At 41.0% G+C, this 55478-nt stretch carries 71 protein-coding genes, 1 pseudogene and 2 other annotated features (1 of these 74 running past the window's edge); of the genes and pseudogenes, 3 read left to right on the forward strand and 69 right to left on the reverse strand.

Features of this window, described 5'->3' with window-relative positions; genetic code table 11:
• Positions 1 to 321 precede the first annotated feature (321 nt).
• Positions 322 to 558, reverse strand: coding sequence for a hypothetical protein (locus ACFRAK_RS21960; protein WP_260288211.1), 237 nt, complete (start codon positions 556 to 558; stop codon positions 322 to 324).
• Between the two features lie 132 nt (positions 559 to 690).
• On the opposite strand from ACFRAK_RS21960, the gene pdaB reads away from it, so the two are divergent.
• Positions 691 to 1443: a polysaccharide deacetylase family sporulation protein PdaB gene (gene pdaB / locus ACFRAK_RS21965; RefSeq protein ID WP_394572512.1), complete on the forward strand. Its 753-nt coding sequence runs from the start codon at positions 691 to 693 to the stop codon at positions 1441 to 1443.
• A 92-nt stretch (positions 1444 to 1535) separates the two neighbouring features.
• Here the strand turns inward: pdaB and ACFRAK_RS21970 are convergent, their stop codons facing one another.
• Positions 1536 to 2216 carry a KinB-signaling pathway activation protein gene (locus ACFRAK_RS21970; RefSeq protein ID WP_394572513.1) on the reverse strand — a complete coding sequence of 227 codons (681 nt, stop codon included), beginning with the start codon at positions 2214 to 2216 and terminating at the stop codon, positions 1536 to 1538.
• A gap of 137 nt (positions 2217 to 2353) precedes the next feature.
• On the opposite strand from ACFRAK_RS21970, the gene gerD reads away from it, so the two are divergent.
• Complete coding sequence (gerD, locus tag ACFRAK_RS21975; protein WP_394572514.1) at positions 2354 to 2914, forward strand: spore germination lipoprotein GerD; 561 nt, start codon at positions 2354 to 2356, stop codon at positions 2912 to 2914.
• Between the two features lie 35 nt (positions 2915 to 2949).
• Here the strand turns inward: gerD and ACFRAK_RS21980 are convergent, their stop codons facing one another.
• The 5 genes from ACFRAK_RS21980 to ACFRAK_RS22000 form a co-directional block, all read right to left on the reverse strand.
• Positions 2950 to 4008 (reverse strand): Mrp/NBP35 family ATP-binding protein, encoded by a 1059-nt coding sequence (locus ACFRAK_RS21980; protein ID WP_141994048.1) that lies wholly within the window; start codon positions 4006 to 4008, stop codon positions 2950 to 2952.
• Between the two features lie 119 nt (positions 4009 to 4127).
• Positions 4128 to 4844 carry an N-acetylmuramoyl-L-alanine amidase CwlD gene (gene cwlD / locus ACFRAK_RS21985; protein ID WP_387707010.1) on the reverse strand — a complete coding sequence of 239 codons (717 nt, stop codon included), beginning with the start codon at positions 4842 to 4844 and terminating at the stop codon, positions 4128 to 4130.
• Positions 4845 to 4927: 83 nt separating this feature from the next.
• Entirely contained in the window at positions 4928 to 5353 is a 426-nt protein-coding gene (locus ACFRAK_RS21990; RefSeq protein WP_394572515.1) for a DUF2521 family protein, read from the reverse strand.
• 496 nt (positions 5354 to 5849) lie between these two features.
• A complete protein-coding gene (locus ACFRAK_RS21995; RefSeq protein WP_394572516.1) occupies positions 5850 to 6380 on the reverse strand; it encodes an ECF transporter S component in 531 nt (176 codons plus the stop codon).
• A gap of 184 nt (positions 6381 to 6564) precedes the next feature.
• Positions 6565 to 7104, reverse strand: a complete 540-nt coding sequence (locus ACFRAK_RS22000) for a TetR/AcrR family transcriptional regulator (protein WP_394572517.1) — start codon at positions 7102 to 7104, stop codon at positions 6565 to 6567.
• 170 nt (positions 7105 to 7274) lie between these two features.
• Between ACFRAK_RS22000 and ACFRAK_RS22005 the strand changes: the two genes are divergently transcribed.
• Entirely contained in the window at positions 7275 to 8720 is a 1446-nt protein-coding gene (locus tag ACFRAK_RS22005; protein ID WP_394572518.1) for a DHA2 family efflux MFS transporter permease subunit, read from the forward strand.
• A 166-nt stretch (positions 8721 to 8886) separates the two neighbouring features.
• Here the strand turns inward: ACFRAK_RS22005 and rpsI are convergent, their stop codons facing one another.
• The 62 genes and pseudogenes from rpsI to disA all read right to left on the reverse strand — a co-directional run.
• The gene (gene rpsI, locus ACFRAK_RS22010; RefSeq protein WP_034304957.1) at positions 8887 to 9279 is read right to left on the reverse strand and encodes a 30S ribosomal protein S9; all 393 of its coding nucleotides are present in this window, start codon (positions 9277 to 9279) and stop codon (positions 8887 to 8889) included.
• Positions 9280 to 9299: 20 nt separating this feature from the next.
• On the reverse strand, positions 9300 to 9737 hold the full coding sequence (rplM, locus tag ACFRAK_RS22015; protein ID WP_034304960.1) for a 50S ribosomal protein L13: 438 nt from the start codon (positions 9735 to 9737) through the stop codon (positions 9300 to 9302).
• Positions 9738 to 10001: 264 nt separating this feature from the next.
• Positions 10002 to 10742 (reverse strand): tRNA pseudouridine(38-40) synthase TruA, encoded by a 741-nt coding sequence (gene truA / locus ACFRAK_RS22020; RefSeq protein ID WP_311202596.1) that lies wholly within the window; start codon positions 10740 to 10742, stop codon positions 10002 to 10004.
• A 14-nt stretch (positions 10743 to 10756) separates the two neighbouring features.
• Entirely contained in the window at positions 10757 to 11554 is a 798-nt protein-coding gene (locus ACFRAK_RS22025) for an energy-coupling factor transporter transmembrane component T family protein (protein ID WP_192207449.1), read from the reverse strand.
• Entirely contained in the window at positions 11554 to 12420 is an 867-nt protein-coding gene (locus ACFRAK_RS22030) for an energy-coupling factor ABC transporter ATP-binding protein (RefSeq protein ID WP_377422728.1), read from the reverse strand. Before ACFRAK_RS22030 ends, ACFRAK_RS22025 begins: the two co-directional genes overlap by 1 nt.
• On the reverse strand, positions 12396 to 13235 hold the full coding sequence (locus ACFRAK_RS22035; protein WP_192208116.1) for an energy-coupling factor ABC transporter ATP-binding protein: 840 nt from the start codon (positions 13233 to 13235) through the stop codon (positions 12396 to 12398). The genes ACFRAK_RS22030 and ACFRAK_RS22035 overlap by 25 nt, the downstream gene beginning before the upstream one ends.
• 361 nt (positions 13236 to 13596) lie before the next feature.
• Positions 13597 to 13959, reverse strand: coding sequence for a 50S ribosomal protein L17 (gene rplQ / locus ACFRAK_RS22040; protein ID WP_034304973.1), 363 nt, complete (start codon positions 13957 to 13959; stop codon positions 13597 to 13599).
• 82 nt (positions 13960 to 14041) lie between these two features.
• On the reverse strand, positions 14042 to 14986 hold the full coding sequence (locus ACFRAK_RS22045) for a DNA-directed RNA polymerase subunit alpha (protein ID WP_394572521.1): 945 nt from the start codon (positions 14984 to 14986) through the stop codon (positions 14042 to 14044).
• A 177-nt stretch (positions 14987 to 15163) separates the two neighbouring features.
• Positions 15164 to 15553: a 30S ribosomal protein S11 gene (gene rpsK / locus ACFRAK_RS22050; protein WP_028390438.1), complete on the reverse strand. Its 390-nt coding sequence runs from the start codon at positions 15551 to 15553 to the stop codon at positions 15164 to 15166.
• 22 nt (positions 15554 to 15575) lie between these two features.
• Positions 15576 to 15941, reverse strand: a complete 366-nt coding sequence (rpsM, locus tag ACFRAK_RS22055) for a 30S ribosomal protein S13 (RefSeq protein ID WP_034304978.1) — start codon at positions 15939 to 15941, stop codon at positions 15576 to 15578.
• 22 nt (positions 15942 to 15963) lie between these two features.
• Positions 15964 to 16077, reverse strand: coding sequence for a 50S ribosomal protein L36 (gene rpmJ / locus ACFRAK_RS22060; RefSeq protein ID WP_003156543.1), 114 nt, complete (start codon positions 16075 to 16077; stop codon positions 15964 to 15966).
• 40 nt (positions 16078 to 16117) lie between these two features.
• The gene (infA, locus tag ACFRAK_RS22065; protein ID WP_028390440.1) at positions 16118 to 16336 is read right to left on the reverse strand and encodes a translation initiation factor IF-1; all 219 of its coding nucleotides are present in this window, start codon (positions 16334 to 16336) and stop codon (positions 16118 to 16120) included.
• A gap of 42 nt (positions 16337 to 16378) precedes the next feature.
• Positions 16379 to 16830, reverse strand: a pseudogene (locus ACFRAK_RS22070) (M24 family metallopeptidase); the annotation flags it as partial.
• A gap of 71 nt (positions 16831 to 16901) precedes the next feature.
• Complete coding sequence (locus ACFRAK_RS22075; RefSeq protein WP_387604868.1) at positions 16902 to 17555, reverse strand: adenylate kinase; 654 nt, start codon at positions 17553 to 17555, stop codon at positions 16902 to 16904.
• 58 nt (positions 17556 to 17613) lie between these two features.
• Entirely contained in the window at positions 17614 to 18909 is a 1296-nt protein-coding gene (secY, locus tag ACFRAK_RS22080; protein WP_192207446.1) for a preprotein translocase subunit SecY, read from the reverse strand.
• A complete protein-coding gene (rplO, locus tag ACFRAK_RS22085) occupies positions 18909 to 19349 on the reverse strand; it encodes a 50S ribosomal protein L15 (RefSeq protein WP_034304982.1) in 441 nt (146 codons plus the stop codon). The genes secY and rplO overlap by 1 nt, the downstream gene beginning before the upstream one ends.
• 32 nt (positions 19350 to 19381) lie before the next feature.
• Complete coding sequence (gene rpmD / locus ACFRAK_RS22090; protein WP_076372857.1) at positions 19382 to 19564, reverse strand: 50S ribosomal protein L30; 183 nt, start codon at positions 19562 to 19564, stop codon at positions 19382 to 19384.
• Between the two features lie 16 nt (positions 19565 to 19580).
• Complete coding sequence (rpsE, locus tag ACFRAK_RS22095) at positions 19581 to 20081, reverse strand: 30S ribosomal protein S5 (protein WP_034304987.1); 501 nt, start codon at positions 20079 to 20081, stop codon at positions 19581 to 19583.
• 22 nt (positions 20082 to 20103) lie between these two features.
• The gene (gene rplR, locus ACFRAK_RS22100; RefSeq protein WP_053349055.1) at positions 20104 to 20466 is read right to left on the reverse strand and encodes a 50S ribosomal protein L18; all 363 of its coding nucleotides are present in this window, start codon (positions 20464 to 20466) and stop codon (positions 20104 to 20106) included.
• Between the two features lie 32 nt (positions 20467 to 20498).
• Positions 20499 to 21035: a 50S ribosomal protein L6 gene (gene rplF, locus ACFRAK_RS22105; RefSeq protein ID WP_387604870.1), complete on the reverse strand. Its 537-nt coding sequence runs from the start codon at positions 21033 to 21035 to the stop codon at positions 20499 to 20501.
• 30 nt (positions 21036 to 21065) lie between these two features.
• Positions 21066 to 21464 (reverse strand): 30S ribosomal protein S8, encoded by a 399-nt coding sequence (gene rpsH, locus ACFRAK_RS22110; RefSeq protein ID WP_034304995.1) that lies wholly within the window; start codon positions 21462 to 21464, stop codon positions 21066 to 21068.
• A 30-nt stretch (positions 21465 to 21494) separates the two neighbouring features.
• Positions 21495 to 21680, reverse strand: a complete 186-nt coding sequence (locus tag ACFRAK_RS22115) for a type Z 30S ribosomal protein S14 (protein WP_034304998.1) — start codon at positions 21678 to 21680, stop codon at positions 21495 to 21497.
• Positions 21681 to 21705: 25 nt separating this feature from the next.
• A complete protein-coding gene (gene rplE, locus ACFRAK_RS22120; protein WP_048677889.1) occupies positions 21706 to 22245 on the reverse strand; it encodes a 50S ribosomal protein L5 in 540 nt (179 codons plus the stop codon).
• A gap of 29 nt (positions 22246 to 22274) precedes the next feature.
• On the reverse strand, positions 22275 to 22586 hold the full coding sequence (rplX, locus tag ACFRAK_RS22125) for a 50S ribosomal protein L24 (protein WP_034305002.1): 312 nt from the start codon (positions 22584 to 22586) through the stop codon (positions 22275 to 22277).
• 43 nt (positions 22587 to 22629) lie between these two features.
• A complete protein-coding gene (gene rplN / locus ACFRAK_RS22130) occupies positions 22630 to 22998 on the reverse strand; it encodes a 50S ribosomal protein L14 (RefSeq protein ID WP_034305005.1) in 369 nt (122 codons plus the stop codon).
• Positions 22999 to 23039: 41 nt separating this feature from the next.
• The gene (rpsQ, locus tag ACFRAK_RS22135) at positions 23040 to 23303 is read right to left on the reverse strand and encodes a 30S ribosomal protein S17 (protein ID WP_048677887.1); all 264 of its coding nucleotides are present in this window, start codon (positions 23301 to 23303) and stop codon (positions 23040 to 23042) included.
• A gap of 18 nt (positions 23304 to 23321) precedes the next feature.
• Positions 23322 to 23525 carry a 50S ribosomal protein L29 gene (gene rpmC / locus ACFRAK_RS22140; protein WP_034305010.1) on the reverse strand — a complete coding sequence of 68 codons (204 nt, stop codon included), beginning with the start codon at positions 23523 to 23525 and terminating at the stop codon, positions 23322 to 23324.
• Positions 23515 to 23949: a 50S ribosomal protein L16 gene (rplP, locus tag ACFRAK_RS22145; RefSeq protein ID WP_034305012.1), complete on the reverse strand. Its 435-nt coding sequence runs from the start codon at positions 23947 to 23949 to the stop codon at positions 23515 to 23517. The genes rpmC and rplP overlap by 11 nt, the downstream gene beginning before the upstream one ends.
• 1 nt (position 23950) lies before the next feature.
• Entirely contained in the window at positions 23951 to 24607 is a 657-nt protein-coding gene (gene rpsC / locus ACFRAK_RS22150) for a 30S ribosomal protein S3 (RefSeq protein ID WP_034305014.1), read from the reverse strand.
• Between the two features lie 3 nt (positions 24608 to 24610).
• The gene (gene rplV / locus ACFRAK_RS22155; protein WP_034305017.1) at positions 24611 to 24952 is read right to left on the reverse strand and encodes a 50S ribosomal protein L22; all 342 of its coding nucleotides are present in this window, start codon (positions 24950 to 24952) and stop codon (positions 24611 to 24613) included.
• A gap of 17 nt (positions 24953 to 24969) precedes the next feature.
• On the reverse strand, positions 24970 to 25248 hold the full coding sequence (gene rpsS, locus ACFRAK_RS22160) for a 30S ribosomal protein S19 (protein WP_034305018.1): 279 nt from the start codon (positions 25246 to 25248) through the stop codon (positions 24970 to 24972).
• 60 nt (positions 25249 to 25308) lie between these two features.
• Complete coding sequence (rplB, locus tag ACFRAK_RS22165; protein ID WP_034305021.1) at positions 25309 to 26139, reverse strand: 50S ribosomal protein L2; 831 nt, start codon at positions 26137 to 26139, stop codon at positions 25309 to 25311.
• A 26-nt stretch (positions 26140 to 26165) separates the two neighbouring features.
• Positions 26166 to 26450: a 50S ribosomal protein L23 gene (rplW, locus tag ACFRAK_RS22170; protein WP_034305023.1), complete on the reverse strand. Its 285-nt coding sequence runs from the start codon at positions 26448 to 26450 to the stop codon at positions 26166 to 26168.
• Positions 26450 to 27073 carry a 50S ribosomal protein L4 gene (gene rplD / locus ACFRAK_RS22175; protein WP_192207444.1) on the reverse strand — a complete coding sequence of 208 codons (624 nt, stop codon included), beginning with the start codon at positions 27071 to 27073 and terminating at the stop codon, positions 26450 to 26452. The genes rplW and rplD overlap by 1 nt, the downstream gene beginning before the upstream one ends.
• A gap of 25 nt (positions 27074 to 27098) precedes the next feature.
• Positions 27099 to 27728 (reverse strand): 50S ribosomal protein L3, encoded by a 630-nt coding sequence (rplC, locus tag ACFRAK_RS22180; protein ID WP_192207443.1) that lies wholly within the window; start codon positions 27726 to 27728, stop codon positions 27099 to 27101.
• A 40-nt stretch (positions 27729 to 27768) separates the two neighbouring features.
• Positions 27769 to 28077 (reverse strand): 30S ribosomal protein S10, encoded by a 309-nt coding sequence (rpsJ, locus tag ACFRAK_RS22185; RefSeq protein WP_019244375.1) that lies wholly within the window; start codon positions 28075 to 28077, stop codon positions 27769 to 27771.
• Positions 28078 to 28497: 420 nt separating this feature from the next.
• Positions 28498 to 29685 carry an elongation factor Tu gene (gene tuf, locus ACFRAK_RS22190; protein WP_192207442.1) on the reverse strand — a complete coding sequence of 396 codons (1188 nt, stop codon included), beginning with the start codon at positions 29683 to 29685 and terminating at the stop codon, positions 28498 to 28500.
• Between the two features lie 121 nt (positions 29686 to 29806).
• On the reverse strand, positions 29807 to 31885 hold the full coding sequence (gene fusA / locus ACFRAK_RS22195; RefSeq protein WP_260288190.1) for an elongation factor G: 2079 nt from the start codon (positions 31883 to 31885) through the stop codon (positions 29807 to 29809).
• 45 nt (positions 31886 to 31930) lie between these two features.
• Positions 31931 to 32401 (reverse strand): 30S ribosomal protein S7, encoded by a 471-nt coding sequence (gene rpsG, locus ACFRAK_RS22200; RefSeq protein ID WP_048677878.1) that lies wholly within the window; start codon positions 32399 to 32401, stop codon positions 31931 to 31933.
• Positions 32402 to 32442: 41 nt separating this feature from the next.
• Positions 32443 to 32865: a 30S ribosomal protein S12 gene (rpsL, locus tag ACFRAK_RS22205; RefSeq protein ID WP_034305038.1), complete on the reverse strand. Its 423-nt coding sequence runs from the start codon at positions 32863 to 32865 to the stop codon at positions 32443 to 32445.
• A 104-nt stretch (positions 32866 to 32969) separates the two neighbouring features.
• Positions 32970 to 33218 (reverse strand): 50S ribosomal protein L7ae-like protein, encoded by a 249-nt coding sequence (locus ACFRAK_RS22210; RefSeq protein WP_034305040.1) that lies wholly within the window; start codon positions 33216 to 33218, stop codon positions 32970 to 32972.
• 294 nt (positions 33219 to 33512) lie between these two features.
• Positions 33513 to 37112 (reverse strand): DNA-directed RNA polymerase subunit beta', encoded by a 3600-nt coding sequence (gene rpoC, locus ACFRAK_RS22215; RefSeq protein WP_144553522.1) that lies wholly within the window; start codon positions 37110 to 37112, stop codon positions 33513 to 33515.
• A 184-nt stretch (positions 37113 to 37296) separates the two neighbouring features.
• The gene (gene rpoB / locus ACFRAK_RS22220; protein WP_192207440.1) at positions 37297 to 40866 is read right to left on the reverse strand and encodes a DNA-directed RNA polymerase subunit beta; all 3570 of its coding nucleotides are present in this window, start codon (positions 40864 to 40866) and stop codon (positions 37297 to 37299) included.
• Between the two features lie 238 nt (positions 40867 to 41104).
• Complete coding sequence (locus ACFRAK_RS22225; protein WP_387604888.1) at positions 41105 to 41710, reverse strand: class I SAM-dependent methyltransferase; 606 nt, start codon at positions 41708 to 41710, stop codon at positions 41105 to 41107.
• A gap of 197 nt (positions 41711 to 41907) precedes the next feature.
• Positions 41908 to 42267: a 50S ribosomal protein L7/L12 gene (rplL, locus tag ACFRAK_RS22230; RefSeq protein WP_048677872.1), complete on the reverse strand. Its 360-nt coding sequence runs from the start codon at positions 42265 to 42267 to the stop codon at positions 41908 to 41910.
• A gap of 62 nt (positions 42268 to 42329) precedes the next feature.
• Positions 42330 to 42830: a 50S ribosomal protein L10 gene (gene rplJ / locus ACFRAK_RS22235; RefSeq protein ID WP_192207438.1), complete on the reverse strand. Its 501-nt coding sequence runs from the start codon at positions 42828 to 42830 to the stop codon at positions 42330 to 42332.
• A 39-nt stretch (positions 42831 to 42869) separates the two neighbouring features.
• Positions 42870 to 43020 (reverse strand) — a sequence feature (ribosomal protein L10 leader region).
• A gap of 46 nt (positions 43021 to 43066) precedes the next feature.
• Complete coding sequence (rplA, locus tag ACFRAK_RS22240; RefSeq protein ID WP_192207437.1) at positions 43067 to 43762, reverse strand: 50S ribosomal protein L1; 696 nt, start codon at positions 43760 to 43762, stop codon at positions 43067 to 43069.
• 104 nt (positions 43763 to 43866) lie between these two features.
• Positions 43867 to 44292, reverse strand: coding sequence for a 50S ribosomal protein L11 (rplK, locus tag ACFRAK_RS22245; RefSeq protein WP_034305057.1), 426 nt, complete (start codon positions 44290 to 44292; stop codon positions 43867 to 43869).
• 174 nt (positions 44293 to 44466) lie between these two features.
• Complete coding sequence (gene nusG, locus ACFRAK_RS22250) at positions 44467 to 45000, reverse strand: transcription termination/antitermination protein NusG (protein ID WP_048677866.1); 534 nt, start codon at positions 44998 to 45000, stop codon at positions 44467 to 44469.
• A gap of 248 nt (positions 45001 to 45248) precedes the next feature.
• The gene (gene secE, locus ACFRAK_RS22255) at positions 45249 to 45431 is read right to left on the reverse strand and encodes a preprotein translocase subunit SecE (protein ID WP_076372883.1); all 183 of its coding nucleotides are present in this window, start codon (positions 45429 to 45431) and stop codon (positions 45249 to 45251) included.
• Positions 45432 to 45481: 50 nt separating this feature from the next.
• Positions 45482 to 45631 (reverse strand): 50S ribosomal protein L33, encoded by a 150-nt coding sequence (rpmG, locus tag ACFRAK_RS22260; protein ID WP_192207436.1) that lies wholly within the window; start codon positions 45629 to 45631, stop codon positions 45482 to 45484.
• A 200-nt stretch (positions 45632 to 45831) separates the two neighbouring features.
• A complete protein-coding gene (gene sigH / locus ACFRAK_RS22265) occupies positions 45832 to 46464 on the reverse strand; it encodes an RNA polymerase sporulation sigma factor SigH (RefSeq protein ID WP_094246690.1) in 633 nt (210 codons plus the stop codon).
• A gap of 85 nt (positions 46465 to 46549) precedes the next feature.
• Positions 46550 to 47059 carry an NYN domain-containing protein gene (locus ACFRAK_RS22270; protein ID WP_034305067.1) on the reverse strand — a complete coding sequence of 170 codons (510 nt, stop codon included), beginning with the start codon at positions 47057 to 47059 and terminating at the stop codon, positions 46550 to 46552.
• A gap of 4 nt (positions 47060 to 47063) precedes the next feature.
• The gene (gene rlmB, locus ACFRAK_RS22275) at positions 47064 to 47807 is read right to left on the reverse strand and encodes a 23S rRNA (guanosine(2251)-2'-O)-methyltransferase RlmB (RefSeq protein WP_260288185.1); all 744 of its coding nucleotides are present in this window, start codon (positions 47805 to 47807) and stop codon (positions 47064 to 47066) included.
• On the reverse strand, positions 47804 to 48226 hold the full coding sequence (locus ACFRAK_RS22280) for a Mini-ribonuclease 3 (protein ID WP_076372889.1): 423 nt from the start codon (positions 48224 to 48226) through the stop codon (positions 47804 to 47806). Before ACFRAK_RS22280 ends, rlmB begins: the two co-directional genes overlap by 4 nt.
• Before the next feature lie 3 nt (positions 48227 to 48229).
• Positions 48230 to 49627 carry a cysteine--tRNA ligase gene (gene cysS, locus ACFRAK_RS22285; RefSeq protein WP_260288184.1) on the reverse strand — a complete coding sequence of 466 codons (1398 nt, stop codon included), beginning with the start codon at positions 49625 to 49627 and terminating at the stop codon, positions 48230 to 48232.
• Between the two features lies 1 nt (position 49628).
• Complete coding sequence (gene cysE / locus ACFRAK_RS22290) at positions 49629 to 50279, reverse strand: serine O-acetyltransferase (protein ID WP_387604877.1); 651 nt, start codon at positions 50277 to 50279, stop codon at positions 49629 to 49631.
• A gap of 84 nt (positions 50280 to 50363) precedes the next feature.
• Positions 50364 to 50612: a binding site (T-box leader), on the reverse strand.
• 42 nt (positions 50613 to 50654) lie between these two features.
• Positions 50655 to 52112, reverse strand: a complete 1458-nt coding sequence (gltX, locus tag ACFRAK_RS22295; protein ID WP_387604879.1) for a glutamate--tRNA ligase — start codon at positions 52110 to 52112, stop codon at positions 50655 to 50657.
• Between the two features lie 90 nt (positions 52113 to 52202).
• Positions 52203 to 52682 carry a 2-C-methyl-D-erythritol 2,4-cyclodiphosphate synthase gene (ispF, locus tag ACFRAK_RS22300; protein ID WP_134784433.1) on the reverse strand — a complete coding sequence of 160 codons (480 nt, stop codon included), beginning with the start codon at positions 52680 to 52682 and terminating at the stop codon, positions 52203 to 52205.
• Positions 52683 to 52696: 14 nt separating this feature from the next.
• Positions 52697 to 53383, reverse strand: a complete 687-nt coding sequence (gene ispD / locus ACFRAK_RS22305; RefSeq protein WP_260288181.1) for a 2-C-methyl-D-erythritol 4-phosphate cytidylyltransferase — start codon at positions 53381 to 53383, stop codon at positions 52697 to 52699.
• A gap of 21 nt (positions 53384 to 53404) precedes the next feature.
• Entirely contained in the window at positions 53405 to 54502 is a 1098-nt protein-coding gene (locus tag ACFRAK_RS22310) for a PIN/TRAM domain-containing protein (RefSeq protein ID WP_192207430.1), read from the reverse strand.
• Positions 54503 to 54727: 225 nt separating this feature from the next.
• Positions 54728 to 55478, reverse strand: partial view of a DNA integrity scanning diadenylate cyclase DisA gene (gene disA, locus ACFRAK_RS22315; RefSeq protein WP_192207429.1) — the 3' portion only. The gene runs 323 nt beyond the window's last position; only the last 751 of its 1074 coding nucleotides appear in the window; the start codon falls outside the window, past its right edge; the stop codon is at positions 54728 to 54730.

A 55478-nucleotide genomic window follows, 5' to 3' on the forward strand; every position in this document is an offset into this window, starting at 1 on the left:
ACGCCGCCAGCGTTCGTCCTGAGCCAGGATCAAACTCTCCGAAGAAATGTTTGACTTGCTCATTCGCTTTTTTGATAGTGTGTGCTCACTTAAAATTTAACGTTGGCGCTTTGTTTTGTTCAGTTTTCAAAGAGCAATTTGTTTGTCGTATCTCTTAGCGACTTTAATATCTTAACACCTTATCATCACTTCGTCAATAACTTTTTAAAAAAAGTTTTTTTCATTCTTTTTCAAAAGCTATTACGTAGCAGCAACTTTTATAATATACCAGCGTACAAACCAATAGTCAATAGATTTTTTGAATATAATTCGATTTAAATATCATGACTGGTTCCGCTTGGATAAATTCGTTTTCCCCCTCATATACATCAGGCATTCTTCCTCGGTGCTCACCCTTTTAAACAGCCTGAAAAGGATATTATATTTCTCGTTTATTGCCCTTTTGACTAAGTGATCGATTCTGTCATCTTGCAAATCGAATAGTATTTCATCCATCTCTCTTTTTAAAAGGTACTCCAATTCCATCTTTTCTTTGTCATTAATCAATAAACCGAGCATGGTTCACACCTCCATCAGACAGCTTTCCCCATTCCCATGAATTTTATGAATTTTCAACGGATTTTTTTGCATAACAATAATCCTCGCGCATAAATTTGAAGACAAGAGTACTTTGGACAAGGGGATGGATTAATGAAATTTTTCATGGTGCTTCAGGCCAAGAACATTAAATATTATTCGTTAATTTTGCTTACGGCACTTTTTACCGCTTGGTTTCTTTTTGTACAAAACATTCTTCATGCCCCCGTTTTTTCTACAGAAGATGGGCCGAAAGCGGTTTATAAAGGGGAAAAGAATGTTGCGATCACGTTCAATATTGGCTGGGGTGATGAGAAAGCCGCCCCAATAATAGAGACATTAAAAAGAGAAAAAATTAAATCCGCCACTTTATTCCTCGCGGGATCTTGGGCTGAACGTCATCCGGACATTGTAGCTGAAATTGTGAAAGAAGGATATGAAATCGGCATGCTTGGTTACGATTATAAAGATTATTCCGAAATGGAAGATCAAGAAATCATCCGGGATATTTCTAAAGCCCAGGAGGCATTTAAAAAACTTAATGTAAAGAACATAGAACTTTTACGTGCTCCCACCGGCCACTTTGATAAACGCCTCTTAAAGATCAGCGAGAATTTCGGATATACCGTTGTCCACTGGAGCATCGATTCAAAGGATTGGACCAATCCAGGTGTGGATCGGATCGTTCAGAACATCACCAAGGCCCAAAAGGGTGATATCATCTTATTACATGCTTCAGACTCCGCAAAACAAACGAATAGGGCTTTACCGGAGTTACTAAGTGAACTTCGATCAAAAAATTTAAACTTCGTTAACGTTTCAGAGATGATTTCCAATTCATCGGCAAGCAGTGAGGAAATCCGCTGACTGAAAAAACTGCGTACTAATGGTCTCCAAAACCTTTAGTACGCAGTTTTTATGTTTTGATTTCCTTATGTATGGACCCACTTACAAATAGGTTAGCTGCCTTTCCCTAGTTCACCGGCTTTCATCTTTCCCTTTGCCGGAGTTTGCTTACTCCCTCTCTTATTGGCCAATTCCCTTTGTGAACGTTGAATCAATTTGCTCAGAACCAATAATTGATAAGCATTGCAGGCTAACAACGGAAACAGCATGAAGTAAAGCCAGCTTTCATCATTGGCACTTAGGACAGGTATCCACTCCAAAACCGTGACCACGACCATGAAAAATAAGGCGGGTATGAACGACTGTTTATTCGTTTGTTTCATTTTGAAATATGCTGTAATAAGCCCTGCGGCCAATACAACCAATGCTAACACGATGTAGGAACTGATCCCCTCGCCTGAACCAAAGCTGAGATATCGCAGGTAAACAAGATCGAATACAACAAAAAGAATGAGTACAAGTTGAACGGCATTCCATAAGGAAGCGCTTTTAAATATCCCCAGACCAAAACGATGTATCGTTAAATAGGCAAAAAAGCCAGCTTGGCTTATGACACTGAAAATTAATCCAACACCGAATAACCAAATAAAAGTTGATAGGATGGCACTGACTTCAAAAGAAGAAAAATAAGGCTTAAACTCACTCCACCGAGCCAAGAACCCTACAACTCCGCCCGTTACACCACCGATAAGCAATGTTGTTAAAAACAATTTAACTAAGTTACGGCTGTTCATTGTTTTCCTCCATACATTTCTATTTCATTTCCTTAATTGTACCAACCAAATTTGGAAAAATCCACTTATTCCACCAAGGAATAATATCACCGATTGGAACCATATTAACAGTAAGAAGGATGAAAGGGGCCCTGCGTATGAGAGTGGGAGTTGCTTTGCTTTTCACGTCATTCTTGCTCGTTTGTTCCGGTTGTGCGCAAAATGGAGCAGGCGCAGAAAAAATGGATTATGAAGAGACAAAGAAAATGATCGTTGATATCTTGAAGACAGATGATGGAAAAAAAGCCATCCAGGATATCATTACTGATGATAAAACGAAAGCTGAACTTATTATGGATTCGGAAGACATTAAGAAATCCATTGAAGATATGGTCACTTCAGATAAAGGGAAGGAATTTTGGAAAAAAACATTTAATGACCCGGAATTTGCTTCCGCTTATGCTAAAGCATTGGAGGGCGAACATAAAAAGGTATTGAAGGACTTAACTGCTGATCCTCAGTATCGTGGAATGCTCATGGAAATAATGAAAGAACCGGATATGGAAAAAGAAATGAATAAGTTATTAAAAACCAAGGAGATGCGGTCGATCTATAAAGATCTGATCATCGAAACTATGGAGAGTCCCCTCCTTCAAGCGAAAATGCAAGAGAAATTGGATAAAGCTGCTACTAAAGCAGTAGAGAAGGAGAAAAAGTAAAAAGAGGCTGATTCCAATCGGAATCAGCCTTCTTTTCATTGTAGTTTTTCAATAACCTTTTTGGCAATATCTTCATAAATCCTACCGAGTCTATGGTCCGCTGCGTAAATGGATGGAGCAAAGTCCTCTTCGTTCCAATCTGGCTGCTGCAGGGGAAGTTGGCCTAAAACTTCCGTACGAAGCTCTTCTGCAAGCTTCTTGCCGCCGCCTTTTCCGAATACGTACTCTTTTTCACCGGTCGTTTTACTTTCGAAGAATGACATATTCTCTATGACACCGATGACTTCGTGTTCTGTCTTGATGGCCATGGCACCAGCTCTTGCCGCAACGAAGGCTGCAGTCGGATGCGGTGTCGTAACGATGATTTCCTTACATGAAGGGAGCATCGTATGAACGTCCAAAGCAACATCTCCTGTGCCCGGCGGTAAGTCAAGGACCAGATAGTCCAAATCTCCCCATTCCACTTCATTAAAGAAACTGTTAAGCATTTTACCGAGCATCGGTCCTCTCCAGATGATCGGAGCGTTATCCTCTACAAAAAAGCCCATTGAGATAACTTGAACGCCAAACCGTTCTACAGGAATGATTTTTTCCCCGCGCACAACCGGTCTTTTTGTTATCCCCATCATATCAGGTACACTGAATCCATAAATATCGGCATCAACCAGTCCGACCTTTTTACCCAAACGAGCAAGTGAAGTAGCGAAATTCACTGAAATCGTGGATTTTCCCACTCCGCCTTTACCACTGGCGATCGCGATGAATTGTGTTTTGCTGTTAGGTCCAAGCAAACCTTGGTCCGCTTCATCCTGAGGAATACTCTCACGATGCTTGGCTAACTCCTCTTCTGAAAGCTCCGTGAAACGGATACCTACCGATTCCGCTCCGTTCGTTTTCAGCAAGTCCACAACTTCCGATTGCATTTGCATTTGTTCGGCAGTCCCTGTTTTTGCAATCGCAAGTTTAACGCTTACATGATTCTTTTCAGGTTTTATTTTGATTTCTATAATTCCATTTGTCTCTTCAAGGTTTTTATGTAGAAAAGGGTCTTTAAGATCCTTTAATAAATTCAGTACTTTCTCTTCTGTTAACAAGTCGAGCACCCCTTTGAATTTTATTTTCCCATTTTTCAGTATAACATATTACTGTAAGAAAGCTCATTATCTGCCCCCGCCCATAGTAAAAAGGCCTTGTACCTTACAAGACCCAGACATCACTCTTCATCCGATATTTTTTCCTCTGTAAAGTACCGTAAAATACCCATATAAATCGAACCGGCAACCTTTTCTTGATACTTATCACTGATAAGGCGTTCCCTTTCTTCGGAATTGGAAAGAAATCCAATTTCCACAAGCGCCCCCGGTTTCTTGGCATAATTCAGCAAATACACATGGTTAATCGTTTTTGCATCACGCTTTGTATTTTCCAGGTTTCTTATGATTTCAGTCTGAATGAATTTTGCCACCTGTTCATTTTCCTCAAACCTGTTTGTATAAAAAGTCTGGGCACCTTTCGATGACGCTGATGGAAAAGAGTTCAAATGAATGCTTAAGAATAAGTCCGCTTCCGAATCATTGATCATTTCAACCCGATTCCGTAAGTCCTCCTGTTTTCGCTGGCGGACCCCCTTTGTATTTCCCTGTGCCAAATCCTCGTCCTTCTCACGTGTCATGATGACAAGGGCACCCTGTTCCTGTAAATAGTCCCTGACCTTTAGTGAAACGGAAAGGGCAATTTCCTTTTCCATAACCTCTTGTACATTTGCCCCGCCGTCCATCCCACCGTGACCTGCATCCAGAATGATGACCTTCCCTGCCAACGGAAGGTTCCAGGAGTCCCAAGAATCATCTTCAACAAATTTAAAAGTCACAATTAAAAAAAGGACAAATAATCCCATAGCTATCCCTGTATATTTCAGCTTTCTGCGCATGACCGTTCCCCCTCCATGATCTCTCTACTAAAAAGTATGGGACAAACCATGAAATTAGAACAAGGAATGGGGTTTTGGCCTTTCTAATGCAGTTTCATTTTATATCGTTTTTCTCCAGTCTTAAAGCCGTCCAGCCACCAATCCCCAACAAACCCTTCACAACAATAAAACAAACCTTCATCGAAAGCTTTATTCGCTGTAACTTCCCGCCAATACAAAATAAAGTTAAAAAGAGTATCGACCAAAAACTTCTCTTCCTTCCAGCACCTGGACCTTACATCTTCTTCCGACTCACCATAATAGCCAAACTTACTATAGTTTGCTCCTAATAAATACGCCTCGATGGCAACATCAAAATAGCCTTCCTCCAAAACATCCATCAAATCCTGGCCGAAGTAACGCTTAATCCTTCCCTTCATGTCTTCGATGGAAAGTTCCCTTAGCAGCCTGCGTTCGAACTTCAATTGCCTTACCCTTTGCATCTCCTGTAAACCTAATATCACAGCCATAATTCACCTCCGGGGCAATTCCCCATTTACCAAAATTATTTCCCAAGACATAATTTAGTTTTAGCGTTCTATTTTGAACCATTCATTTATTCCATTGGCAAAAAATGATGAGGATAGGTTCGGCGGGTACTTGAAAAAGTTTATCGATATGCAAAATATAAGAAGCCTGTTAAAGTGCAGACTGCACAAGATACTTAATGTTAGAAAACTTCTGGTTTTCTCCACTAACACGCCACTCAGGCAGCTGCCCGAGGCTGACCTTGCCGACTTGGGTCGCTCCCTGCGCATGTCTATTTGTCTGTTAAGATAAAAAGGACATCCATGGTTAACGGATGTCCTTTTCCTAAATGATATAACATTTTATAATAGCGAATTCTTTTAATACCCGTTCACTTAGTATGATGTCTTTTTTAACTTCCTGAGGATCAGAGCGCAGTACAACATCCAAAGGTGGTGCAACTCAAAGTTAGAAATGGCTTCCTATTTTTGTTCCACTTTATATCAGTCCGGCTCTTTTCTTTAATCGACCAGCAAGCGGCACTACAATTATTCCGGCTATTACGACCTGCATCAAGTTTCCGGGGATGGAGCCAAATGGCTGTATCCAGTTACCATAAAGGATAACTTCGACAAAATAGTAGCCGACGATTTTAATAATCAATGCAACGGCAACGGCCATGGTGTATACCCATTCTCTTTTGCCCGGTACCTTTTCGGATATAAGGCCGGCTAGAAAGCCCATTGCACCTACAATGACGAATGTAAACGGTGCCCATGCTGCCCAACCAGAGAAAAGATCGAAGAAGGCCATACCGAAGGCGCCTGCTATCGCTCCTGTTTTTTTGCCATAAACGAAAGCAGCTATAAAAAGGGGAACGTTACCTAGATGGATCAGGCCGCCGTTACCCATTATTGGGAGCTTGATGTTAATGAACATTGTCGCTACAAGAGTTAATGCAATGAATAGCGCATTGATGACCAAGGTTTTTGTTTTAGTTGTTTCAATCGGTGAGTATGTTGAATTCATATGAAGTCCTCTTCTTTTTTTAACTATTATCATACTCCTAAACAGGAACTTAATAAATATGGATTTTACAAAAAATTCTGTATTACATCTGAAGCCCCCTCACCGCGACGTTTCATTTACATGGAGTCTAGAAGACTGGATGCATGGCATGATATACCAGGAACATTCAAACGTTTTGGGATCATTACACTCTGTACATTGAATAAATTTGGTTGGCCATATAATCCGAACTAAAATGAAGCCCCTTTCTTAACCACCATATTATGATGCCTACCAATGAGGCCGTTTTAATATCAATGTCAACATAATCAGCAGGCAAATCCTTTTTGGTGTTCTTCCTTCTTATTTCTACTAATTGCTTCAATAATGAAAACAATTGTTCCTCAAATTGATTCGTCTTAAATAAAATAAGTAAATAATTTCGATGGATATATAAATAATCAAGTAATTGAGTAAGCTGTTGTTTTTCTGATAAATCTTTCGCATGTATTAAAGCAAAAATTTTATCAGAAAGCTCCTTTAAAATCTCATCGGTGATTTGCGTTAGTAAATCTTGAATATCCTGATAATGTAGGTAAAATGTTGTTCGGTTTAATCCTGCTTTGGCTGCGATTTTCTGAACCGTTAAATTTGAAATGGCAGGGTCCTCGGATAAGAGACCAATGACAGCGTTCTTAAACATTTCTCTTGACCGAATTGTACGAGGATCTTTTTTAATAGACATTTTTAACTCCTTTATAGATTTTCTTTGACTTCCTCAACAGCATATATTCCTATGTCGATTAGTGAACATTTTCAAGAAAACTGTTCATGGTAAGCAACATATATTTTTGTTACCATCGATTTTATCGACACAATGTTGAGAATGCAAGTCAAAAATAAAGGAGTTTACGAATGAAAAATGATATTTCAGAAAGAAATAAAAAAATTTTATTAATTGTACTGATTGCCGGCTGTTTCTTATCGACATTAAATCAGACTTTATTAAATGTTGCATTGAGTGGTTTAATGGACGTATTTCATGTTACAGCTGCGACTGTACAATGGTTATCGACTGGATTTATGCTGGTGAACGGTGTTTTAGTACCGATTACGGCTTTTTTAATGAAACGCTTTACAACAAGGCAGCTATTTATTAGCTCGATGTTCTTTTTGTTAATCGGATCTGCACTTTCTGCATGTGCGGAGAATTTTGGCATGCTGTTAACGGGAAGAATGATTCAAGCAATTGGTGCCGGGATTATAATGCCTCTAATGATGACAGTCATTTTATATTTATATCCTAGTGAAAAGCGTGGAAGCATTATGGGGACAATCGGATTTGCGATAATATTTGCTCCAGCCATAGCTCCTACATTATCTGGTTTTATCATTGAATATGTTTCATGGAGATGGTTATTTATTGGGTTAACCCCATTTATAATAATCGTCATTGTTCTAGCGTTCAAATATTTAATGAATGTTGCAGAGACAACAAAAGCAAAATTAGATATCACTAGCGTCATTTTATCAACGATTGGTTTTGGCAGCATATTATTTGGATTTAGCAGCGCAGGAAGCAAGGGATGGGATAATCCCGTTATCATCACTGCAATAATCGCCGGAATAATCGTGACGGCTCTATTCTGTTTACGTCAAATGAAATCCAGCGATCCATTATTGAATTTATCTGTATTTAAGTACAAGGTTTTCACGCTCACTTCTTTCATCAATGTACTAATTACGATGATTATGTATGCGGATTTAATTCTTTTACCAATTTACTTGCAAAATGGCCGAGGTTTTACAGCATTTGAAGCAGGTTTACTGTTATTGCCTGGAGCTGTGATTAATGCCTTCTTGTCCCCTGTCACTGGTAAAATGTATGATAAACACGGTGCTAAACCACTCTTTATTTCAGGTTTAATATTAATCATTGTTTCGATGTGGGGAGTCATAGATATAAACGAATCCACAACCTATATCTATATAATGGTCCGTACCATTATATTACGAATTGGATTAAGCTTCATTACCATGCCTTTAAATACAGCAGGGCTGAATGCTTTACCAAGAGAATTGGGTTCACATGGTTCAGCTGTTAATAATACCATTCGCCAATTGTCAGGTGCTATTGGAACAGCAGTTGTCATCACAGTGTATACAATGCAAGCAGCTTCACATGCCTCTGAGCTATCCATGCAAAATGAAAACATTACAGCAATACAACTAGAGGCATTAGCTTCTATCTTCGGCTCAAGTGATGCCTATGTTTTTATGTTAATCCTATCTTTTGTGGCGTTAATTTTTGCATGCTTTATGCCGAAAAAAGCCGCAATTAAAAAAAGTGAAAGTGAATAATCTAACTATAATCGATAACAATAGGATCAGTTTAATAAAGCATATCCGGGATATCCCGGGTATGCTTTATTATTTTTAAAATATAAATCCATGGAGCGTGTAATCATAATCGGACAAAAAAGACTCCCAACCGAAATGGTTGAGAGTCTTTGAAACGGTAATAGAATTAACGTTTTGAGAACTGAGGTGCACGACGTGCGCCTTTAAGACCGTATTTTTTACGTTCTTTCATACGTGGGTCACGAGTTAGTAAACCAGCAGTTTTAAGAGATGGACGGTATTCTGGATCAACTTGTAGCAATGCACGAGCGATACCGTGACGGATTGCTCCAGCTTGACCAGTGTATCCACCACCGCTAACGTTTACTAAAACGTCGTAATTTCCAGTAGTTTCTGTTGCAACTAGTGGTTGGTTAACAACTTCACGTAATGCTGCGAAAGGAATATATTCATTGATGTCACGACCGTTAATAACGATGCGACCTTCGCCTGGTACTAAACGTACACGAGCTACTGAGCTCTTACGGCGACCAGTACCATAATATTGAACTTGTGCCAAGATAGTAACCTCCTTAGTAATTATCCGCGTAATTCGTATACTTCTGGTTGTTGAGCAGCGTGTGGGTGCTCAGCTCCAGCGTATACGTGTAATTTTTTGTAGATTTGACGACCAAGAGAATTCTTTGGAAGCATACCTTTGATAGCAAGTTCAAGCATTCTCTCAGGGTAGTTTGTACGCATTTCAAGAGCAGTTCTAGTTTTAAGACCGCCTGGATGCATAGTGTGACGGTAATAAATTTTGTCTGTCAATTTTTTACCAGTCAAGTGGATTTTTTCAACATTGATAAGAATTACATGATCACCAGTGTCAATGTTCGGTGTAAAAGTTGGTTTATGTTTACCACGTAAGATGGATGCTACTTCAGTAGAAAGGCGACCTAAAGTTTTGCCTTCAGCGTCAATCACATACCATTTACGTTCTACTTCATTAGCTTTCGCCATAAATGTCGTACGCATGGTTAACCTCCTAAAAAACTTTTTAATTTTTTATATTTATTTTCAATCACAATAAACTTCCGGGGCTTATCGTGGGATTAAAATACATACCATATTATATTAACTTCTCCCAGTTTCATTGTCAAGGGAATGTTACACTAGGATAAGTTGTCTATAAAACACTCTCTGCAACTCCATGAAAAGATCAGTATAGCGCCAAACCGCTCCATTACTGATTTCATTCCGTTCCCGGTTGTAAAAAAACTGGTATCACTTCAAAAAAAATTATTTGTAAAATACTTTCCATAAATATAATCCTTGGGCAGGCGCAGTTTTCCCTGCAAAACTGCGGTCCTTTTTGTCCAAAATTCCACTCATGTCACGGGGTGACATTTTGCCGCTGCCGACATCCAGGAGCGTCCCAACCAAGATACGGACCATATTATACAAAAATCCTTCGCCAACGAAGCGGAAAACCATGAATCCATCGCTCTCTTCAAAATCCATTTCTTTTATGGTTCGAACTTTATCGACCACTTCCGTTTTTGCCGAACAAAAACTTGTAAAGTCATGTGTCCCTATCAAATAGGAGATTGCTTCCCTCATCGCCTCCCCATCTAATGGGTAGGGATAATGATAGGCGTAATTTCTTTGGAACGGGTCCCGTAGTTTCGAACGGGCGATGATATAACGGTACTCTTTCCCCGTCGTATGGAACCTCGCATGAAAATCGTCAGGCACGATATCGACTTCCAGAACGATGATATCGGTCGGAAGAAGGGCACTGAAGGCCTTTACCCAATTTTCAGTAGGGAATGTAAGCGGCGATTCAAAGTGAAGTACTTGCCCCTTTGCATGGACCCCTGAGTCTGTCCTGCCTGAAGCAGTCACTTTTATAATTGTGCCTTTATGCATTTGGGCCAATACTGCCTCGAATTCACTTTGTATGGTGCGTTTCTCTGGCTGCACCTGATAACCAGCAAAATCCGTGCCGTCATAAGCGATCACACATTTATATTTTGGCATAGTTCTCTTCCTTATTATGAACGTAATAAAAATAACATGACCGTTAGAACGCCTATTGAGACCATCAAAAGACTATCACTCGTCTTCCAGTCCAATTGGCGATATTTCGTGCGGCCTTCCCCGCCACGGTATCCTCTTGACTCCATGGCAGTTGCCAATTCCTCCGCCCGTTTGAATGAACTTACAAATAGAGGAACAAGCAGCGGTACAATCGATTTAACCCTGTCCTTTATCGGGCCAGATGAAAAATCAACTCCCCTTGCAGTTTGGGCCTTCATGATTTTTTCCGTTTCCTCCATTAGCGTTGGAATGAATCGAAGGGCAATGGACATCATCAATGCCAGTTCATGTACAGGCATCTTCCACTTTTTCAAGGGTCCCAACAGCTCTTCCATTCCATCTGTAATGGATATCGGCGATGTCGTCAAAGTTAAAAGTGACGTAACAAGGATTAGTAAAGTAAATCTAACGGATATGAAAAAACCTTGAATCAGACCGCCTTCATAGATTTCAAACCAACCGTATTCAAAAAGCAATTCCCCTTCTTTCGTAAAAAATATATGGAGAAGGAATGTGAATACGATCAAGAAAAAGATTGGTTTTAACCCATTATAAAGATAACGAAGCGGTATTTTGGAAAGACTGATCAAAAGGATGGTGAATACAGCAAGCAACCCGTAAGAAACGACATTATTCGCCAAAAAGACGACACAAACAAACAGGAACACGAGGAGCAATTTAGCCCTTGGGTCCATCTTGTGCATCAGTGAATTTGCAGGGACATAACGCCCGATAATCATTTTATCCAGCATCAGCGGTTCCCCCGTTTCATGGCTTTATCTATTTCTATCGCTAAATCACCGATATTAAGACACGGATGATCAAATCGGACACCAAGTTCCTTCTGGAGCTTCAGCTGAAAACGGACCGTATCAGGAACATCCAGGCCAAGCTCCATTAATTGTTCCGGCTCCGAAAAAATTTCCTGGGGGGTTCCTTTTTTGAACACCGTACCCTTGTGCATGATAATGATGTCATCCGCGTACTTGGCTGCATCCTCCATGCTATGTGTTACAAGAATCGTTGAAATTCCCCTTGCTTTATGCAAATCATAAAACATATCCATGATCTCTTTGCGTCCTCGCGGATCCAGTCCCGCTGTGGGCTCATCAAGCACCAATACTTCGGGTTCCATGGCAAGTACCCCAGCAATGGCCACCCGTCGCATTTGTCCGCCGGATAAGTCGAATGGAGATTTTCCAAGAATTTCCTCATTCAATCCGACTTGCGCGATTGCCTTCCTGGCCAGTTTCTTAGCATCGATTTCTGAAACGCCAAAATTCATTGGTCCGAAACATATATCCTTTTCAACCGTTTCATCAAATAACTGATGTTCCGGAAACTGAAAAACTATTCCAACCTTTTGTCTTATTGGCCGCAAAGCCTTTTCTTTTCTTCCGGCTTCAATCGTCCGATCCCCAATGAAAACTCGACCCTTCGTCGGTTTTAAAAGAGCATTCAAATGCTGCAGTAGCGTGGACTTCCCGGACCCTGTATGCCCGATGATTGCGGTATAGGTTCCCGGCTCCATTGAAATATTGACATCATGAAGGGCTAGATGTTCAAAAGGAGTATTCACCTGATAGCGGTATTCTACATCATCGAGTGTAATTCGCATAAATCCTTCACCAACTCTTCCTCTGTCAAATGCCCATCAACTACACGAACACCATTTTTTTGTAACTCCTTGGTTAGTTTCACTGAAAAGGGAATATCCAGACCAAGGGCAATCAATTCTTCCTCTAACTCAAAAATGTCCTGAGGCGGTCCTTCACGATATAACCGACCTTGGTTCATGACTATCATTCGATCAGCTTTGGCAGCTTCCTCAAGGTCATGGGTGATTGATATGACAGTGATCTCGTTTTCCTGTTTCAATTCCCTAACTGTTTCAAGCACTTCTTCACGGCCTCTTGGGTCAAGCATGGAGGTTGCTTCATCTAAGATGATTATGTCTGGCTGCAGGGCTATTACACCTGCTATGGCCACTCTTTGCTTTTGACCGCCGGATAGATGGTGCGGCTCTTGATTAAGAAAGGCATTCATTTTAACCTTATTTAACGCACCATGAACACGCTCCACCATAACCTGCTGAGAAACACCGGCGTTTTCTAAACCAAAAGCCACATCATCCTGAACTGTAGTGCCTACAAATTGATTATCTGGGTTTTGAAAGACCATGCCAATTTTCTGGCGAACATCCCAAACGGATTCTTCTGTCAAAAGTTGATCATTAATCGTAATGGTACCTGAGTTAGCGAACTGAAGACCATTCAGTAACTTTGCTAATGTCGACTTGCCAGAGCCATTATGTCCGACAATCGCAAGCCACTCCCCCTGATGAATATCAAAAGAAACATCATCCAAGGCGTTTCGAGACTGACCCTCATATTTAAAAACAATATTATTTAAAGAAACCAGCTTCTTCATTATGTGGCCCTCCTCATCCTCGACTGCACTCGTCTAAACTAAACTCTGCTCAATCAATATACAGTAGTTTTCTTTCTGAAAATATAAAAAAACGCTGCACCCCTTCCACCGAAAGAATTTTCGGTAAATTAAGAGCAGCTAACAGCGGGCCTGTTACGAAAAACAGGTTATCTTATAATCGCTTATCAAAAGCGGGAAGGGATGCTTGAGCTAGACGTGAAGGCTCCCTGCATAATACAGGTTCCGCCAGCCATCGTAACACTCAATGCGAATTTCTAGATGACAGAATTTCTATTTAAAAAAAGAAAAAGGGCATAGAACAAGTGAGTATATTCATTTGTCCCGCCCTTTTTCATCGTTGTTATTAAACTAATTCAATAACCACGACTGGTGCACCGTCACCGCGGCGTGGACCAACTTTCATGATACGAGTGTATCCACCTTGACGTTCTTCATAACGTGGAGCCACGTCACTGAATAGTTTTTGAAGGGCATCTGTGCCATTCTCAGCGTCAGCGATTTCGTTACGGATGAAAGATGCAGCTTGACGGCGTGCATGCAAGTCACCACGTTTACCAAGAGTGATCATTTTATCTACTACAGAACGTAATTCTTTTGCACGTGCTTCAGTAGTTTCAATGCGCTCATGGATAATAAGATCCGTAGCTAAATCACGAAGTAATGCTTTACGTTGTGCGCTAGTGCGTCCTAACTTTCTGTAACCCATTAGAGATTCCCTCCTTTGTTGAAGTTCTATATTGTGTGTCTATAACAAGGCTCACAACATAATGGATTGATCCGCCATGTTATCAGTCGTCTTTACGAAGACCTAAGCCTAATTCTTCTAGTTTCGCTTTCACTTCTTCAAGTGATTTACGTCCTAGATTACGTACTTTCATCATATCTTCTTCCGTTTTATGAGCTAGCTCTTGAACGGTATTGATTCCAGCACGTTTCAAGCAGTTGTAAGAACGAACAGAAAGGTCTAATTCTTCGATCGTCATCTCTAGAACTTTTTCTTTTTGATCTTCTTCTTTTTCAACCATGATTTCAGCATTTTGAGCTTCATCGGTTAAACCAACAAAGATATTTAAATGCTCTGTTAAAATCTTAGCTCCAAGTGCTACCGCTTCTTGCGGACCAGTACTGCCATCAGTCCAAACATCGAACGTTAACTTGTCAAAGTTAGACAACTGTCCAACACGTGTATTTTCAACTTGGAAAGATACGCGTGAAACTGGAGTGTAAAGAGCATCGATTGGAATTACACCAATTGGCTGGTCTTCTCTCTTGTTTTGAACAGCAGGAGTGTAGCCGCGGCCGCGACGTGCAGATAAACGCATACGCATATGACCGTTTTTACCAATTGTAGCAATATATAAATCCGGATTAAGAATTTCTACATCACTATCATGAGTGATATCAGCAGCCGTGATGACTCCGTCACCTTGAACGTCAATTTCCAGCGTCTTCTCTTCATCAGAGTAAATCTTAAGAGCTAGTTTTTTCACATTAAGAATGATAGATGTTACATCTTCCACGACGCCTTCAATTGTTGAGAACTCATGTAGCACTCCATCAATTTGTATAGCTGTGACAGCAGCACCTGGGAGTGAGGATAAAAGGATACGACGGAAGGAGTTACCCAATGTAGTACCATACCCACGCTCTAGTGGCTCTACGACGAATTTACCGTATTTGGTATCGTCGTTGTTTTCAACCGTTTCGATTTTTGGTTTTTCTATTTCGATCATCAATAAACCCTCCTTCAAAACGTCAAAACCCCGGCAAGTAAACGAAGTCACTTAAACCGAAATTCCCCATGTATACGTTCCCGCTGTGCGCAACAACTGAAAATTAATCCTCTGTAAGAACGCAAACTCAGTATTATATCCCATTATTGACAGGAATACAAAATCTATACAGAAAAATTAAACACGGCGACGTTTTGGTGGACGGCATCCGTTATGTGGAACTGGAGTTACATCTTTAATTGCAGTTACTTCTAGGCCAGCAGCTTGAAGTGCACGAATAGCAGCCTCACGTCCAGCACCAGGTCCTTTAACTGTAACTTCAAGAGTTTTCATACCATGTTCAATTGATGTTTTAGCAGCTGTTTCAGCAGCCATTTGTGCAGCGAATGGAGTGGATTTACGAGATCCACGGAATCCTAAAGCTCCAGCACTTGACCAAGAAATAGCATTACCATGAGAGTCAGTGATCGTAACGATAGTGTTATTGAATGTTGAACGAATATGAGCAATACCAGTTTCTATATTCTTTTTCACACGACGTTTACGTGTATTAGTTTTACGTGCCATGAAAAGTAACCTCCTTTACTAATTATTTTTTCTTGTTAGCTACAGTACGACGAGGTCCTTTACGCGTACGAGCATTGTTTTTTGTATTTTGACCGCGAACAGGAAGACCACGACGGTGACGTAAACCACGGTAAGAACCGATTTCCATTAAACGTTTGATGTTTAGGGAGATTTCACGACGAAGGTCGCCTTCTACTTTAAGCTTGTCAATGATATCACGAATTTTGTTCAATTCGTCTTCCGTTAAGTCACGAACGCGAGTTTCTTCAGAAACGCCTGCTTCTGCAAGAATCTTGATCGCTGTTTGTTTTCCAATACCATATATATATGTTAATGAGATAACAATACGTTTGTCACGGGGAATATCTACTCCAGCAATACGTGCCATGCTTGAGTGCACCTCCTTCTATTTAGCCTTGTTTTTGTTTATGTTTAGGGTTTTCGCAAATAACCATAACTTTACCTTTTCTGCGGATAACTTTACACTTTTCGCAGATTGGTTTGACTGATGGTCTGACTTTCATTGCTATCTAACCTCCTTATACAGATCGGAGCGTAACCGGATTATTTGAACCGGTATGTGATTCTGCCGCGAGTTAGATCATACGGGGAAAGCTCAACCGTAACTTTATCTCCAGGCAAAATGCGAATAAAGTGCATACGAATTTTACCGGATACATGAGCTAAAACAGTATGACCATTTTCTAATTCTACCTTAAACATTGCATTTGGCAAAGTCTCTTGTACTGTGCCTTCTACTTCAATTACATCATCTTTCGCCATTAAAGTGATTCTCCCTTCTCTATGCGTGAACCTATTAAAGGTGCACATCTTTCCGTCAACATTACTACAGTCCAATTATCCTCATAAGTCTTAAAATTCTGCATCAAGTATTCACCATTTTGTAGAACCAGGCTTTAACTGAGGACCTTTATCAGTTGGACCGAAATGAGGATTTTATGGGTCCTCATGTAAGTCTTGACCGATTCCGTGACCGACATACTCTCGAAATAGAGAAGCAATTAGTCTCGACATAGGTTTGAATAGCATGGGAGATGTTTGAAAGGCGCACGCCTGACATAGCTTCTTTCAACCCTCTATATCACGACTCTTTAGGAATCCCAATAGAGTCACTGCATTTCTTCATCAATTTTGCCGACCGGATATGTCCATGAAGATCACTTAAAAAGTAATCGCCCAATTCAGGGAATACCAAGTACAAGAACCTGATTAATAAATGTGCGAATGCTCTCGCGAAATCCATTATACCCTTTGTATTATAGGAATGCACCAAGTTTAACTAGTAAGTTATAAAAATGGTATGAATTTCATAAATCAATACGAACGATTAATTTTGTAAAGCACCAAGCAACACATCAATATTTTCAAATACCTTATTAATATCTTGCTGTCCGTTAATGTTGACCAAGTATCCTTTTTCTCCGTAGAAATCAAGAAGTGGTTTGGTTTGTTTCAAATTCACATCTAAGCGATTTTGAACCGTTTCTGCATTATCGTCGGCACGTTGATATAATTCTCCGCCACAGCGGTCGCATACATCATCTTTTGCAGGAGGATTGAATACAAGATGGTATGTCGCACCACAAGATTTGCAAATACGACGTCCTGTCAATCTTTCCATTAAAATGTTTTTATCAACATCGATATTAATGACAAAATTTATTTTGCGATCTAAATCAGTTAGAATGCTTTCAAGTGCCTCTGCCTGTGCCACAGTACGTGGAAACCCATCAAGCAAAAATCCTTTTAGGCAGTCTTCCTTGCTTAAACGTTCACGTACGATGCCAATGGTAACTTCATCAGGTACCAATTCGCCTTTGTCCATGAATGATTTCGCCTTTAGACCTAATTCTGTTCCATCTTTGATAGCTGTTCGGAACATATCTCCAGTAGAGATATGAGGGATATTATATTTTTCTACGATTTGTTCAGCTTGAGTGCCCTTACCAGCACCCGGCAGACCCATTAAAACTAGATTCAATTTTCTTCCCCCTCAAACTCTATAATGGGTAAAGGGAACAAGGCGTTCCCAAAACTCATTACTTTATAAAGCCTTTATAGTGTCTCTTCACAAGTTGTGATTCCAGCTGCTTCATCGTATCAAGGGCAACCCCCACTACGATCAGCAAACTGGTACCGCCAATCTGTGCAGATTGAGGCAGATCAGCGAGCTTAATGAAAAATACCGGTAAAACGGCAATGATGGCCAAGAATATGGAGCCTACAAACGTCAAACGGTATAAAACACGTGTTAAATATTCTTGTGTACTCTTACCTGGACGAATCCCCGGCACATAGCCACCTTGCTTTTTCAAATTCTCAGCCATTTGTTCAGGGTTAACCTGAATGAATGCATAAAAATACGCAAAAGCAATGATAAGAGCAACATAGATGATCATACCAATTGGCTTGGTATAATCAAGATTTGCTGATATCCAACTAGTCACGCTGTTCTTTCCAAAGAAAGAAGCGATTGTAGTGGGAGTAATGATAAATGCCATTGCAAAGATTACCGGAATAACCCCCGCAGCATTTACTTTCAATGGTAAATGAGTAGACTGGCCACCCATTTGTGTACGACCTACCGCAGCACGTTTCGCATACTGAATAGGAATTTTACGTAATGCCTGCTGAATGAAAATAACAGCAACCACGATTGCTAATACTGCTAAAACAATGAGGATAATCGTTATGATTCGCAAGAATAATTGATCACCGGCATTTTCAAATTGTTGGGCGTAAATCTGATTTGCCGTATTAGGCAAACTAGCTACGATACCAGCAAAGATAATGATGGAAATCCCATTACCCACACCCTTAGCAGTGATCAGCTCCCCTAACCACAAAAGAAAAGCTGTTCCTGCCGTTAAGACAGTCGCAATAAGCAAGTATGTTGCAATTCCAGGATTTTCAATCAACTGGCCACCTGACATATTATTGAACCCATAAGACATACCAACTGCTTGGATGAATCCTAGGATAATAGTGAAGTAACGAGTGAATTGTGCTAATTTACGGCGCCCTGCTTCTCCTTGTTTAGACCATTCAGTGAACTTAGGAACAACATCCATCTGTAACAGCTGAACGATGATGGATGCCGTGATGTACGGCATGATACCCATCGCTAATATAGAAAAGTTTTGCAGTGCCCCGCCGCCAAAGGTATTTAAAAGGCCTATGACGCTCAGCTGGTCCTGTTCAGCGAGAAAATCGGCATTCACATGCGGTACAGGTATAAATGTACCGATGCGATAGACGATTAACATTAGAAGGGTAAAAATAATCTTATTCCTTATTTCACCCACGCGCATAAAATTGGAGATCGTGCGAAACATTAGATCACCTCTGTATTACCGCCAGCAGCTTCGATAGCTTCTTTAGCAGTAGACGAGAATTTGTGAGCTTTAACAGTAAGCTTTTTCTCAATGCTTCCTTTGGCAAGAATTTTGATTCCTGCTTTTTCTTTACTTACAACCCCAGTCTCAAGTAAAAGAGCTGGTGTTACTTCAGTACCGTCTTCGAAAAGATTTAACGTATCAAGATTCACGATAGCATAGTCTTTACGGTTGATGTTGGTAAATCCACGTTTAGGTAAACGTCTGAATAGAGGAGTTTGTCCCCCTTCAAATCCAAGACGCACACCGCCGCCGGAGCGAGCGTTTTGTCCTTTATGTCCTTTACCTGCTGTTTTACCGTTACCAGATCCAATACCGCGACCTTTACGTTTACGTTCTTTACGAGAACCTTCTGCAGCTTTTAACTCATGAAGTTTCATGTTGGCACCTCCTTGTTAAGTTAAAAATTATTTTATTGTTCTTTTACAGTAACAAGATGAGCAACTTTGGTAATCATACCGCGAATCGCAGGGTTATCTTCTTGGATAACCGTTTGATGCATTTTGCGTAAACCCAAAGTGTTAACTGTAACACGTTGATCTTCAGGACGACCAATTAAGCTGCGAGTGAGGGTAATTTCTAATTTATTAGCCATAATTCGATTTCCCTCCTTATCCTAACAGTTCTTGTACTGATTTTCCACGTAACTTAGCTACGTCTTCAGCACGTTTCAATTGCTTCAATCCTTCAATTGTTGCGCGAACCATATTAATAGGTGTATTAGTACCTAGTGATTTAGACAAGATATCGCTAACTCCGCCTAATTCAAGTACCGCACGAACAGGACCACCAGCAATTACTCCTGTACCTTCAGAAGCTGGTTTCAATAGAATGTGACCTGCGCCATAGCGACCGTTCACAAGGTGAGGAATTGTAGTACCAACCATTGGTACAGTAATTAGATTTTTCTTAGCATCCTCAATAGCTTTACGGATAGCATCCGGAACTTCTTGAGCTTTACCAGTACCAAATCCAACATGACCATTTTTATCACCAACAACAACTAGTGCAGTGAAACGGAAACGACGTCCGCCTTTAACAACTTTAGCTACACGATTTACTGTAACTACGCGTTCTTCAAGTTCTAATTTATTAGGATCAATGCTACGCATCTGTTATGTCCCTCCTTATCCATTAAAATTCTAAGCCGTTTTCACGAGCAGCGTCAGCCAATGCTTTTACACGACCATGGAAGAGGTAACCACCGCGGTCAAATACCACAGCTTTGAAACCTTTTTCAACAGCACGTTTCGCAATAAGTTCGCCAACTTTTTGAGCTGCTTCAGCATTGCTACTAGCTTCGATACCGATCTCTTTATCAAGAGTTGAAGCACTTGCTAATGTTACGCCTTTTGCATCGTCAATTAATTGTGCGTAAATGTGTTTGTTTGAACGAAACACATTTAAACGAGGACGAGCTTCTGTTCCAGAAAGCTTAGCACGTACACGCGCATGTCTTTTCTGACGAGTAGCATTTTTATCAAGCTTCGTAATCATTTACGTCACTCCTTTCGTTTACTTATGCGGCATTACTTACCAGTTTTACCTTCTTTACGACGAACGAATTCGCCTTCGTAACGGATACCTTTACCTTTATACGGCTCAGGCGGGCGAACATCACGGATATTAGCTGCTAGAGCTCCTACACGTTCTTTGCTTGCACCTTTGATGATTACTTTTGTATTAGAAGGAACTTCGACTTCAACGCCAGCTTCTGGCTCTATTTCTACAGGGTGGGAATATCCTACGTTAAGGATAAGCTTGTTACCTTGCTTTTGTGCACGGTACCCAACCCCAATAAGTTCAAGTGATTTTACAAAACCTGTTGATACACCTTCAACCATGTTAGAGATAAGTGCGCGAGTAGTACCGTGTAAAGAACGGTGAGCCTTCTCGTCAGACGGACGTGTAACAGTTAACACGTTCTCTTCAACAACGATTGAAAGGTCAGGATTGAATGATCTAGTTAATTCACCTTTAGGTCCTTTAACAGTTACTTCACTACCAGTAATAGTAACTGTTACGCCTGCAGGGATTTCAATAGGTTTTTTACCTATACGAGACATAATGTGCACCTCCATTCTTGTGAAAATGTATTACCAAACGTATGCTAAAACTTCTCCGCCAACTTGTTTAGAGCGAGCTTCCTTGTCTGTTAAAACTCCGTGAGAAGTAGAAACAATTGCGATACCTAAACCGTTAAGAACGCGTGGTACCTCTCCAGTTTTTGCATATACACGCAAACCAGGTTTGCTGATACGTTTTAGACCAGTGATAACACGTTCGTTGTTTGCACCGTATTTTAAGAAGATACGGATGATACCTTGTTTGTTGTCTTCGATTAATTCAAAGTCACGTACGAAGCCTTCACTTTTTAAGATCTCAGCGATTTCCTTTTTGATCTTTGAAGCAGGAACTTCCAGTTTTTCGTGACGAACCATATTCGCATTACGGATGCGAGTAAGCATATCTGCAATAGGATCTGTCATGACCATTATATTTTACCTCCTTCCCAAACTCGGGTTTTACCAGCTAGCTTTTTTAACGCCAGGAATTTGTCCTTTATATGCAAGTTCGCGGAAACAAATACGACAAAGTTTAAATTTACGTAATACAGAATGTGGACGTCCGCAACGTTCGCAACGTGTATATTCTTGTACTTTAAATTTCTGTTCGCGTTTTTGCTTTACGATCATAGACTTTTTAGCCACGATTTCGCCTCCCTTTATTTAGAGATTACTTTTGGAACGGCATTCCAACTTGAGTAAGTAGTTCACGAGCTTCTTCGTCAGTGTTGGCAGTCGTTACGATAACGATGTCCATACCACGAACTTTGCTCACTTTATCGTAATCAATCTCAGGGAAGATAAGTTGTTCTTTAACGCCTAATGTATAGTTCCCACGTCCGTCAAAGGATTTCTTTGAAACGCCGCGGAAATCACGTACACGCGGTAAAGATACAGATACTAGCTTATCAAGGAATTGATACATACGCTCTCCACGTAATGTAACTTTCGCTCCGATAGGCATACCTTCACGCAAACGGAAGCCTGCGATTGATTTTTTTGCTTTTGTTATAACTGGTTTTTGACCTGTGATCAATGTAAGTTCTTCAACAGCTGTATCCAAAGCTTTCGAGTTAGATACTGCGTCACCCACACCCATGTTAATAACGATTTTCTCAATGTTTGGTACTTGCATTACTGATTGATAGTTGAATTTACCCATCAATGACGGTGTAATTTCACTTTTGAATTTTTCTTTAAGGCGGCTCATTGCTTAGTGTACCTCCCTTCATTTATGACTTATTTATCTAAAGATTCACCTGAAATTTTAGCTACGCGTACTTTTTTACCATTTTCGATCTTATATCCAACACGAGTCGGTTTACCTGATTTAGGATCAAGTGGCATTACATTGGATACGTGAATAGCAGCTTCTTTACTGATAATTCCACCTTGTGGATTAAGTTGAGATGGCTTGGAATGCTTTTTCACGATGTTAATTCCTTCAACAAGCACACGATTTTGTTTCGGATATGCAGAAAGAATTGTTCCTTGTTTGCCTTTGTCCTTACCAGAGATGACTACGACTTTGTCACCTTTTTTAACATGCATTAGCTTGGCACCTCCTTGAAAGGCTTTATACAAATTTTACATATTATAGAACTTCTGGAGCAAGAGAAACGATCTTCATGAAACTATTGTCACGTAATTCACGAGCAACAGGTCCAAAAATACGTGTTCCACGTGGGCTCTTATCGTCACGGATAATTACACATGCGTTTTCATCAAAACGAATGTAAGAACCGTCAGGACGACGCATACCACGTTTTGTACGGACAACAACAGCCTTAACGACTTCACCTTTTTTAACAACGCCTCCTGGTGTTGCCTGTTTAACTGTACAAACGATGATATCACCGATGTTTGCAGTTTTACGGCCAGAACCACCTAGGACTTTAATTGTTAGCACTTCACGAGCACCAGAATTGTCAGCGACTTTTAAACGAGATTCTTGTTGAATCATGTACGGTACCTCCCTTCGGAATTAGCTTAATCCGAACTATATTAAATGATTACTGCTTTTTCTACTACTTCTACAAGACGGAAGCGTTTTGTAGCTGAAAGTGGACGAGTTTCCATGATACGTACTACGTCGCCTGCTTTAGCTTCGTTTAGCTCGTCATGAGCTTTAAACTTTTTAGAGTATTTAACGCGTTTACCGTATAAAGAATGCTTTTTATAGGTTTCTACAACTACTGTAACTGTTTTATCCATTTTGTCGGATACTACGCGTCCAGTGTAGATTTTGCGTTGGTTGCGTTCGCTCATTCTGCAAACCTCCATTCATTATCGATTAGTGACACCGATCTCTCTTTGACGAACAACTGTTTTCATACGAGCAATCGATTTGCGAACTTCACGGATGCGAGCTGTATTTTCAAGTTGTCCAGTAGCTAACTGGAAACGAAGATTAAATAGTTCTTCTTTAAGAGATTTTAGTTTTTGTTCAATTTCAGCAGTGGTTAGATCTTTGATTTCATTAGCTTTCATTTGTTTCACCACCAATTTCCTCTCTTTTTACAAACTTGCATTTGATTGGAAGTTTGTGTGCTGCAAGGCGCAATGCTTCTCTTGCCACCTCTTCAGATACACCAGAGATTTCAAACATAACTTTGCCCGGTTTAACTACTGCTACCCAACCTTCAGGAGCACCTTTACCGGAACCCATCCGTACTTCAAGCGGCTTAGCTGTGTAAGGTTTGCTTGGGAAGATTTTGATCCAAACTTTCCCTCCACGTTTCATATAACGAGTCATCGCAATACGAGCTGCTTCGATTTGGCGGTTTGTGATCCAGGAAGCTTCTTGAGCTTGAAGTCCAAATTCTCCGAAATGAACTTCAGTGCCGCCCTTAGCCATCCCTCTCATCTTACCGCGGTGTTCACGACGGTATTTTACGCGTTTTGGCAATAACATATTATTTTCCTCCTTCCTCAGATTTCTTCTTAGTAGGAAGAACTTCTCCACGGTAGATCCAAACTTTCACGCCTAGCTTACCGTAAGTAGTATCTGCTTCAGCATGAGCATAATCTATGTCTGCACGAAGTGTGTGAAGTGGAACTGTTCCTTCGCTGTAATGTTCAGCACGAGCAATATCAGCACCGCCAAGACGACCAGAAACTTGAGTTTTGATTCCTTTTGCTCCAGAACGCATAGTACGTTGGATAGCTTGCTTTTGAGCGCGACGGAATGAAACACGGTTTTCTAATTGACGAGCGATGTTTTCTGCAACCAATTTTGCGTCAAGATCTGCTCTTTTAATTTCAATGATATTGATATGAACTCTTTTGCCAGTCAACTGGTTCAAAGCTTTACGAAGTGCTTCGACTTCAGTACCGCCTTTACCGATAACCATTCCTGGTTTAGCAGTGTGGACAGATACATTGATACGGTTAGCTGCACGTTCGATTTCAACTTTTGAAACAGAAGCATCATTTAGACGTTTCGCGATATATTCACGAACTTTGATGTCTTCATGCAAAAGAACTGCGTAGTCTTTATCAGCGTACCATTTGGATTCCCAGTCACGGATTATCCCGATACGCATACCGATTGGATTTACCTTTTGACCCACAGATTACCCCTCCTTCTTTTCTGATACAACGATTGTAATATGACTAGTACGTTTGTTAATTGCACTCGCACGACCTTGAGCGCGAGGACGGAAACGTTTTAATGTTGGTCCTTCGTTAACGTATGCCTCTGAAACGACTAGGTTATTAATATCCATTTCGTAGTTATGTTCTGCATTTGCAATAGCAGATTTCAGAATTTTTTCTACGACTGGAGAAGCAGATTTTGGTGTTAAGCGAAGAATCGCTACTGCTTCACCTACTTGTTTTCCTCGAATTAAATCTGCGACTAAACGCACTTTACGAGGAGCAATACGAACTGTTTTAGCGACAGCTTTAGCTTGCATGAGATGCCCTCCTCTCATTAACGTCTTGTTTTCTTGTCATCACTTGCGTGACCTTTATAAGTGCGTGTAGGCGCGAATTCGCCTAGTTTGTGACCTACCATATCTTCTGTTACATAAACCGGCACATGCTTACGACCGTCATAAACGGCGATTGTGTGTCCGATGAATTGCGGGAAGATTGTTGAGCGACGAGACCAAGTTTTTACTACCTGTTTCTTGTCAGCTTCATTTAACTTTTCAACTTTAACCAATAAATGATCATCAACAAAAGGTCCTTTTTTTAAGCTACGACCCATGCGAGTACCTCCCTTCGTGACTGTTCTACGGTTCTATATATGAACCGTAGTTCAATCCCGTTATTTTTTACGACGACGTACGATAAATTTATCGGATTTATTTTTCTTCTTACGAGTTTTGAATCCAAGAGTAGGTTTACCCCATGGAGACATTGGTGATTTACGTCCGATTGGCGCTTTACCTTCACCACCACCGTGTGGGTGATCATTCGGGTTCATTACAGATCCACGAACTGTTGGGCGTTTACCTAACCAACGGTTACGGCCAGCTTTACCAATGTTGATAAGTTCATGTTGTTCATTACCAACTTGACCGATAGAAGCACGGCAAGTAGCAAGAATCATACGAACCTCACCTGAGTTTAAACGTACTAGTACATAACGACCTTCTTTACCAAGTACTTGAGCAGATGTTCCTGCTGAACGGACTAATTGTCCACCTTTTCCTGGTTTAAGTTCGATGTTATGAATTACTGTACCAACTGGGATATTGATAAGAGGTAGAGCGTTACCCACTTTGATGTCAGCTTCTGGACCTGACATAACTTCCAAACCTACTTCTAGGTTTTTCGGAGCTAGGATATAACGTTTTTCTCCATCAACGTAATTAATTAATGCAATGTTTGCAGAACGATTTGGATCGTACTCAATAGTAGCAACGCGTCCTGGTATACCATCTTTATTCCGTTTGAAATCGATGATACGGTATTGACGCTTGTGGCCGCCACCTTGATGACGAACTGTTAACTTACCTTGGTTATTACGGCCGCCTTTGCTGTGTAAAGGAGCAAGTAATGATTTTTCCGGTTTGTCTGTAGTGATCTCAGCAAAATCGGAAGTTGTCATATTACGTCGACCGTTAGAGGTAGGTTTATACTTCTTAATCGCCATTTGTATTTCCCTCCTTCTCTAATGAATTAAGCCTCGAATAGCTCGATTTCTTTGCTGTCAGCAGTTAATTTAACAATAGCTTTACGGCGCTTGTTAGTATAGCCTGCATGTTTGCCCATGCGTTTGAATTTACCTTTGTAATTCATGATGTTTACTTTCTCAACTTTAACGCCGAAAATTTCTTGAACAGCATCTTTAACTTGAGTTTTATTAGCTCTAACATCAACTTCAAAAGTATATTTCTTTTCAGCCATTATGTCTGAAGAGCGTTCAGTGATTACGGGGCGCTTAATGATATCGCGTGCATCCATTATGCAAGCACCTCCTCTACTTTTTCGACAGCTGATTTAGTCAAGATCAATTTGTTGTGTGAAACAACATCAAGAACATTAAGACCATCAGCTTCAACTACAGTAACACCAGGGATGTTACGTGCAGAAAGAGCAACTTTCTCATCTAAACCGTCAGTAACCACTAATGTTTTAGTGTCAACAGAAAGGTTTTTAAGAACCGCTACAAACTCTTTTGTTTTTGGAGCTTCGAAAGACAAGCTTTCAAGTACCAAAATGTTCTCTTCCAATGCCTTTGCAGACAATGCAGATTTAATAGCTAAACGACGTACCTTTTTAGGCAGCTTGTAAGAGTAAGATCTTGGAGTTGGTCCAAAAACAATACCACCGCCACGCCATTGTGGAGAACGGATAGAACCTTGACGCGCACGTCCAGTTCCTTTTTGTTTCCAAGGTTTACGTCCACCGCCTGCTACTTCAGAACGGTTTTTAACTTTATGAGTTCCTTGACGTAAGGAAGCTCTTTGCATGATGATTGCTTCAAATAATACGTGATTATTAGGTTCGATACCAAAGATGGATTCATTTAGTTCGATGTCGCCAACTTGAGAACCTGTTTGGTTGAACAATGTAACTTTTGGCATTCTATTGCTCCTCCTTTCTTAGAAATTACTTTGCTTTAACAGCAGATTTAACTTTGATCAATGCTTTTCTAGCACCAGGTACATTACCTTTGATCAATAGTAGGTTACGTTCAACATCAACTTTAACGATAGCTAAGTTTTGAACAGTGATTTGTTCTCCACCCATACGTCCTGGTAAAAGTTTACCTTTGAATACGCGGTTTGGAGCTACAGGACCCATTGAACCTGGGCGACGGTGGTAACGAGAACCGTGAGACATTGGTCCGCGAGATTGTCCATGACGCTTGATAGAGCCTTGGAATCCCTTACCTTTTGAAATTCCTGATACATCTACTAAATCGCCTTCAGCGAAAATACTAACATTGACTTCTTGACCGATCTCATATTCGTTAAGATCCGTTCCGCGGAATTCGCGAATGAAGCGCTTAGGAGTAGTATTTGCTTTTTCAACATGGCCCTTTTCAGGTTTGTTAGAAAGCTTTTCACGTTTGTTTTCAAAACCAACTTGAACTGCTTCATAGCCATCAGTTTCAACAGTTTTCTTTTGAAGAACCACGTTATTAGCAGCTTCGATAACTGTTACCGGAATAAGTTCACCGTTTTCAGCAAAAACTTGAGTCATACCGATTTTTCTTCCTAAGATTCCTTTGGTCATAAGTCACACCTCCTAGAGTAATTGTTCATATTTATATGAATTATAATTTGATTTCAATGTCAACGCCTGATGGTAAATCTAAACGCATCAATGAGTCAACTGTTTGTGGAGTTGGATTAACGATGTCGATTAGACGTTTATGCGTACGCATTTCGAATTGTTCACGAGAGTCTTTGTATTTATGAACCGCACGTAGGATCGTATATACCGATCTTTCAGTAGGTAATGGAATCGGACCAGATACAGCCGCACCAGAACGTTTTGCAGTTTCAACAATTTTCTCAGCAGATTGATCAAGAATTCTGTGATCATATGCTTTTAAACGGATACGAATTTTTTGTTTTGCCATAATTTTCCCTCCTTTTCGCCTATTTTAAAATAGACCTTCTCAATGGAAATTTCCCACACACTCGCCATGGCAAAGCGGCCGGGTGTGTCAGCAACCTTCCATATCATCGCAGTCAAAGACCAACATTGTCTATTATACATATAACACAAGTGAAATGCAAGATAAACTTAGATTTTTCTTGTGCAACACACTTTTATTATTATACATACTTTCACAAGTATTTACAAGTACATTCTTCGTGGACTTTCATATCCATTTTCTTCATTTCGGGAATGTTCAAGATACCCATAAAATTCCCTTCATTTTTTTACAGATATAATATAGAAGAAAGTATATTCTTTAAAAATAAAAAAGAAGCAGATGGCGTCCCATCTGCTTCTTCCGGAAGGCGTCCCTTCCAATATTGTTTTATTGAATCAATTATTCTTGGATTGTAGCAACTACGCCAGCGCCAACAGTACGTCCACCCTCACGGATAGAGAATTTAGTACCTTCTTCGATAGCGATTGGAGCGATAAGTTCTACAGTCATTTCGATGTTGTCTCCAGGCATAACCATTTCTACGCCTTCAGGAAGGTTACAAATACCAGTTACGTCAGTTGTACGGAAGTAGAACTGAGGACGGTAGTTTGTAAAGAATGGAGTGTGACGTCCACCTTCTTCTTTAGAAAGAACATAAACTTCAGCTTTGAACTTTGTGTGTGGAGTGATAGTGCCTGGTTTAGCAAGAACTTGTCCACGTTGGATATCTTCACGGGATACACCACGAAGAAGTGCACCGATGTTGTCACCAGCTTCAGCATAGTCAAGAAGTTTACGGAACATTTCAACACCAGTTACTGTTGTTGGTTTAGACTCTTCGTTGAAACCGATGATGTCAACAACGTCACCGACTTTAACTTGTCCACGCTCAACACGGCCAGTAGCAACTGTTCCACGACCAGTGATTGAGAATACATCCTCAACAGGCATCATGAATGGTTTTTCAGTGTCACGAGTTGGTTCTGGGATATACTCGTCAACAGCTGTCATTAATTCATGAATTTTTTCTTCCCATTCAGCTTCTCCTTGAAGAGCTTTTAGAGCAGATCCTTTGATAACTGGAATGTCATCGCCAGGGAATTCGTATTCAGAAAGAAGGTCACGAATTTCCATTTCTACTAATTCAAGAAGTTCTTCGTCATCAACCATGTCGCATTTGTTCATGAATACTACTAGGTATGGTACACCTACTTGACGAGAAAGAAGGATATGCTCACGAGTTTGTGGCATTGGGCCATCAGCAGCAGATACTACTAGGATTCCGCCGTCCATTTGTGCAGCACCAGTGATCATGTTTTTAACATAGTCAGCATGTCCTGGGCAGTCAACGTGTGCATAGTGACGAGTAGCTGTTTCGTACTCAACGTGTGCAGTAGAGATTGTGATACCACGTTCTCTTTCTTCTGGAGCACCATCGATTTGGTCATAAGCGCGAGCTTCTGCGCCACCAGATTTAGCAAGTACAGTTGTGATTGCAGCAGTTAAAGTTGTTTTACCATGGTCGACGTGACCAATTGTTCCAACGTTAACGTGCGGTTTTGAACGATCAAATTTAGCTTTTCCCATTAGGAATTCCTCCTTAAAATTATAAATAATAGATTAAGTATATAGGGGCTGTGAAAGAAGACTAATTCTTCCATCACAGCTTACATAAGATAGTTATACTTTAATAAGAGATGAAAATCAATTATTCACCTTTATTTTTTTTGATGATTTCTTCAGAAATGCTCTTAGGTACTTCTTCATAATGATCGAAGTGCATAGAGAATGTTCCGCGTCCTTGAGTGTTAGAACGTAGAGATGTAGCATATCCGAACATTTCAGATAGTGGAACCATCGCTTTAACCATTTGTGTGTTACCGCGAGCTTCCATACCTTCTACACGTCCACGACGAGATGTGATATCTCCCATGATGTCGCCTAGGTAATCTTCTGGAATAACTACTTCCACTTTCATGATTGGTTCAAGGATGACAGGACTACATTTAGAAGCTGCATTTTTAAGTGCCATGGATGCAGCGATTTTAAATGCCATTTCATTGGAGTCAACGTCATGGTAAGATCCGTCGAATAATTTTGCTTTGATGTCGACTAGCGGGTAACCAGCAAGTACACCACGGTCAAGTGAATCAACTAATCCAGCTTGTACAGCAGGGATATATTCACGTGGTACTACACCACCGACGATAGCATTTTCAAATTCGAATCCTTTACCTTCTTCGTTTGGACCAAATTCGATCCATACGTGTCCAAATTGTCCACGACCACCAGATTGGCGAACGAATTTACCTTCAACCTTAGCTGAACCACGGAAAGTTTCACGGTATGCTACCTGAGGAGCACCAACGTTTGCTTCCACTTTGAACTCGCGACGCATACGGTCAACAAGGATGTCCAAGTGAAGTTCACCCATACCAGCGATGATAGTTTGACCAGTTTCTTGGTCAGTGTGCGCACGGAATGTTGGATCTTCATCTTGAAGCTTTTGTAAAGCTTGAGACATTTTGTCTTGGTCTGCTTTTGATTTCGGTTCAACTGATAGTGAGATAACTGGCTCTGGGAATACCATGGACTCAAGAATTACTTGGTTCTTGTCATCACAAAGAGTATCTCCAGTTGTAGTATCTTTCAATCCTACAGCAGCTGCGATATCTCCTGCATATACAGTGGATATTTCTTCACGGCTGTTTGCGTGCATTTGAAGGATACGTCCAATACGTTCACGTTTTCCTTTAGTTGAGTTGATTACATAAGATCCGGATTCTAATGTACCTGAGTACACACGGAAGAATGTAAGTTTACCAACGTAAGGGTCAGTCATAACTTTAAACGCTAAAGCCGAGAACGGTTCAGCATCATCTGAATGACGTTCCACTTCTTCTTCTGAATCCGGTAATGTACCTTTGATAGCTGGTACATCCAAAGGAGATGGAAGGAAGTCGATAACGTTATCAAGCATTAATTGAACACCTTTGTTTTTGAAAGCTGATCCGCAAATAACAGGGAAGAATTCAACATTAACGGTTGCTGTACGAATAGCTGCTTTCAATTCAGCAATGCTGATTTCTTCGCCGCCAAGGTATTTTTCCATTAAGTCTTCATTAACTTCTGCTACTGCTTCAATTAACTTCTCACGGTATTCTTCAGCTAATTCTCGGTGTTCTTCAGGAATTTCACCGACAGTGATATCAGTTCCTAGGTCATTACCATAGAAATGAGTTTTCATTTCAATAAGGTCGATGATTGCAGAGAATTGATCCTCTGCTCCGATTGGTAACTGAACTGGGTGAGCGTTAGCTTGTAAACGGTCGTGGATTGTTCCAACTGAATACAAGAAATCTGCACCGATTTTGTCCATTTTGTTTACGAATACGACACGCGGTACACCGTATGTTGTAGCTTGGCGCCAAACTGTTTCAGTTTGAGGCTCAACACCTGATTGGGCATCAAGTACAGCTACAGCTCCATCAAGTACGCGCAAAGAGCGTTCAACTTCAACTGTGAAGTCTACGTGTCCTGGTGTATCGATGATGTTTACACGATGACCTTTCCATTGTGCAGTTGTTGCAGCGGAAGTGATCGTGATTCCGCGTTCTTGTTCCTGTTCCATCCAGTCCATTTGTGAAGCACCTTCGTGCGTTTCACCAATTTTGTGGATTTTACCAGTATAATATAGAACACGTTCTGTTGTAGTCGTTTTACCAGCATCGATGTGAGCCATGATACCGATATTACGAGTGTTTGCTAAGGAGAACTCTCTTGCCATTTGGTCTTTCTCCTTCCTTCTATAAGGATTTTATAGTGTTTGATCTTACCAGCGATAATGTGCGAAAGCTTTGTTGGCTTCAGCCATTTTGTGAGTATCTTCACGTTTCTTAACTGCTGCTCCAGTGTTGTTAGCAGCATCCATGATTTCATAAGCTAAACGCTCTTCCATCGTTTTTTCTCCACGAAGGCGAGAGTAGTTTACTAACCAACGAAGTCCTAGAGTCGATTTGCGGTCTGGACGCACCTCAACTGGTACTTGGTAGTTAGCTCCACCCACACGGCGTGCTTTTACTTCTAGTACAGGCATGATGTTTTTAAGTGCTTGATCGAAAACTTCGATCGGCTCATTGCCAGTACGTTCTTTGATTAAATCAAATGCAGAGTAAAGAATTTTTTGTGATTTACCTCTTTGTCCATCAACCATTAATTTGTTGATTAAGCGAGTCACAAGTTTTGAATTATATATTGGATCTGGTAATACGTCTCTTTTCGTTACAGGTCCTTTACGAGGCATTATATTTCCTCCTTTCAAGAAAGTTCAATTTTTGTTTAAGATTATTTTTTTGCTGCTTTCGGACGCTTAGTACCGTATTTAGAACGGCCTTGCATACGATTGTTAACTCCAGCTGTATCAAGAGCACCACGTACGATATGGTAACGTACCCCTGGTAAATCTTTAACACGACCGCCACGGATAAGAACCACGCTGTGTTCTTGTAGGTTGTGACCGATACCTGGGATATAAGCTGTTACCTCGATACCGTTTGTTAAACGTACACGCGCATATTTACGTAACGCGGAGTTTGGTTTTTTCGGTGTCATAGTACCCACACGAGTGCAAACACCACGTTTTTGCGGAGATGATACGTTAGTTTGTGCTTTTTTAAAGCTGTTGTAGCCTTTGTTAAGTGCTGGAGATTTTGAATTAACCTCTTTAGACTCGCGTCCTTTACGCACTAATTGATTAATAGTAGGCATTACATTTTTCCTCCCTTCACGTTTTCATTTCTAGTACCACACATCCAGGTGGTTCATAAATGGGTAAAAACAAAGTCTTTGCAAATATAATTGCAAAAACATCTTTACTTTTTGATGGCAACAGTTGCTGCTCCGACATCAATACCACATGCTTTGCCAAGCATTCTCATCGAATCAACATATGTGATAGGAACATCCAATTCTTTGGCTGTCTCAACGACACGCCCAGTCAAGTATATATCTGCATCATCAGCGATGATAACTTCTTGAATTAAATTGTTTTTAAGAGCTCTAACTGCTTGTTTCGTCCCTATAATCACTGACTTTGCCTGTATTACTTTTTCATAAGACATGGTCCATATCCTCCAAAGTTACAGGGTAACATAGGAGCACCTTTGCTATAGTATCATTATTAGTCGGATACTGTCAACTTCTTTCAAAAAAATAATTCAAGCAAAAGGTTTTCCTTACATCATTCTATTAAGAATATCAAATTACCTAATCGGAATATATCAAACCCTCATACTGCTTTTCGGTCAGCCAAGAGTAATAAGAGAGACCAGCTCAATTAACTCTGATCCTTCAGCTCCAATGGGATACAGGAGTGGAGGTTTCAGTTTAAATTATTGAGCTGGTCCTTTTTTCCTTTAATCCACGGTTACGGTATCGGCACTTTCGTCACCAACAACGACAGGGTTTGCTTTTCTGTATCTAAGCATTCCCGTTCCTGCAGGGACAAGTTTACCGATGATGACATTTTCTTTAAGCCCAAGCAATTCATCACGTTTTCCTTTTATTGCTGCATCAGTCAAGACTCTTGTTGTTTCTTGGAATGACGCGGCAGACAAGAAGGAATCCGTTTCTAGAGATGCTTTTGTGATACCTAGCAATACAGGGCGTCCTGTAGCCGGTAATTTGTTGGTCAGCAATGCATCAGTGTTTGCAGTAGTGAACTGGTTAACATCCAATAATGTTCCTGGAAGCACTTCAGTTTCACCTGCATCAAGCACACGGACTTTACGCATCATTTGTCTAACCATTACCTCGATATGTTTATCGCCGATTTCAACACCTTGCATCCGGTAAACTTTTTGTACTTCATGAAGCAGGTATTCCTGAACAGTAAGTACGTCTGTAACCTTCAGCAATTCTTTCGGATCGATGGAACCCTCTGTCAACTCTTCACCACGACGGACAGGTGTATCAACAGTTACTCTTAAACGCGCTGTGTACGGCGCAGTATACGTGCGTGATTCAACAGCACCTTGAACAACGATTTCCTGTTGTTTATCCCGAATTTCATTAATCGAAACAATCGTTCCTTCGATTTCGGAAATGACAGCTTGACCTTTAGGGTTTCTCGCTTCAAATATCTCTTGGATACGAGGAAGACCTTGAGTGATATCGTCCCCAGCAACCCCACCTGTATGGAATGTACGCATCGTCAACTGTGTACCAGGTTCTCCGATTGATTGAGCGGCAATAATACCGACTGCTTCGCCCACTTCAACTTCTTGACCTGTAGCCAAGTTGCGTCCATAACATTTTTTACATACACCATGGCTGGTATTACATGTAAAGGCGGAACGAATCCATGCTGTTTCAATTCCAAGTGATTCAATATAGTTAGCAAGATCTTCAGTAATAAGGTCGTTTTCAGCCACGATTACTTCATTTGTTTCTGGATGTCTGATCGCTTTTCTTGCATAACGGCCAATTAGGCGCTCTTCAAGATGCTCAATTATTTCAGTACCCTCTCTCAAGGCTGAAATTTTCAAGCCGCGGTCCGTTCCGCAATCGTCATCACGGATGATGACATCTTGTGCAACGTCAACAAGTCGACGGGTAAGGTAACCGGAATCGGCTGTTTTAAGCGCTGTATCGGCAAGACCTTTACGCGCACCATGTGTAGAGATGAAGTACTCCAACACGGTTAAACCTTCACGGAAACTTGATTTGATCGGTAATTCAATGATACGTCCAGCCGGGTTGGCCATCAAACCACGCATACCCGCAAGCTGCGTAAAGTTGGAAGCATTACCACGGGCACCGGAGTCACTCATCATGAAGATCGGGTTGCGTCGGTCCAGTGAGTCCATAAGTTTGGACTGAATGGTATCCTTGGCAGCACTCCAGATTGAAATGACGCGATCATAACGCTCATCCTCAGTAATAAGACCGCGTCTGAATTGTTTCAAGACGTTATCCACTTTGGTTTGAGCCTCAGTGATGATTTCTTGTTTTTCTTTTAAAACGACGATATCAGCCACACCAACGGTAATACCAGCTTTTGTCGAATATTTGAATCCAAGATCTTTCATCCGGTCAAGCATTTTGGATGTTTCGGTAATTTTAAAGCGTTTAAAGACTTCCGCAATGATATTTCCAAGAATTTTTTTCTTGAAAGGATCGATAGCAGGTTGGGCCTTAATCAACTCAGGGATATTAGCGCCTTTTTCCACAAAATATTTCTCTGGAGTTTTCGTTTCCAAATTATATCGTGTCGGTTCGTTAATATACGGGAATGATTTAGGTAAAATTTCATTGAAGATCAATTTACCAACAGTCGTAATGAGAAGTTGGCCGTTTTGTTCTTCAGTGAAAGTTTCATTATTCAGTGACGATGCATGTACGGCACAACGGGAATGTAAGTGTACATATCCGTTTTGGTATGCAAGCAATGCTTCACTTGTATCTTTAAAGATCATACCCTCACCGATAGCGCCTTCTCTTTCCAATGTTAAGTAATAGTTACCTAATACCATATCTTGAGAAGGTGTAACGACAGGCTTACCATCTTTAGGGTTCAAAATGTTCTGTGCTGCAAGCATAAGCATGCGTGCTTCGGCTTGGGCTTCAGAAGATAGAGGAACATGGACCGCCATTTGGTCACCATCAAAGTCAGCGTTGTAAGCTGTACATACGAGCGGGTGCAAACGAATTGCGCGACCTTCAACCAACGTTGGTTCAAATGCCTGGATCCCAAGTCTGTGAAGAGTCGGTGCACGGTTCAATAGTACTGGGTGTTCTCTAATGACTTCTTCTAATACATCCCAAATTTCAGGAGATAAACGTTCAATTTTACGCTTAGCGGATTTGATGTTATGTGCCAGGCCTCTTTGAACAAGCTCCTTCATAACGAATGGTTTGAATAATTCAATCGCCATTTCTTTTGGAAGACCGCATTGGTACATCTTTAAGTTTGGTCCGACTACGATAACGGAACGGCCAGAATAATCAACACGTTTACCAAGAAGGTTTTGACGGAAACGACCTTGTTTACCTTTTAACATGTGAGATAAAGATTTTAACGGACGGTTACCAGGTCCAGTTACCGGACGGCCGCGACGGCCATTATCGATGAGTGCATCGACTGCTTCTTGCAGCATACGCTTCTCATTTTGAACGATAATGCTTGGTGCTCCAAGGTCCAGTAATCTTTTCAACCGATTATTACGGTTGATAACACGGCGATATAAATCATTTAGGTCAGATGTGGCAAAACGTCCTCCATCAAGTTGAACCATTGGACGAAGTTCCGGTGGAATGACCGGAAGCACGTCAAGGATCATCCATGAAGGCTCATTTCCGGAGTTACGGAATGCTTCAAGCACTTCCAAGCGTTTGATTGCACGGGTTCTGCGTTGTCCTTGAGCTGTTTTAAGCTCCTCTTTCAACGACTCTACTTCCTTTTCCGTATCAATATCTTGCAAAAGTTTTTTAATAGCTTCCGCACCCATGGCAGCTTGGAATTTCTTACCGTATTTTTCACGGTATGTACGATATTCCTTTTCGGAAAGAAGCTGTTTCTTTTCTAAAGTTGTATCGCCCGTTTCAGTTACGACGTAAGATGCAAAGTAAATGACTTCTTCCAAAGCCCGTGGAGACATGTCAAGTACAAGTCCCATACGGCTAGGGATTCCTTTGAAATACCATATGTGTGAAACTGGAGCTGCCAGCTCAATATGACCCATACGCTCACGACGCACCTTAGCACGAGTGACTTCAACGCCACAACGGTCACAGACTACGCCTTTATAACGAACACGCTTATATTTTCCGCAATGACATTCCCAGTCCTTTTGAGGTCCAAAAATTCTCTCACAGAATAAACCGTCTTTTTCTGGCTTTAACGTACGATAGTTGATTGTTTCTGGTTTTTTAACTTCTCCATGGGACCAAGAACGAATCTTGTCTGGTGAAGCAAGACCAATTTTCATATACTCAAAATTATTAACGTCTAACAAGGGGCCTACCTCCCTTTTAATCTCCAGGTTTAACCCTTGATTGCCGTCAAATATCAGGCAATCTTACACCGGATGATGGTTGATTGAATCAATAAGGCTCTAACAAGGCAGCATGATCTTCAAATGAACATCTCGCTGCCAGTCAGAGCAGGTAATATATAACTAGATATGTTTATATTTAATTTTATTCTTTGACAGGTGCCCCTACTTCGGAAGCAACCATATCCTTAGTTTCTGAATCAAGGCTTAATTTGTCCGCTTGGTTGGCATCATCTTCATCTTCCAAATCACGCATTTCGATTTCACGATCTTCGGCATTGAGGATTTTAACATCCAATCCTAAACTTTGAAGCTCCTTAATCAATACTTTGAAGGACTCAGGAACGCCAGGTTCAGGGACATTTTCACCTTTGACAATCGCCTCGTACGTTTTAACACGGCCTACGACATCATCTGATTTAACGGTAAGGATTTCTTGTAATGTATAAGCAGCACCATAAGCTTCAAGTGCCCATACTTCCATCTCACCGAAACGCTGTCCGCCAAATTGCGCTTTACCACCAAGTGGTTGCTGCGTAACAAGGGAGTAAGGTCCAGTTGAACGCGCATGAAGTTTATCATCGACCATATGTGCCAGTTTGATCATATACATGACACCCACTGATACACGGTTATCGAATGCTTCACCTGAACGGCCGTCATAAAGGACTGTTTTTGCATCACGTGACATCCCGGCTTCTTCAATCGTACCCCAAACATCTTCCTCAGTGGCACCATCGAATACAGGAGATGCTACATGAATGCCAAGTGCGCGTGCAGCCATACCTAAGTGAAGCTCCAACACCTGACCGATGTTCATACGTGAAGGTACACCCAATGGGTTTAACATGATGTCTACTGGAGTGCCATCTGGTAAATAAGGCATATCTTCTTCAGGAAGAATCCTGGAGATTACCCCTTTGTTACCATGTCGTCCAGCCATTTTATCGCCTTCATGGATTTTACGTTTTTGAACGATATATACACGTGCGAGTTGGTTTACACCAGGAGGCAGTTCATCTCCGTCTTCTCTGTTGAATACTTTAACATCAAGAACGATTCCGCCGCCGCCGTGAGGTACACGAAGTGATGTATCCCTTACTTCACGTGCTTTTTCACCGAAGATCGCATGTAATAGACGTTCCTCAGCTGTCAGTTCCGTTACACCTTTAGGCGTGACTTTACCAACGAGAAGGTCTCCGTCTTTCACTTCTGCACCCACACGGATAATTCCGCGCTCATCAAGATTACGAAGCGCATCTTCCCCTACGTTAGGGATATCACGGGTGATTTCTTCAGGCCCTAATTTTGTATCGCGTGATTCAGATTCATATTCTTCAATATGAATGGAAGTGTACACATCATCTTTAACCAATCGTTCACTCATGATGATGGCATCTTCATAGTTATATCCATCCCATGTCATGAAGGCAACCAATACGTTACGGCCAAGTGCCAACTCACCTTTTTCCATTGAAGGACCATCAGCAAGGATTTCACCTTTTACAACGTTGTCGCCAACACTTACGATAGGGCGTTGATTATAGCACGTTCCTTGGTTGGAACGAATGAATTTTAATAGACGGTATTTATCAAGGTTTCCTTTTACTTGCTGTCCGTCAACTTCGCTTACCCTACGTACCCATACTTCACGTGATTCAACGTGCTCTACGATACCAGGGTGTTTACAGATTACGGCAGCACCGGAGTCTTTCGCTGAAACATACTCCATACCCGTTCCAACTCGAGGGGCTTCCGGTTGCAGCAAAGGAACTGCTTGACGTTGCATGTTCGCTCCCATAAGGGCACGGTTGGAGTCATCATTTTCCAAGAAAGGAATACATGCTGTCGCAGCAGATACTACCTGTTTAGGAGATACATCCATGTAATCTACGCGGTCACGCGGAACAACGGTATTTTCACCGCGGAAACGTGCAACAACATCGTTATCAAGGAATGAGCCGTCATCTGACAGTCGTACATTCGCTTGGGCAACTACATAATTATCTTCCTCATCAGCTGTTAAGTAGTCGATTTGGCTTGTAATTCTGCCTGTTTCAGGGTCCACACGGCGATATGGTGTTTCAATGAAGCCATATGGGTTAACCTTTGCAAAACTGGATAACGAGTTAATCAAACCAATATTCGGTCCCTCAGGCGTTTCAATCGGACACATGCGGCCATAGTGGGAATAATGAACGTCACGTACTTCAAAGCCAGCACGCTCACGTGTCAGACCACCAGGTCCCAATGCCGATAGACGACGTTTATGTGTCAGTTCGGCCAACGGGTTCGTTTGATCCATGAATTGGGAAAGCTGTGAGCTTCCAAAGAACTCTTTAATGGATGCAATGACCGGGCGAATGTTGATTAGTTGCTGTGGAGTGATTGTATTCGTATCCTGAATGGACATTCTTTCACGGACAACACGCTCCATACGGGATAAACCAATTCTGAATTGGTTTTGCAGCAATTCACCAACGGAACGCAGACGACGGTTACCTAAATGGTCAATGTCATCCGTGATTCCCACACCATGCAATAAATTAAAGAAATAACTGATGGAAGAAATGATATCAGCCGGTGTAATGTTTTTGACCTGGTCGGTCACATAGGCATTACCGATGATATTGATCACTTTTTCGCCTTCAGCATCGTTTGGCGCAAACACTTTAATAGGTTGAAGAAGAGTTTCTTCCTCTACTACACCACCTGATGGATGGAATGTTTTGAATCCGATTCCACCTTCGATATGAGGCAGGATCCTATCAAGAGTCCGGCGATCAAGCATTGTCCCTTTTTCAACGATGATTTCACCTGTTTCGGGATCAATCAAAGTCTCTGCAATACGTTGTCCGAATAAACGGTTCTTGATATGCAGTTTTTTATTGATTTTATAACGGCCTACATTAGCTAAATCATAACGTTTCGGATCAAAAAAGCGTGATACTAAAAGACTTTTCGCGTTTTCGACAGTAGGCGGTTCACCCGGGCGTAGACGCTCATAGATTTCTAGTAATGCTTTTTCTACACTCTCGGTGTTATCCTTTTCAAGAGTGTTGCGAAGGTATTCGTTGTCGCCGATCAAATCGATGATTTCTTGATCTGTTCCGAATCCAAGGGCACGCATCAATACCGTGATCGGTAATTTCCTAGTGCGGTCGATCCGAACATACACAACATCCTTGGCGTCTGTTTCATATTCGAGCCATGCGCCACGGTTAGGAATAACGGTCGCAGAGAATCCAAGCTTACCGTTTTTATCCATTTTCCCATTGTAGTAAACACTCGGTGAGCGCACTAATTGGGATACAATTACCCGTTCAGCACCATTGATGACAAATGTACCTGTTTCAGTCATCAGCGGGAAGTCGCCCATGAATACATCCTGGTCTTTAACTTCCCCTGTTTCTTTGTTAACAAGGCGCACTTTCACACGAAGTGGTGCAGAATACGTAACATCGCGTTCTTTTGTTTCTTCCACAGAATACTTCGGCTCAGCTAAGCTGTAATCGATGAATTCTAACGATAAATTACCTGTAAAATCCTCAATAGGAGAAATATCCTGGAACATTTCCTTTAAACCTACATCTAGAAACCATTGATAAGAAGCTGTTTGAATTTCAATCAGATTCGGAAGATCCAAAACCTCACTGATTCTTGCATAACTTCTACGTTGGCGGTGTCGTCCATACTGAACAAGTTGACCTGTCAACTGATTCACCCCTTAAATCAAGCGTTATAAGGATCCATTTGCCTCGGAAAAGGAATCATTTCCATAGACAAAAAGAAAATGGTTTTTATTTTAAAAACCACTATTTCTCATAAAACGAACTATTATTTATATATTTTTTCCATATTATCCATTGATTATACATCAATGGTATAAAAATTGCATAGTTACGGAATTATATATATGCATTTTATAATACTAACATAGCGAAAATTTAGAGTCAAACCTTTTTGGATAATAGTATATAGTAACCTTTTTTCTTAACGGGCACTTCAACATTTCCAAATAATTGCTCCATTTTATCCATTGCGGATGGAGCCCCTTGTTTTTTTTGAATGACAACCCATAATTCTCCACCAGCTACCAAACTGCGATAGCCTTCTTCTAAAATTTCGTGGACTACACTTTTACCTGCGCGAATGGGAGGGTTCGTAAGAATCGCCGCGAATTGATTGGAGGCAACTTTGTCAAAACGATCACTTTCGTAAATCTTCACATTTGCGATTCCATTAGAAGCTGCATTCTCTTTTGACAATTCAACTGCCCGGCTATTTATATCAATCATTTCTAGCGTTCTATCGGGATAAGCTGCCGCAATCGATATACCGATTGGCCCATAACCGCAACCAACATCGAGAATATCTCCTTCCACAGCTTCATCAAGGTTAAAACTCTCAACCAAAAGACGCGATCCGAAATCAACTTCCTTTTTCGAAAAAACACCATTATCGCTTTTGAAGCGAAATGTACGTCCCTTTAATGTGAAATCCCAAAATTTCGGATTGCTTACGACATCCGGTTTATGTGAGTAGTAATGCTCTGTCAGAGTCATCTCCCCCTATCAGAAAGGAATATTGAAGATTTAATGAGAGAAGAGAATTGAAGAATGGATGCTTGCACGCCGGAATGTCCGAATAACGAAATCCTCTCGTTACCAAACCATTAACGGCCAGTTTCCGTCATTTCTTTAAAAATGAAGAAAAAAAGCCCGCCAGTGATAGCGAGCTTTTTGTTTATGCAAGATTACTTAACTTCAACGCCAGCTCCAACTTCTTCAAGTTTAGCTTTGATTTCTTCAGCTTCTTCTTTAGAAGCGCCTTCTTTGATTGCTTTTGGAGTGTTGTCAACAAGTTCTTTTGCTTCTTTAAGTCCAAGACCTGTAACTTCACGTACAGCTTTGATAACTTTGATTTTTTGATCTCCAGCAGATGTAAGGACTACATCAAACTCAGTTTTTTCTTCAGCAGCAGCGCCACCAGCAGCAGCTACAGCTACAGGTGCAGCAGCAGTTACGCCGAATTCTTCTTCGATTGCTTTTACAAGGTCGTTTAATTCTAAAACAGTCATATTTTTAACTGCTTCAATGATTTGATCTTTAGTCATTTTTATTTCCTCCTCGAAATGGTTGGTTTTTTTTGAATCAATAGGCTAGATAAGCGGTTAGCTTACGCGCCTTGTTCTTCTTTTTGCTCTGCAACAGCTTTTGTAGCAAGAGCAAGTCCGCGCATAGGTGCTTGTAGCACGCTGAGTAGCATTGAAAGTAGGCCTTCGCGTGAAGGTAGTTCTGCAAGAGCTTTAATTTCTTCAGCAGTTGCAACATTTCCTTCGATAACTCCGGCTTTGATTTCTAAAGCTTCATGTTTTTTCGCAAAATCGTTAAGGATTTTTGCTGGCGCAATAACATCTTCATTTGAGAATGCAATTGCGTTTGGACCTGTTAATGATTCGTTCAAAGCGCCAAGTTCAGCACTTTCAGCAGCACGGCGAGTTAATGAGTTTTTGTAAACTTTAAACTCAACGCCAGCTTCACGAAGTTGCTTACGAAGTTCTGTTACTTCAGCAACAGTCAATCCACGGTAGTCAACAACTACTGTTGATTGGCTTGAAGTTAACTTATCAGAAATCTCAGCAACGATTTTTTGCTTTTGTTCAATAATTGCGTTCATCCTTACACCTCCTGTAGATTTGCTTGAAAACATTTATACCGTTTCAAAGAAAAAGCCTTCATCTCTATTGCAGACATGAAGGCAGTAATTTCAAAAGTCATAGTCTAGGACTATTATTATCGAATTACCTCGGCAGGGAATTAAGCTCGTAATGAGCACCTACTGTCTACGGTACAAATAGTATTCATTTATTCACAACAAAACTTATTATAACAATAATAGTTTTGGTATGTCAATTATTTATTGAAAGTAGAAGGATCAACTTTCACACCAGGGCCCATTGTAGTTGTTACAGAAACGTTTTTCATGTAAGTCCCTTTAGCAGCCGCAGGTTTAACTTTTAATAATGTATCATAAATAGCAGTGAAGTTTTCCACTAGTTTAGCATCTTCGAAAGATACTTTACCGATTGGAGCATGGATGTTACCAGCTTTATCTACGCGGTATTCAACTTTACCAGCTTTGATTTCATTAACAGCTTTCGTTACATCGAAAGTTACTGTGCCAGTTTTAGGGTTAGGCATTAGACCTTTAGGTCCTAATACACGGCCAAGTTTACCAACTTCACCCATCATGTCTGGAGTCGCAACGATTACATCGAATTCGAACCATCCTTGTTGGATTTTGTTGATGTAGTCAGATTCGCCAACGTAGTCAGCACCAGCAGCTTCCGCTTCTTTTGCTTTTTCGCCTTTAGCGAACACTAATACACGTTGAGTTTTACCAGTACCATTCGGCAGAACAACAGCTCCACGAATTTGTTGGTCAGCTTTCTTAGGGTCTACGCCTAAACGGAAAGCAACTTCAACAGTCGCATCGAATTTTGCGAAGTTTGCTTTTTTAGCAACTTCGATTGCTTCAGTTACAGCATAAGCCTTAGAAACTTCTACAAGCTTAGCTGCTTCAAGATACTTTTTACCTTTTTTCGCCATGATATAAATCCTCCTAAATTGTGGTTTTAACGGAATGACCTCCCACGAATAAAGGTTGCGAGTATCAATCGCAACCCCGTAGAAACAAATAGCAATTACATGGATTAGTCTTCGATGACAATACCCATGCTGCGAGCAGTACCTTCAACCATACGCATTGCAGCTTCAACACTTGCAGCGTTTAGGTCAGGCATTTTAGTTTCAGCAATCTCGCGCACTTGATCACGCTTGACTGTAGCAACTTTATTACGGTTAGGTTCACCAGAACCAGACTCGATACCAGCTACTTTCTTAAGCAATACTGCAGCCGGCGGAGTTTTTGTAATGAATGTAAATGAACGGTCTTCAAATACCGTGATTTCAACAGGAATAATTAGACCAGCTTGATCTGCTGTACGAGCGTTGAACTCCTTACAGAATCCCATGATGTTTACACCAGCTTGACCTAATGCAGGACCGACTGGCGGTGCCGGATTCGCTTTACCAGCAGGAATTTGCAATTTAACCATTTTAATTACTTTTTTAGCCACGAGACACACCTCCTTATAAGTCCGTGATGTGGTAATAGGGTAATACCCTCCCACTCATCTTGAATTCTTTATCTATTAATAAAGAATGCTTGTATCGTTGAGGCCTAAAAATTGAAACATACTGACCTTTGAAATTTTACCACTTTCAAAAGGCAATTTCAAGTTTTTTTCCGTTTATAATTTTTCCACTTGATTAAAATCAAGTTCAACCGGTGTATCACGACCGAACATATTGACCAGGACCCTTACTTTCCCTTTGTCTTTATCAAGTTCTTCAATTGGTCCTGCAAAGGTTGCGAAAGGTCCTTCTTTAACTTGAACCGTATCACCGATTTCAAAATCAACTTCGATTTTGCTTTCATCTACGCCCATTCGTTTAAGGACGACTTCAATTTCTTCCGGAAGCAACGCAGTCGGTTTTGACCCAGCTCCAGACGAACCTACGAAACCTGTTACGCCAGGCGTATTCCGGACAACGTACCATGAATCATCCGTCATGATGATTTCAACCAATACATACCCTGGGAATACTTTCTTTTTTGTCACTTTCTTTTTGCCGTCTTTCACTTCAGTTTCTTCTTCTTCTGGAACTACAACGCGAAAGATCTTGTCTTCCATCCCCATAGTTTCAACACGTTTTTCCAAGTTAGCCTTAACCTTGTTCTCATAACCTGAATAGGTGTGAACTACATACCAATTCTTTTCCATGTGTTAGGACTTTAACGTCCTTCCCTCCCTGCAATCAATCATTTTCTTTATTAATCTTTATCTTTGAACGTTTTAGCCAAAAAACCATACCGGCGTCATCCTGACTTAACTAGAAAATATTGTGATGATTCATATTACAGCAGTGCTCGATTTCGAGCTATTAAAAAAGACAAATTAAAAAACCCGTTTCCGGGCTTTTCTGCTGACACATATTATTCTATCACTATTATACCTTATTTTCGAATCTCTTATTCAATAACTAAGCGAATTAATTCGGAAATGCCCAAATCAACCACTGTAAAGAATAAAGCCATAAACAATACAGTCGTAACTACCACGATTGTATATTTAGTAAGCTCCTTGCGTTTCGGCCAGCTTACTTTTCGCATTTCGCGAGCGACTCCGCTGAAAAATTCGGTAAAACGTTTCATGAATGTACCTCCAAGCATTAGAAGCTTCTGTAAATCTATTTATAAAACGGTTATTTCGTTTCTTTATGAATCGAGTGTGAGTTGCACGTACTGCAAAATTTCTTGATTTCCAGTCGTTCGCCGCTTGTCGATTGTTTGCTCTCATAACTATAATTTCTTGTACCGCAATCATTGCATGCAAGAACTATTTTTTTTCGCATTAGATACACCTATCCTATCTACTATATCCATAAAACCTTATCACGGCTGTTTTTTATTGTCAATATCAAAGCGGGTTTCACCCATTATGGACACCATAAATCAAAACATCGGTTACTTAACATCCATTAAAAATTTTAGTGAATAATAAACTTCCATGTGGAGAAGGGACAGATGAAATTAAGCGGAAAAAGCGGAGGGATTATAAACTGATTTCCCTTACTTCCAGATAGCGCTCGAGCTTTCTTTTCACCCGTTGAAGGGCGTTGTCGATTGACTTAACATGCCGGTTCAACTCTTCCGAAATTTCTTGGTAGGTTTGTCCATCCAGGTAAAGAGCTAACACTTTTCTCTCAAGATCACTCAGGAGCTCGGCCATCTTTAATTCGATATCGTCAAACTCTTCTTGGTTGATGATCAGTTCTTCCGGGTCCAAAACTTTCGTACCGGATATGATATCCATTAGAGTTCGGTCCGATTCCTCATCATAAATGGGCTTGTCCAGGGAAACATAGGAATTGAGCGGAATATGTTTTTGACGTGTTGCTGTTTTGATAGCTGTAATGATCTGCCTCGTAATGCATAGTTCTGCAAATGCTTTAAAAGAAGATAACTTATCCCCTTTAAAATCACGGACGGCTTTATATAAACCAATCATACCTTCTTGCACGATGTCTTCCTTATCGGCACCAATCAAGAAATAAGTCCTTGCCTTCGCTCTTACAAAATTACGATACTTTTGGATCAAATAATCCAGTGCTTCACTGTCTCCAGTGTGCACCAACCCTATCAATTCATCATCCTCAAACTGCAGATACTTTTCGTTCAGCTTCATTCCGAATTTGAGACCCACATTATATCCCCCTGACCTGACTCAGATAGAAATATTATACAGCAGGTAAATTTTACCCGTCAATGGTTCAAATTTTTCCCCGGCGCCATTTTTCGAAAATTTCTGCCACTTCTTCACTTAAAGGAATTTTGGCCACGGGTCTTATAGTCGTTGTTTTTCTTACATCTTTCTTGATCTCGCCTTGAATTTCTTCCATTTCAATAAGCAGTTCACGAGCGGATTTCCTTAGGGCCCCTTGGCCAAAGATCACCCACTGTTCCGTGAAGTCAGAGGTTGCCACTTGAATTTGCGTTTTGACATTATTCAGTTCAATGGCCATCTTTTCTATTCTTTCATCCGCAGTTTCATTTTCTTTTGTAAAAATTACGTCAACTTTGTGATTTTTGAATATGCGGGCAATTCCCTGAACATATTGAGCGTCAAATACGACAATTACACGGTATCCGGTAAATGCTTGATATTCTGCCATCATTTCTATCAGCCGATCTCTTGCAGCAGCAAGGTCCCGTTCTTTTAATTCTCTCAGTTCCGGCCAAGCTCCAATAATGTTATAACCGTCCACCAACAGAATATTCATTTCATCATTGCCCTAGAGGATTTCTTTTTCTATAAACCTCATACATCAATAAACCGGCCGCTACCGATGCATTTAACGAAGTTACTTGTCCTGCCATAGGGAGACGGATGAGAAAATCACATTTATCCTTCATTAACCGGGCCATGCCTTTTCCTTCGCTGCCGATAACAAGTCCGATAGGCATCTTTCCGTCCATGTTACGGTAATCATCGCTGCCTTTCGCATCGGTACCGACTATCCATACCCCTCGCTCTTTCAACTCTTCCACCGCTCTTGCCAAATTTGTAACGCGAGCTACCGGAATATATTCGATTGCACCCGTCGAAGCTTTTGCCACTGTCGCCGTCAAGCCCACCGCTCTTCTTTTTGGGATGATGATCCCATGGGCCCCGACTGCATCAGCCGTCCTCATGATTGAACCTAAATTATGCGGATCTTCAACTTCATCAAGAATCATGAAAAAAGGTGCTTCGTCCCGTTCAGCCGCTCTTGCGAATAAGTCATCCAGCTCCACATATTCATATGCAGCCACTTGTGCGATAACACCTTGGTGGATGCCTTCTGCCATTTGGTCAATTTTTTTCTTCGGTACGATTTGGACGAATACCTTCTTTTCCTTCGCCAGACCGATGAGTGGTTGCATCGAGCCTTTTTGAGAGCCCTCGGCTATCCAAATTTTATTAATATCCCGTTCGGAGCGAAGTGCTTCCAATACGGGGTTTCTGCCAATGATATATTCTTCGCTCATGGGTTACTCCCCTTTTCTTCTTCAATGTATTCAATGGATTTTTTGATGAGTTCTTCCATTCTTTCTTTTCGACCGGATAAATACAAAAATCCCATAAGTGCCTCGAAGGCTGTACTGTAGCGATACGTTTGCACATCTGTGTTCTTCGGTACCGTACCGGATTTTGCATTTCGGCCGCGCCGAACGACAGCGGATTCCTCTTCCGATAACCAATCTGACTCCAGGAAAAAGTGGATGATTTTATTTTGCGCTTTAGCAGCTACAAAAGATGTAGCTTTTTTGTGGAGCAGATTGGGCTTGACCGCTCCTTTTTGAATGAGGTGATGCCGTATATACGTTTCGTATACAGCATCACCTATATATGCTAAAGCAAGACTGTTCAGCATTTTTGCATCTACCTTACTATCGTAATGAAGCATTAATTACCCTCTTTTCCATCTTGTACCTTGAGGGGTATCCTCTAATATGATATTCATGTTTTTCAATCGATCACGAATTTCATCAGATAACCCAAAATTACGGTCTTTCCGCGCTTGAATTCTCTGCTGTATCAAGCCTTCAATTTCTTCATCCAAAAGCCCCTCTTCTTCAAGGGACAAACCTAGGACAGAAAATAGGATGCTGAATTTATCAAGGAAAGCATCAATCACTTCCTTGTCTGTGTTTTTCTCCATCAAGTAATAATTTGCCTGTTTGGAAAGTTCAAAGAGCATGGATATTGCATTAGCTGTGTTGAAATCATCGTCCATTTCCTTAATGAATTGTTCATGTAACTCATTCAGCTTCCCTAACCAAACATCATTATTCTCAGTCAATCCGTCACTAACTTGAAGGCGATGCTTTAAGTTTTGATAAGATGTCCTTAAGCGATCGAGGGACGCCTTTACATTTTCAAGCACTTCTTCACTATAATTGATGGGGTGACGATAATGTACAGATAACATAAAGAAGCGTAACACTTGTGGATCATGCTTCTGAATGATGTCATGCACAAGGACGAAATTGCCTAAGGACTTAGACATTTTTTCATTCTCAATATTTATATACCCGTTATGCATCCAATAATTCGCAAAGGGCTTACCCGTCAATGCTTCAGATTGTGCAATTTCATTTTCATGATGAGGGAAAGCCAGATCTTGACCTCCTGCATGAATATCGATTGTATCGCCCAAATACTTTTTGACCATTGCGGAGCATTCGATATGCCAGCCAGGACGACCCTTGCCCCATGGGCTTTCCCAAGATATTTCATCATCCTTAGCCGTTTTCCAAAGGGCAAAATCAAGGGCATCTTGTTTTTTCTCCCCTATTTCAATACGCGCCCCCACTCTCAGCTCATCGATGGACTGATGTGAAAGTTTTCCATACCCCTCAAACTTGCGAGTTCGGTAATACACATCCCCTTCAGATTCATAAGCGAATCCTTTCTCAATTAATGCCGAGATGAATTCAATGATTGCATCCATGTTCTCCATTACGGTTGGGTGAGCATCGGCTTTTTTGCAGCCCAATGCCGACACGTCTTCAAAATAAGCCTTGATGAAACGCTCTGATATAGTTGGGACATCTTCCCCCAATTCTTTTGCCGCACGAATCAGCTTATCATCCACATCCGTAAAGTTCGAAACGAATTGCACATCATATCCACGGTAATCCAAATACCTACGAACGGTATCGAATACGATTGCCGGTCTTGCATTACCAATATGAATGTAATTATAGACAGTGGGTCCGCATACGTACATCTTCACCTTTCCCTCTTCCATCGGGACGAAGGTTTCCTTTTTTCTTGTAGCTGTGTTATATATTTTAATCGCCATATTATAGGCTCCTTTCCTTCTGCTTCTCTTCAGCCATCTTCGCTCTTAAGGCCCTGATTTCACTATCCAATTCCTTAAAGCGATCAGCAATTGGATCAGGAAGATCACAATGATTTAGATCTTTGTTGATTTTGATACCATCTTGAATGACCACTTTACCTGGAATGCCCACCACTGTGGAATTTGGTGGCACTTCCTTTAAAACAACCGATCCTGCACCGATTTTTGAGTTTTCCCCAACAGTGATGGAACCCAGCACTTTTGCTCCTGTAGCAATCAAAACGTTATCCTTTATCGTAGGATGACGTTTTCCCTTTTCCTTTCCTGTCCCCCCAAGGGTTACACCTTGAAAGACAGATACATTGTCGCCAATTTCACAAGTTTCGCCAATGACGATCCCCATTCCATGGTCAATGAAGAAGCGACGGCCAATCGTAGCCCCTGGATGTATTTCAATACCGGTAAAAAACCGACTGATCTGAGATACACTTCTTGCCAGGAAAAAGAATTTCTTCTTAAATAGTGCGTGAGCCATCCTATGACTCCAAATCGCATGTAAACCCGCGTACGTCAATATGACTTCCAAATAGCTGCGCGCAGCAGGATCTTGATCAAAAACCACTTCGATATCTTCTTTAAACATCTTAAACAAAATGATTCCCCCCTATGTTGCGTACTTTTCCAACATCCCCTTTGAAGCTTTTAAAGCATATAAAAAAGCGCCTCTGTCCAAATAGACAGAGACGCTTTAAGCGCGGTTCCACTCTGTTTGGAATGTACGAAGCAGGTAAAGCTTTTTCCTGTTTTTTCATCCCCAACTTTAATCCCTGTAACGGAGGACATTCCGCCTGTGCCTACTATAGGTTAGTTCAGCAAAGGACTCAGGGGTGCATTTCAGGAAACGAGAGGCTTGAACCACTTTCAGCAGGTTATGGTTCTCTCTAAAAAGCTTCGTTTACTTACTTCTCCCCATCTACGCGTTCTTTTGTAAGATTATTAAATACTATATTACATTTTTGACAAATTGTTAATATAAAATACTCTGAATACGCTGTTTAATTTTTTCCTTGCCAAGTAATGAAATCGCCTTAGGCAAGTCAGGACCATGTGTTTGACCCGTGACGGCCGCCCTTATCGGCATGAATAATTTTTTCCCTTTATGGCCTGTGCTTTTTTGTACGGCTTTAATTGACTTCTTGATGTCATCCGCGTTAAATTCTTCAAGGCCATCGATCTCCTGAAGGAAGGCTTTCATGACTTCCGGCACCTGTTCTTCAGCCAGTACTTCCTTGGCATCTTCCTCGAACACGACCTCATCCTTGAAAAACAGTTCAGATAGCTCAACTATTTCCGCTCCATAGCTCATCTGCTCTTGAAAAAGGGAAACTAGCCCATGTACCCACTCTTCTTCTTCGGCGGTCAGTGTCTCTGAAACCTTCCCGGCTTTAATTAAGTGAGGCATTGACAATTCCACTGCACGATTTGCATCCAGTTGCTTCACATATTGGTTATTCATCCATGTAAGCTTTTGTTTATCAAAAAGCGCAGGTGACTTAGACAGCCGATCAGCATCGAAAAGATTAATAAATTCTTCCTTCGTGAAAATCTCTTCTTCCCCGACTGGAGACCATCCTAGTAATGTAATGAAATTGAATAAAGCTTCAGGTACATAACCAAGCTCTTCATATTGCTCAATGAATTGAATGATGGACTCATCACGTTTACTCAGTTTCTTCCTGCTTTCGTTTACAATCAGCGTCATATGTCCAAATACCGGCGGTTCCCAGCCAAAAGCTTCATAAATCATCAGTTGTTTTGGGGTATTGGAGATATGATCATCACCGCGAAGGACATGAGAAATCTTCATCAAGTGATCATCGACGGCCACTGCAAAGTTGTAGGTTGGAATGCCATCTTTTTTAACGATGACAAAATCACCAAAGCCATCCGCTTCAAACGAAACCTCGTCCTTAACCATATCATTGAAAGCAAGGACCTTCCCAGTTGGAACAGCAAAGCGAATGCTCGGTTTTCTTCCTTGGGCCACTAGTTCCGCTTGCTCATCTTCAGTTAAATGCTTGCACTTCCCTGAATATTTTGGCGTTTCATTCCGCTCGACCTGTCCTTCACGTTCTGCCTCAAGCTCTTCTTCCGTACAATAGCATTTATATGCCAAACCCTTATCTAAAAGCTCTTGATACAATTCCTGATAAAGGTCGTTCCTTTCGGATTGACGATATGGTCCGAATTCACCGCCAACATCAACACCTTCATCCCAATCCATACCAAGCCATTTCAAATATTTAAGCTGACTTTCCTCTCCGCCCTCAATATTTCTCTTTTGGTCGGTATCTTCAATTCGGATGATGAATTTCCCGCCTTTATTTCGTGCGTATAAATAATTAAATAAAGCAGTCCGTGCATTACCAATATGTAAATGTCCAGTCGGACTCGGTGCATAGCGAACTCGAATATCGCTGCTCATGATATATATAGACCTCCCAGTCGTTCTATTCTATTGTATATATTATCATTTAAATACATTGGGATAAAGGCATCCACTCTAAAAACGAAATTAGTTTGATTTAACCAATAAAACCACAGCCTGTGCGGCGATTCCTTCGCTCCTGCCTGTAAAACCAAGTTTCTCGGTAGTGGTCGCCTTTACATTAATTCTGTCTATCGACGCATCTAAAAGTTCAGCAATCCTGCCGCGCATTTCCTCAATATACGGTGCCATTTTCGGGCTTTGTGCAATGATTGTACAGTCCGCATTGCCTAGGGAATATCCTTCTTTTTTTACAATCGCCCAAATATACTGCAGCAGTTTTGCCGAATCGGCATCTTTAAATTCAGGATCGGTATCCGGAAAATGCTTACCGATATCCCCTGCACCAATTGCCCCCAAGCAGGCATCAGCAACTGTATGCAGAAGAACATCCGCATCCGAATGACCTAGCAAACCTTTCTCATACGGAATCGTAATCCCGCCAATAATCAAAGGTCTCCCCTCCACAAGCTGATGAACGTCATATCCTTGTCCTATTCTAAACATATCATTCTCCCCAATCATCGTTTTCCATGTTGTTTATGTAAAATCGCTTCTGCAAAATAAAGGTCTTCCTGAGTCGTAATTTTAATATTATCATAATTGCCCTCAATAATAACTACCTGTTCATTGATCCGCTCTAGCAAACTTGCATCATCCGTCCCTAAAAATGCTTCAGCTTCAGCCTGTTCATAGGCACTTTTCAATATGGATACACGAAAAGCTTGTGGAGTTTGTACCGCCCACAAGCTTGATCGTTCCACTGTTTCCACTACCTTATCGTTTGACGCTTTTTTAATCGTATCTTTAACGGGCACCGCAATTACGGCACCTCCATGAAGGGAGGCGGCAGTAGTCAATTCACTGATTTGCCCAACATTGATAAAAGGACGGGCACCGTCGTGGACCAGGACGATTTCTTCTCCTGCATGTTGCAGTCCATTATAAACGCTTTGTTGGCGCTCCTTGCCACCCATGACCAGTTTCTTGACCTTTTTAAGCCCATATGCTGCAATCAATTGACTGAAATAATCCTTTTCTGCCGGGTTTATCGAAAGGATGATTCCCCGACAGTCAGGATCTTCTTCGAAGACACGCAGTGTATAAACAATAATCGGGATACCCGATAGTTCAATAAAAAGTTTATTCTTGCCCGCCTTCATTCTTTTGCCTTGTCCAGCTGCAGGTATCACTACTTCATAAAACATAACGGTTTCTCCTACTCTTCTTTATAATGCTTTTTCTAATAGTTTCGGTTTAGCGAATATCATACGGCCTGCCGAGGTTTGCAATACACTTGTGACAAGAACATCGATGCGTTTCCCGATATGGTCACGGCCACCTTCGACAACGATCATGGTGCCATCGTCTAAATAAGCGATGCCCTGGTTCTGCTCTTTCCCGTCCTTGATGACCTGAACATTCATCTCTTCCCCAGGAAGAACAACAGGTTTTACGGCATTGGCAAGGTCATTGATATTAAGGACCGCCACATTTTGAAATTCGCATACTTTGTTTAAATTGAAATCATTGGTAACCACCATTCCGCCCGATATTTTGGCAAGTTTCACTAGTTTACTGTCCACTTCCTGAATGTCTTCAAAATCCCCCTCGTACATCTCCACTTTAATCGGAAGGTCTTTTTGAATCCGATTCAAGATATCCAAACCACGTCTTCCACGATTCCTTTTCAAAGCATCCGATGAATCGGCAATGTGCTGCAGTTCGTTTAATACGAATTGAGGAATGACTATGGTACCCTCGAGAAAGCCTGTCTGACAAATATCCGCAATTCTGCCATCAATGATGACGCTTGTATCGAGAATCTTCAGCCGCTTGCTATACCCCTCTTCATCGTCTTCGCTCGCTTCACCATCAGTGTTCTTTTTCTTATTGCTTTTCGTGAATAAACTCAATAGCTCATCACGCTTTTTAAAGCCAACTTGAAAACCAAGATAACCAAATAAAAGCGTAAGGATGATGGGAACCACTGTATTAAAAAATGGAAACTTGATGGCACTGAAGGCGGAGCCAACCAAGAACGCCGCAAGCAGTCCCACTAAAAGACCGACGCTGCCAAAGATTATATCCGTAATTGGTATCTTTACAAGCTGTTCCTCCAGCCACTTCATAAAATAGATCACATGATCTACTGCCCAAAAAGTTATAAGATAAAAGATAATGGCACCCAACAGTACACTTACATAAGGATTGTTTATTAAAGCAATATCATCTGCATGTAAAACAATTAATAATTCTGGAATAAGTAACATACCAAGTGTTCCGCCGACTATTAAGAAGCATGCTTGTATAATGCGTTTTAACATCCCTTTCACCTCCTTCTACTCATTATTGACCAATAAAATAAAATGAAACCTTCGAAAATTCGTTTTCATTATATACGTTAAATTCACTCTAGGAATTAGTGGATTTACAAATATGATTTCTTCTCTTTTTCGTAATATTAGCCTAGCACCCTGAGTTTTGAGTGTCAAAAATAAACACCAACCAATTTCAAGCAAGTCAAGGGAATTTTAAAAGGCCAGCTGCCCCTACATCCTTCTATTTGTGACAAGCTGATTTTTTAAAATCCGGAGTCCTTCTTTGATTTTATTTGCCCGGACTTCGCCTATGCCCTCCACATCGTCAAGGTTTTCAACCGTAGCTTTATTGACTTCACTAAAGCTTCCGAACTGTTTCACTAAATTTTCGATGATCAAACCCGGCAAGCGTGGGATTTTATGAAGAATACGGTAACCACGGGGATGTACTGACTCATCAAGGTGTATGTATCCATTATAGCCCAGCACCTTTAGAAGAATGCTTTCATCCAGTTTTTCCTGCATGGCCAACTCTTGAAGCCTAAAAATGATTTCCTCGGGATCTTCATCATTACTGGAGGTATAATCCTTGATAAGCCATTTTCCTTCCGTTTCAATATCTGCCAGGATTTCATTCATTTGCAAACGGATCAATCTTCCTTCCGTACCAAGCTCATTAAGGTACGTTAATAGCTCTGCCTTGATCCTGAGCACCATTACATATCGGTGAAATACCTGCAAAAGGTCGGCATAGGTAACGATTTCCTCAAACTCGAGCGCTCCTAAAACCGATATGCTCTGCTGCAGGACCACCTTGTATTTTTCCAAGGTCTGGATGGCTAAATTAGCCTTGGCAAGTATGACTCCAATATCTTTAAGGGCGTATCGGAAATTTCCTTGATATAAAGTGATGACATTCCGACGTTGTGAGATTGCGATGACCAGTGACTTGGTCTCCCTTGCCACACGTTCTGCTGTCCTA

It is taken from the genome of Peribacillus sp. NPDC056705 (assembly GCF_043656335.1).

What these genes read in the sequence shown, in the direction of transcription:
- rpsH (WP_034304995.1), bottom strand. Translation starts at nt 21,464, where the DNA reads ATGGTCATGACAGATCCTATTGCAGATATGCTTACTCGCATCCGTAAT.
- rplL (WP_048677872.1), bottom strand. Translation starts at nt 42,267, where the DNA reads ATGACTAAAGATCAAATCATTGAAGCAGTTAAAAATATGACTGTTTTA.
- rplC (WP_192207443.1), bottom strand. Translation starts at nt 27,728, where the DNA reads ATGACCAAAGGAATCTTAGGAAGAAAAATCGGTATGACTCAAGTTTTT.
- cysS (WP_260288184.1), bottom strand. Translation starts at nt 49,627, where the DNA reads ATGGCGATTAAAATATATAACACAGCTACAAGAAAAAAGGAAACCTTC.
- rpmJ (WP_003156543.1), bottom strand. Translation starts at nt 16,077, where the DNA reads ATGAAAGTCAGACCATCAGTCAAACCAATCTGCGAAAAGTGTAAAGTT.
- rplB (WP_034305021.1), bottom strand. Translation starts at nt 26,139, where the DNA reads ATGGCGATTAAGAAGTATAAACCTACCTCTAACGGTCGACGTAATATG.
- ACFRAK_RS22210 (WP_034305040.1), bottom strand. Translation starts at nt 33,218, where the DNA reads ATGTCTTATGAAAAAGTAATACAGGCAAAGTCAGTGATTATAGGGACG.
- rplD (WP_192207444.1), bottom strand. Translation starts at nt 27,073, where the DNA reads ATGCCAAAAGTTACATTGTTCAACCAAACAGGTTCTCAAGTTGGCGAC.
- fusA (WP_260288190.1), bottom strand. Translation starts at nt 31,885, where the DNA reads ATGGCAAGAGAGTTCTCCTTAGCAAACACTCGTAATATCGGTATCATG.
- rpsG (WP_048677878.1), bottom strand. Translation starts at nt 32,401, where the DNA reads ATGCCTCGTAAAGGACCTGTAACGAAAAGAGACGTATTACCAGATCCA.
- rpmC (WP_034305010.1), bottom strand. Translation starts at nt 23,525, where the DNA reads ATGAAAGCTAATGAAATCAAAGATCTAACCACTGCTGAAATTGAACAA.
- rplO (WP_034304982.1), bottom strand. Translation starts at nt 19,349, where the DNA reads ATGAAACTTCATGAGTTAAAAGCTGCAGAAGGTTCTCGTAAAGAACGT.
- rpsJ (WP_019244375.1), bottom strand. Translation starts at nt 28,077, where the DNA reads ATGGCAAAACAAAAAATTCGTATCCGTTTAAAAGCATATGATCACAGA.
- sigH (WP_094246690.1), bottom strand. Translation starts at nt 46,464, where the DNA reads ATGAAGCTGAACGAAAAGTATCTGCAGTTTGAGGATGATGAATTGATA.
- ACFRAK_RS22280 (WP_076372889.1), bottom strand. Translation starts at nt 48,226, where the DNA reads ATGCTTCATTACGATAGTAAGGTAGATGCAAAAATGCTGAACAGTCTT.
- ACFRAK_RS21990 (WP_394572515.1), bottom strand. Translation starts at nt 5,353, where the DNA reads ATGGCTGTGATATTAGGTTTACAGGAGATGCAAAGGGTAAGGCAATTG.
- ACFRAK_RS22045 (WP_394572521.1), bottom strand. Translation starts at nt 14,986, where the DNA reads ATGATCGAAATAGAAAAACCAAAAATCGAAACGGTTGAAAACAACGAC.
- nusG (WP_048677866.1), bottom strand. Translation starts at nt 45,000, where the DNA reads ATGGAAAAGAATTGGTATGTAGTTCACACCTATTCAGGTTATGAGAAC.
- rplW (WP_034305023.1), bottom strand. Translation starts at nt 26,450, where the DNA reads ATGGATGCACGCGATATCATTAAGCGCCCCGTAATCACTGAACGCTCT.
- ACFRAK_RS22000 (WP_394572517.1), bottom strand. Translation starts at nt 7,104, where the DNA reads ATGTCTATTAAAAAAGATCCTCGTACAATTCGGTCAAGAGAAATGTTT.
- rplX (WP_034305002.1), bottom strand. Translation starts at nt 22,586, where the DNA reads ATGCATGTTAAAAAAGGTGACAAAGTCGTAGTCATCTCTGGTAAGGAC.
- ACFRAK_RS22030 (WP_377422728.1), bottom strand. Translation starts at nt 12,420, where the DNA reads ATGCGAATTACACTCGATGATGTAGAATACCGCTATCAGGTGAATACT.
- gltX (WP_387604879.1), bottom strand. Translation starts at nt 52,112, where the DNA reads ATGAGCAGCGATATTCGAGTTCGCTATGCACCGAGTCCGACTGGACAT.
- ACFRAK_RS21960 (WP_260288211.1), bottom strand. Translation starts at nt 558, where the DNA reads ATGCTCGGTTTATTGATTAATGACAAAGAAAAGATGGAATTGGAGTAC.
- truA (WP_311202596.1), bottom strand. Translation starts at nt 10,742, where the DNA reads ATGCCAAAATATAAATGTGTGATCGCTTATGACGGCACGGATTTTGCT.
- rpsM (WP_034304978.1), bottom strand. Translation starts at nt 15,941, where the DNA reads ATGGCACGTATTGCTGGAGTAGATATTCCCCGTGACAAACGTATTGTT.
- rpsK (WP_028390438.1), bottom strand. Translation starts at nt 15,553, where the DNA reads ATGGCACGTAAAACTAATACACGTAAACGTCGTGTGAAAAAGAATATA.
- ACFRAK_RS22025 (WP_192207449.1), bottom strand. Translation starts at nt 11,554, where the DNA reads ATGCTGGATAAAATGATTATCGGGCGTTATGTCCCTGCAAATTCACTG.
- ispF (WP_134784433.1), bottom strand. Translation starts at nt 52,682, where the DNA reads ATGTTTAGAATAGGACAAGGATATGACGTTCATCAGCTTGTGGAGGGG.
- rplJ (WP_192207438.1), bottom strand. Translation starts at nt 42,830, where the DNA reads ATGAACGCAATTATTGAACAAAAGCAAAAAATCGTTGCTGAGATTTCT.
- ispD (WP_260288181.1), bottom strand. Translation starts at nt 53,383, where the DNA reads ATGTTTTATGAAGTAGTGATACCTGCAGCTGGACAAGGCAAAAGAATG.
- rpmD (WP_076372857.1), bottom strand. Translation starts at nt 19,564, where the DNA reads ATGGCTAATAAATTAGAAATTACCCTCACTCGCAGCTTAATTGGTCGT.
- secY (WP_192207446.1), bottom strand. Translation starts at nt 18,909, where the DNA reads ATGTTTCGCACGATCTCCAATTTTATGCGCGTGGGTGAAATAAGGAAT.
- rplA (WP_192207437.1), bottom strand. Translation starts at nt 43,762, where the DNA reads ATGGCGAAAAAAGGTAAAAAGTATCTTGAAGCAGCTAAGCTTGTAGAA.
- ACFRAK_RS21995 (WP_394572516.1), bottom strand. Translation starts at nt 6,380, where the DNA reads ATGAATTCAACATACTCACCGATTGAAACAACTAAAACAAAAACCTTG.
- ACFRAK_RS22005 (WP_394572518.1), top strand. Translation starts at nt 7,275, where the DNA reads ATGAAAAATGATATTTCAGAAAGAAATAAAAAAATTTTATTAATTGTA.
- cwlD (WP_387707010.1), bottom strand. Translation starts at nt 4,844, where the DNA reads ATGCGCAGAAAGCTGAAATATACAGGGATAGCTATGGGATTATTTGTC.
- rpsQ (WP_048677887.1), bottom strand. Translation starts at nt 23,303, where the DNA reads ATGAGCGAACGCAACCAACGCAAAATCTACACTGGACGCGTAGTATCC.
- rpsL (WP_034305038.1), bottom strand. Translation starts at nt 32,865, where the DNA reads ATGCCTACTATTAATCAATTAGTGCGTAAAGGACGCGAGTCTAAAGAG.
- gerD (WP_394572514.1), top strand. Translation starts at nt 2,354, where the DNA reads ATGAGAGTGGGAGTTGCTTTGCTTTTCACGTCATTCTTGCTCGTTTGT.
- rpmG (WP_192207436.1), bottom strand. Translation starts at nt 45,631, where the DNA reads ATGCGAAAAAAAATAGTTCTTGCATGCAATGATTGCGGTACAAGAAAT.
- rlmB (WP_260288185.1), bottom strand. Translation starts at nt 47,807, where the DNA reads ATGAGCGAAGAATATATCATTGGCAGAAACCCCGTATTGGAAGCACTT.
- rplN (WP_034305005.1), bottom strand. Translation starts at nt 22,998, where the DNA reads ATGATTCAACAAGAATCTCGTTTAAAAGTCGCTGACAATTCTGGTGCT.
- pdaB (WP_394572512.1), top strand. Translation starts at nt 691, where the DNA reads ATGAAATTTTTCATGGTGCTTCAGGCCAAGAACATTAAATATTATTCG.
- secE (WP_076372883.1), bottom strand. Translation starts at nt 45,431, where the DNA reads ATGAAACGTTTTACCGAATTTTTCAGCGGAGTCGCTCGCGAAATGCGA.
- rplV (WP_034305017.1), bottom strand. Translation starts at nt 24,952, where the DNA reads ATGCAAGCTAAAGCTGTCGCTAAAACAGTTCGTATTGCTCCTCGTAAA.
- rplP (WP_034305012.1), bottom strand. Translation starts at nt 23,949, where the DNA reads ATGTTATTGCCAAAACGCGTAAAATACCGTCGTGAACACCGCGGTAAG.
- tuf (WP_192207442.1), bottom strand. Translation starts at nt 29,685, where the DNA reads ATGGGAAAAGCTAAATTTGATCGTTCAAAACCGCACGTTAACGTTGGA.
- rplM (WP_034304960.1), bottom strand. Translation starts at nt 9,737, where the DNA reads ATGCGTACGACATTTATGGCGAAAGCTAATGAAGTAGAACGTAAATGG.
- rpsS (WP_034305018.1), bottom strand. Translation starts at nt 25,248, where the DNA reads ATGGGTCGTAGCTTAAAAAAAGGACCTTTTGTTGATGATCATTTATTG.
- ACFRAK_RS22270 (WP_034305067.1), bottom strand. Translation starts at nt 47,059, where the DNA reads ATGAATATTCTGTTGGTGGACGGTTATAACATTATTGGAGCTTGGCCG.
- rplR (WP_053349055.1), bottom strand. Translation starts at nt 20,466, where the DNA reads ATGATTACGAAGCTTGATAAAAATGCTACTCGTCAGAAAAGACATGCG.
- infA (WP_028390440.1), bottom strand. Translation starts at nt 16,336, where the DNA reads ATGGCGAAAGATGATGTAATTGAAGTAGAAGGCACAGTACAAGAGACT.
- rplQ (WP_034304973.1), bottom strand. Translation starts at nt 13,959, where the DNA reads ATGGGTTACAGAAAGTTAGGACGCACTAGCGCACAACGTAAAGCATTA.
- rplF (WP_387604870.1), bottom strand. Translation starts at nt 21,035, where the DNA reads ATGTCTCGTATAGGTAAAAAACCTATTGAAATCCCTGCAGGCGTAACA.
- rpsE (WP_034304987.1), bottom strand. Translation starts at nt 20,081, where the DNA reads ATGCGTAGCATTGATCCTAATAAATTAGAACTTGAAGAACGCGTAGTT.
- ACFRAK_RS22310 (WP_192207430.1), bottom strand. Translation starts at nt 54,502, where the DNA reads ATGTTAAAACGCATTATACAAGCATGCTTCTTAATAGTCGGCGGAACA.
- ACFRAK_RS21970 (WP_394572513.1), bottom strand. Translation starts at nt 2,216, where the DNA reads ATGAACAGCCGTAACTTAGTTAAATTGTTTTTAACAACATTGCTTATC.
- rplE (WP_048677889.1), bottom strand. Translation starts at nt 22,245, where the DNA reads ATGAGCCGCCTTAAAGAAAAATTCAAAAGTGAAATTACACCGTCATTG.